70 protein-coding genes, 1 other RNA gene and 1 pseudogene are annotated in these 55,838 nt (G+C 28.5%); 4 read left to right on the top strand and 68 right to left on the bottom strand.

What is annotated here, in order from left to right; all coding sequences use genetic code 11:
• The 33 genes and pseudogenes from Q0W06_RS10295 to Q0W06_RS10140 form a co-directional block, all read right to left on the bottom strand.
• Positions 1 to 240: pseudogene (locus Q0W06_RS10295) on the bottom strand (hypothetical protein); the annotation flags it as partial.
• A gap of 52 nt (positions 241 to 292) precedes the next feature.
• Entirely contained in the window at positions 293 to 802 is a 510-nt protein-coding gene (locus Q0W06_RS10290; protein WP_297634773.1) for a hypothetical protein, read from the bottom strand.
• 11 nt (positions 803 to 813) lie between these two features.
• Complete coding sequence (locus Q0W06_RS10285; RefSeq protein ID WP_297634770.1) at positions 814 to 1,191, bottom strand: hypothetical protein; 378 nt, start codon at positions 1,189 to 1,191, stop codon at positions 814 to 816.
• A complete protein-coding gene (locus Q0W06_RS10280; protein WP_297634767.1) occupies positions 1,178 to 1,621 on the bottom strand; it encodes an HK97-gp10 family putative phage morphogenesis protein in 444 nt (147 codons plus the stop codon). Before Q0W06_RS10280 ends, Q0W06_RS10285 begins: the two co-directional genes overlap by 14 nt.
• Positions 1,621 to 1,920 carry a phage head closure protein gene (locus Q0W06_RS10275; RefSeq protein WP_297634763.1) on the bottom strand — a complete coding sequence of 100 codons (300 nt, stop codon included), beginning with the start codon at positions 1,918 to 1,920 and terminating at the stop codon, positions 1,621 to 1,623. The genes Q0W06_RS10280 and Q0W06_RS10275 overlap by 1 nt, the downstream gene beginning before the upstream one ends.
• Complete coding sequence (locus tag Q0W06_RS10270; protein ID WP_297634760.1) at positions 1,917 to 2,180, bottom strand: head-tail connector protein; 264 nt, start codon at positions 2,178 to 2,180, stop codon at positions 1,917 to 1,919. The genes Q0W06_RS10275 and Q0W06_RS10270 overlap by 4 nt, the downstream gene beginning before the upstream one ends.
• A 27-nt stretch (positions 2,181 to 2,207) precedes the next feature.
• Positions 2,208 to 2,345 (bottom strand): Rho termination factor N-terminal domain-containing protein, encoded by a 138-nt coding sequence (locus Q0W06_RS19655; RefSeq protein ID WP_366516769.1) that lies wholly within the window; start codon positions 2,343 to 2,345, stop codon positions 2,208 to 2,210.
• Positions 2,324 to 3,562 carry a phage major capsid protein gene (locus Q0W06_RS10265; protein WP_297634757.1) on the bottom strand — a complete coding sequence of 413 codons (1,239 nt, stop codon included), beginning with the start codon at positions 3,560 to 3,562 and terminating at the stop codon, positions 2,324 to 2,326. Before Q0W06_RS10265 ends, Q0W06_RS19655 begins: the two co-directional genes overlap by 22 nt.
• Positions 3,562 to 4,290, bottom strand: a complete 729-nt coding sequence (locus tag Q0W06_RS10260) for a head maturation protease, ClpP-related (RefSeq protein ID WP_297634755.1) — start codon at positions 4,288 to 4,290, stop codon at positions 3,562 to 3,564. The genes Q0W06_RS10265 and Q0W06_RS10260 overlap by 1 nt, the downstream gene beginning before the upstream one ends.
• Before the next feature lie 33 nt (positions 4,291 to 4,323).
• On the bottom strand, positions 4,324 to 5,475 hold the full coding sequence (locus Q0W06_RS10255) for a phage portal protein (RefSeq protein ID WP_297634753.1): 1,152 nt from the start codon (positions 5,473 to 5,475) through the stop codon (positions 4,324 to 4,326).
• Between the two features lie 51 nt (positions 5,476 to 5,526).
• Positions 5,527 to 7,191, bottom strand: a complete 1,665-nt coding sequence (locus Q0W06_RS10250) for a terminase TerL endonuclease subunit (protein ID WP_297634751.1) — start codon at positions 7,189 to 7,191, stop codon at positions 5,527 to 5,529.
• A complete protein-coding gene (locus Q0W06_RS10245) occupies positions 7,191 to 7,556 on the bottom strand; it encodes a hypothetical protein (protein ID WP_297634749.1) in 366 nt (121 codons plus the stop codon). The genes Q0W06_RS10250 and Q0W06_RS10245 overlap by 1 nt, the downstream gene beginning before the upstream one ends.
• Before the next feature lie 105 nt (positions 7,557 to 7,661).
• On the bottom strand, positions 7,662 to 8,396 hold the full coding sequence (locus Q0W06_RS10240) for an HNH endonuclease signature motif containing protein (RefSeq protein ID WP_297634747.1): 735 nt from the start codon (positions 8,394 to 8,396) through the stop codon (positions 7,662 to 7,664).
• 234 nt (positions 8,397 to 8,630) lie between these two features.
• On the bottom strand, positions 8,631 to 9,233 hold the full coding sequence (locus Q0W06_RS10235) for a tyrosine-type recombinase/integrase (protein WP_297634745.1): 603 nt from the start codon (positions 9,231 to 9,233) through the stop codon (positions 8,631 to 8,633).
• 183 nt (positions 9,234 to 9,416) lie between these two features.
• Entirely contained in the window at positions 9,417 to 9,848 is a 432-nt protein-coding gene (locus tag Q0W06_RS10230; RefSeq protein WP_297634743.1) for a DUF722 domain-containing protein, read from the bottom strand.
• Positions 9,849 to 9,867: 19 nt separating this feature from the next.
• The gene (locus Q0W06_RS10225) at positions 9,868 to 10,008 is read right to left on the bottom strand and encodes a hypothetical protein (protein WP_297634741.1); all 141 of its coding nucleotides are present in this window, start codon (positions 10,006 to 10,008) and stop codon (positions 9,868 to 9,870) included.
• Positions 9,998 to 10,249: a hypothetical protein gene (locus tag Q0W06_RS10220; protein WP_297634739.1), complete on the bottom strand. Its 252-nt coding sequence runs from the start codon at positions 10,247 to 10,249 to the stop codon at positions 9,998 to 10,000. The genes Q0W06_RS10225 and Q0W06_RS10220 overlap by 11 nt, the downstream gene beginning before the upstream one ends.
• Before the next feature lie 14 nt (positions 10,250 to 10,263).
• Positions 10,264 to 10,473 carry a hypothetical protein gene (locus Q0W06_RS10215; protein ID WP_297634737.1) on the bottom strand — a complete coding sequence of 70 codons (210 nt, stop codon included), beginning with the start codon at positions 10,471 to 10,473 and terminating at the stop codon, positions 10,264 to 10,266.
• On the bottom strand, positions 10,466 to 10,687 hold the full coding sequence (locus tag Q0W06_RS10210; protein WP_297634735.1) for a hypothetical protein: 222 nt from the start codon (positions 10,685 to 10,687) through the stop codon (positions 10,466 to 10,468). Before Q0W06_RS10210 ends, Q0W06_RS10215 begins: the two co-directional genes overlap by 8 nt.
• A 29-nt stretch (positions 10,688 to 10,716) precedes the next feature.
• Positions 10,717 to 10,959, bottom strand: coding sequence for a hypothetical protein (locus Q0W06_RS10205; protein ID WP_297634733.1), 243 nt, complete (start codon positions 10,957 to 10,959; stop codon positions 10,717 to 10,719).
• A 19-nt stretch (positions 10,960 to 10,978) separates the two neighbouring features.
• The gene (locus Q0W06_RS10200; RefSeq protein WP_297634731.1) at positions 10,979 to 11,137 is read right to left on the bottom strand and encodes a hypothetical protein; all 159 of its coding nucleotides are present in this window, start codon (positions 11,135 to 11,137) and stop codon (positions 10,979 to 10,981) included.
• 19 nt (positions 11,138 to 11,156) lie between these two features.
• Positions 11,157 to 11,417 carry a hypothetical protein gene (locus Q0W06_RS10195; RefSeq protein ID WP_297634729.1) on the bottom strand — a complete coding sequence of 87 codons (261 nt, stop codon included), beginning with the start codon at positions 11,415 to 11,417 and terminating at the stop codon, positions 11,157 to 11,159.
• 15 nt (positions 11,418 to 11,432) lie between these two features.
• Positions 11,433 to 11,618, bottom strand: a complete 186-nt coding sequence (locus Q0W06_RS10190; RefSeq protein WP_297634727.1) for a hypothetical protein — start codon at positions 11,616 to 11,618, stop codon at positions 11,433 to 11,435.
• Positions 11,619 to 11,680: 62 nt separating this feature from the next.
• Positions 11,681 to 12,595 carry a DUF3102 domain-containing protein gene (locus tag Q0W06_RS10185; RefSeq protein ID WP_297634725.1) on the bottom strand — a complete coding sequence of 305 codons (915 nt, stop codon included), beginning with the start codon at positions 12,593 to 12,595 and terminating at the stop codon, positions 11,681 to 11,683.
• Positions 12,596 to 12,598: 3 nt separating this feature from the next.
• Positions 12,599 to 14,176, bottom strand: a complete 1,578-nt coding sequence (locus Q0W06_RS10180) for a PcfJ domain-containing protein (RefSeq protein WP_297634722.1) — start codon at positions 14,174 to 14,176, stop codon at positions 12,599 to 12,601.
• Between the two features lie 13 nt (positions 14,177 to 14,189).
• Positions 14,190 to 14,585: a Cas9 inhibitor AcrIIA9 family protein gene (locus Q0W06_RS10175; protein ID WP_297634720.1), complete on the bottom strand. Its 396-nt coding sequence runs from the start codon at positions 14,583 to 14,585 to the stop codon at positions 14,190 to 14,192.
• A gap of 1 nt (position 14,586) precedes the next feature.
• Positions 14,587 to 15,426, bottom strand: coding sequence for a hypothetical protein (locus Q0W06_RS10170; protein ID WP_297634716.1), 840 nt, complete (start codon positions 15,424 to 15,426; stop codon positions 14,587 to 14,589).
• A 322-nt stretch (positions 15,427 to 15,748) separates the two neighbouring features.
• Positions 15,749 to 15,940, bottom strand: coding sequence for a BC1881 family protein (locus tag Q0W06_RS10165; protein WP_297634713.1), 192 nt, complete (start codon positions 15,938 to 15,940; stop codon positions 15,749 to 15,751).
• Positions 15,931 to 16,098 carry a hypothetical protein gene (locus tag Q0W06_RS10160; protein WP_297634710.1) on the bottom strand — a complete coding sequence of 56 codons (168 nt, stop codon included), beginning with the start codon at positions 16,096 to 16,098 and terminating at the stop codon, positions 15,931 to 15,933. Before Q0W06_RS10160 ends, Q0W06_RS10165 begins: the two co-directional genes overlap by 10 nt.
• Positions 16,099 to 16,227: 129 nt before the next feature.
• The gene (locus tag Q0W06_RS10155) at positions 16,228 to 16,482 is read right to left on the bottom strand and encodes a hypothetical protein (RefSeq protein WP_297634707.1); all 255 of its coding nucleotides are present in this window, start codon (positions 16,480 to 16,482) and stop codon (positions 16,228 to 16,230) included.
• 13 nt (positions 16,483 to 16,495) lie between these two features.
• On the bottom strand, positions 16,496 to 16,699 hold the full coding sequence (locus tag Q0W06_RS10150) for a helix-turn-helix domain-containing protein (RefSeq protein ID WP_297634704.1): 204 nt from the start codon (positions 16,697 to 16,699) through the stop codon (positions 16,496 to 16,498).
• Positions 16,700 to 16,719: 20 nt separating this feature from the next.
• Positions 16,720 to 16,935 carry a helix-turn-helix transcriptional regulator gene (locus tag Q0W06_RS10145; RefSeq protein ID WP_297634701.1) on the bottom strand — a complete coding sequence of 72 codons (216 nt, stop codon included), beginning with the start codon at positions 16,933 to 16,935 and terminating at the stop codon, positions 16,720 to 16,722.
• A 21-nt stretch (positions 16,936 to 16,956) separates the two neighbouring features.
• Entirely contained in the window at positions 16,957 to 17,154 is a 198-nt protein-coding gene (locus tag Q0W06_RS10140; RefSeq protein ID WP_297634698.1) for a helix-turn-helix transcriptional regulator, read from the bottom strand.
• A gap of 210 nt (positions 17,155 to 17,364) precedes the next feature.
• Between Q0W06_RS10140 and Q0W06_RS10135 the strand changes: the two genes are divergently transcribed.
• Together Q0W06_RS10135 and Q0W06_RS10130 are read left to right on the top strand one after the other, a co-directional pair.
• Positions 17,365 to 17,745: a helix-turn-helix transcriptional regulator gene (locus Q0W06_RS10135; protein ID WP_297634696.1), complete on the top strand. Its 381-nt coding sequence runs from the start codon at positions 17,365 to 17,367 to the stop codon at positions 17,743 to 17,745.
• A gap of 234 nt (positions 17,746 to 17,979) precedes the next feature.
• Positions 17,980 to 19,113 carry a tyrosine-type recombinase/integrase gene (locus tag Q0W06_RS10130; RefSeq protein WP_297634694.1) on the top strand — a complete coding sequence of 378 codons (1,134 nt, stop codon included), beginning with the start codon at positions 17,980 to 17,982 and terminating at the stop codon, positions 19,111 to 19,113.
• 136 nt (positions 19,114 to 19,249) lie between these two features.
• Here the strand turns inward: Q0W06_RS10130 and rnpB are convergent.
• The 6 genes from rnpB to dnaG form a co-directional block, all read right to left on the bottom strand.
• An RNA gene (gene rnpB, locus Q0W06_RS10125) (RNase P RNA component class A) lies at positions 19,250 to 19,615 on the bottom strand.
• 65 nt (positions 19,616 to 19,680) lie between these two features.
• On the bottom strand, positions 19,681 to 19,896 hold the full coding sequence (locus Q0W06_RS10120) for a hypothetical protein (protein ID WP_297634692.1): 216 nt from the start codon (positions 19,894 to 19,896) through the stop codon (positions 19,681 to 19,683).
• 68 nt (positions 19,897 to 19,964) lie between these two features.
• Positions 19,965 to 20,750 (bottom strand): Nif3-like dinuclear metal center hexameric protein, encoded by a 786-nt coding sequence (locus Q0W06_RS10115; protein ID WP_297634782.1) that lies wholly within the window; start codon positions 20,748 to 20,750, stop codon positions 19,965 to 19,967.
• Between the two features lie 17 nt (positions 20,751 to 20,767).
• Positions 20,768 to 21,460: a class I SAM-dependent methyltransferase gene (locus Q0W06_RS10110; RefSeq protein ID WP_297634690.1), complete on the bottom strand. Its 693-nt coding sequence runs from the start codon at positions 21,458 to 21,460 to the stop codon at positions 20,768 to 20,770.
• Positions 21,461 to 21,541: 81 nt separating this feature from the next.
• Positions 21,542 to 22,660 (bottom strand): RNA polymerase sigma factor RpoD, encoded by a 1,119-nt coding sequence (gene rpoD / locus Q0W06_RS10105; RefSeq protein WP_297634687.1) that lies wholly within the window; start codon positions 22,658 to 22,660, stop codon positions 21,542 to 21,544.
• A gap of 30 nt (positions 22,661 to 22,690) precedes the next feature.
• Complete coding sequence (gene dnaG, locus Q0W06_RS10100; RefSeq protein ID WP_297634684.1) at positions 22,691 to 24,466, bottom strand: DNA primase; 1,776 nt, start codon at positions 24,464 to 24,466, stop codon at positions 22,691 to 22,693.
• A 449-nt stretch (positions 24,467 to 24,915) separates the two neighbouring features.
• Between dnaG and Q0W06_RS10095 the strand changes: the two genes are divergently transcribed.
• Positions 24,916 to 25,977 carry a CotS family spore coat protein gene (locus tag Q0W06_RS10095; protein ID WP_297634681.1) on the top strand — a complete coding sequence of 354 codons (1,062 nt, stop codon included), beginning with the start codon at positions 24,916 to 24,918 and terminating at the stop codon, positions 25,975 to 25,977.
• 39 nt (positions 25,978 to 26,016) lie between these two features.
• Here Q0W06_RS10095 and ppdK read toward each other — a convergent pair whose 3' ends face one another.
• From ppdK to gpr, 27 genes are all read right to left on the bottom strand, one after another.
• Complete coding sequence (gene ppdK / locus Q0W06_RS10090) at positions 26,017 to 28,644, bottom strand: pyruvate, phosphate dikinase (RefSeq protein ID WP_297634679.1); 2,628 nt, start codon at positions 28,642 to 28,644, stop codon at positions 26,017 to 26,019.
• Between the two features lie 71 nt (positions 28,645 to 28,715).
• Positions 28,716 to 29,348, bottom strand: coding sequence for a helix-turn-helix transcriptional regulator (locus Q0W06_RS10085; protein ID WP_297634676.1), 633 nt, complete (start codon positions 29,346 to 29,348; stop codon positions 28,716 to 28,718).
• A 204-nt stretch (positions 29,349 to 29,552) separates the two neighbouring features.
• On the bottom strand, positions 29,553 to 30,221 hold the full coding sequence (locus tag Q0W06_RS10080; protein WP_297634674.1) for a DUF4342 domain-containing protein: 669 nt from the start codon (positions 30,219 to 30,221) through the stop codon (positions 29,553 to 29,555).
• A gap of 5 nt (positions 30,222 to 30,226) precedes the next feature.
• The gene (gene recO / locus Q0W06_RS10075; RefSeq protein WP_297634672.1) at positions 30,227 to 30,967 is read right to left on the bottom strand and encodes a DNA repair protein RecO; all 741 of its coding nucleotides are present in this window, start codon (positions 30,965 to 30,967) and stop codon (positions 30,227 to 30,229) included.
• Between the two features lie 13 nt (positions 30,968 to 30,980).
• Complete coding sequence (gene era, locus Q0W06_RS10070) at positions 30,981 to 31,871, bottom strand: GTPase Era (protein WP_297634670.1); 891 nt, start codon at positions 31,869 to 31,871, stop codon at positions 30,981 to 30,983.
• 8 nt (positions 31,872 to 31,879) lie between these two features.
• Entirely contained in the window at positions 31,880 to 32,275 is a 396-nt protein-coding gene (locus tag Q0W06_RS10065; protein ID WP_297634668.1) for a cytidine deaminase, read from the bottom strand.
• Positions 32,276 to 32,384: 109 nt separating this feature from the next.
• Positions 32,385 to 33,083: a diacylglycerol kinase gene (locus tag Q0W06_RS10060; protein WP_297634665.1), complete on the bottom strand. Its 699-nt coding sequence runs from the start codon at positions 33,081 to 33,083 to the stop codon at positions 32,385 to 32,387.
• A 14-nt stretch (positions 33,084 to 33,097) separates the two neighbouring features.
• Positions 33,098 to 33,598: an rRNA maturation RNase YbeY gene (gene ybeY, locus Q0W06_RS10055; RefSeq protein WP_297634663.1), complete on the bottom strand. Its 501-nt coding sequence runs from the start codon at positions 33,596 to 33,598 to the stop codon at positions 33,098 to 33,100.
• 57 nt (positions 33,599 to 33,655) lie between these two features.
• Entirely contained in the window at positions 33,656 to 35,665 is a 2,010-nt protein-coding gene (locus tag Q0W06_RS10050; protein WP_297634779.1) for an HDIG domain-containing metalloprotein, read from the bottom strand.
• Positions 35,666 to 35,750: 85 nt separating this feature from the next.
• A complete protein-coding gene (gene yqfD / locus Q0W06_RS10045) occupies positions 35,751 to 36,872 on the bottom strand; it encodes a sporulation protein YqfD (RefSeq protein ID WP_297634660.1) in 1,122 nt (373 codons plus the stop codon).
• Positions 36,865 to 37,158 (bottom strand): sporulation protein YqfC, encoded by a 294-nt coding sequence (gene yqfC, locus Q0W06_RS10040; RefSeq protein WP_297634658.1) that lies wholly within the window; start codon positions 37,156 to 37,158, stop codon positions 36,865 to 36,867. The genes yqfD and yqfC overlap by 8 nt, the downstream gene beginning before the upstream one ends.
• A gap of 172 nt (positions 37,159 to 37,330) precedes the next feature.
• The gene (locus Q0W06_RS10035) at positions 37,331 to 37,783 is read right to left on the bottom strand and encodes a GatB/YqeY domain-containing protein (protein WP_297634655.1); all 453 of its coding nucleotides are present in this window, start codon (positions 37,781 to 37,783) and stop codon (positions 37,331 to 37,333) included.
• A 29-nt stretch (positions 37,784 to 37,812) separates the two neighbouring features.
• Entirely contained in the window at positions 37,813 to 37,989 is a 177-nt protein-coding gene (gene rpsU / locus Q0W06_RS10030; protein ID WP_002597939.1) for a 30S ribosomal protein S21, read from the bottom strand.
• Positions 37,990 to 38,134: 145 nt separating this feature from the next.
• On the bottom strand, positions 38,135 to 38,479 hold the full coding sequence (locus Q0W06_RS10025; protein ID WP_297634776.1) for a histidine triad nucleotide-binding protein: 345 nt from the start codon (positions 38,477 to 38,479) through the stop codon (positions 38,135 to 38,137).
• Positions 38,480 to 38,507: 28 nt separating this feature from the next.
• Entirely contained in the window at positions 38,508 to 39,815 is a 1,308-nt protein-coding gene (gene mtaB, locus Q0W06_RS10020) for a tRNA (N(6)-L-threonylcarbamoyladenosine(37)-C(2))-methylthiotransferase MtaB (RefSeq protein ID WP_297634649.1), read from the bottom strand.
• The gene (locus Q0W06_RS10015; protein WP_297634647.1) at positions 39,816 to 40,565 is read right to left on the bottom strand and encodes an RsmE family RNA methyltransferase; all 750 of its coding nucleotides are present in this window, start codon (positions 40,563 to 40,565) and stop codon (positions 39,816 to 39,818) included.
• 13 nt (positions 40,566 to 40,578) lie between these two features.
• Positions 40,579 to 41,520: a 50S ribosomal protein L11 methyltransferase gene (gene prmA / locus Q0W06_RS10010; RefSeq protein ID WP_297634644.1), complete on the bottom strand. Its 942-nt coding sequence runs from the start codon at positions 41,518 to 41,520 to the stop codon at positions 40,579 to 40,581.
• A 152-nt stretch (positions 41,521 to 41,672) separates the two neighbouring features.
• Positions 41,673 to 42,809: a molecular chaperone DnaJ gene (gene dnaJ / locus Q0W06_RS10005; protein WP_297634642.1), complete on the bottom strand. Its 1,137-nt coding sequence runs from the start codon at positions 42,807 to 42,809 to the stop codon at positions 41,673 to 41,675.
• A gap of 106 nt (positions 42,810 to 42,915) precedes the next feature.
• Positions 42,916 to 44,772: a molecular chaperone DnaK gene (gene dnaK / locus Q0W06_RS10000; RefSeq protein WP_297634640.1), complete on the bottom strand. Its 1,857-nt coding sequence runs from the start codon at positions 44,770 to 44,772 to the stop codon at positions 42,916 to 42,918.
• Between the two features lie 57 nt (positions 44,773 to 44,829).
• Positions 44,830 to 45,411 carry a nucleotide exchange factor GrpE gene (grpE, locus tag Q0W06_RS09995; protein WP_297634638.1) on the bottom strand — a complete coding sequence of 194 codons (582 nt, stop codon included), beginning with the start codon at positions 45,409 to 45,411 and terminating at the stop codon, positions 44,830 to 44,832.
• Between the two features lie 22 nt (positions 45,412 to 45,433).
• Entirely contained in the window at positions 45,434 to 46,465 is a 1,032-nt protein-coding gene (gene hrcA, locus Q0W06_RS09990; protein ID WP_297634635.1) for a heat-inducible transcriptional repressor HrcA, read from the bottom strand.
• A gap of 166 nt (positions 46,466 to 46,631) precedes the next feature.
• Positions 46,632 to 47,756 carry a radical SAM family heme chaperone HemW gene (gene hemW, locus Q0W06_RS09985; RefSeq protein ID WP_297634632.1) on the bottom strand — a complete coding sequence of 375 codons (1,125 nt, stop codon included), beginning with the start codon at positions 47,754 to 47,756 and terminating at the stop codon, positions 46,632 to 46,634.
• Positions 47,757 to 47,975: 219 nt separating this feature from the next.
• Entirely contained in the window at positions 47,976 to 48,413 is a 438-nt protein-coding gene (locus tag Q0W06_RS09980) for a hypothetical protein (RefSeq protein ID WP_297634629.1), read from the bottom strand.
• Positions 48,414 to 48,565: 152 nt separating this feature from the next.
• Complete coding sequence (gene lepA, locus Q0W06_RS09975) at positions 48,566 to 50,371, bottom strand: translation elongation factor 4 (protein ID WP_297634627.1); 1,806 nt, start codon at positions 50,369 to 50,371, stop codon at positions 48,566 to 48,568.
• A gap of 152 nt (positions 50,372 to 50,523) precedes the next feature.
• Positions 50,524 to 50,853 (bottom strand): hypothetical protein, encoded by a 330-nt coding sequence (locus Q0W06_RS09970; protein ID WP_297634625.1) that lies wholly within the window; start codon positions 50,851 to 50,853, stop codon positions 50,524 to 50,526.
• A gap of 68 nt (positions 50,854 to 50,921) precedes the next feature.
• On the bottom strand, positions 50,922 to 51,983 hold the full coding sequence (gene spoIIP, locus Q0W06_RS09965) for a stage II sporulation protein P (RefSeq protein ID WP_297634623.1): 1,062 nt from the start codon (positions 51,981 to 51,983) through the stop codon (positions 50,922 to 50,924).
• 64 nt (positions 51,984 to 52,047) lie between these two features.
• Positions 52,048 to 53,022 carry a GPR endopeptidase gene (gene gpr / locus Q0W06_RS09960; protein ID WP_297634621.1) on the bottom strand — a complete coding sequence of 325 codons (975 nt, stop codon included), beginning with the start codon at positions 53,020 to 53,022 and terminating at the stop codon, positions 52,048 to 52,050.
• Between the two features lie 171 nt (positions 53,023 to 53,193).
• Between gpr and rpsT the strand changes: the two genes are divergently transcribed.
• Positions 53,194 to 53,457, top strand: coding sequence for a 30S ribosomal protein S20 (gene rpsT / locus Q0W06_RS09955; RefSeq protein ID WP_297634619.1), 264 nt, complete (start codon positions 53,194 to 53,196; stop codon positions 53,455 to 53,457).
• 87 nt (positions 53,458 to 53,544) lie between these two features.
• Here the strand turns inward: rpsT and holA are convergent, their stop codons facing one another.
• Together holA and Q0W06_RS09945 are read right to left on the bottom strand one after the other, a co-directional pair.
• Positions 53,545 to 54,585 carry a DNA polymerase III subunit delta gene (gene holA / locus Q0W06_RS09950; RefSeq protein ID WP_297634618.1) on the bottom strand — a complete coding sequence of 347 codons (1,041 nt, stop codon included), beginning with the start codon at positions 54,583 to 54,585 and terminating at the stop codon, positions 53,545 to 53,547.
• Between the two features lie 8 nt (positions 54,586 to 54,593).
• The coding region (locus Q0W06_RS09945; RefSeq protein ID WP_297634616.1) for a ComEC/Rec2 family competence protein at positions 54,594 to 55,838 on the bottom strand (1,245 nt) is incomplete at its 5' end.

The following is a 55,838-nucleotide window of genomic DNA, read 5'->3' as shown; positions in this document are numbered from 1 at the left end:
TTCAATAGGATCCATGCATGCTATTTCTTCTTTAGTAATTTCAAAAGGCTTTGATAAAAATTCATAAACAGAATTTTCAATTCCCTTATCGCTTGCTTTTTCTAATACAGTAAAAATTATATCTATTCCAACTTTTTCTTGTCCTTTTTCTAAATCAATTTCATTTAAATCCTTTTTTATATCTAACTTTTTAACTAATCTAGCTAAATCAAATAAATCTCTAGTCTGTAAATTTCTCATTTCTAAATCCTCCTTAAAAATAAAAAAGGAATAGATTTTCTCTATTCCCTTATTAATTAATCCATTCCACTTCCCATGGTTCATATTCTTCTTTCTCTGCCTCGGTCATAGCATCATCATAACAAGCTGTATATGTTAGTGTTCCTACTACTTCGTCTTTATCAGCAAGTCCCCAATCAAGATTTTCAAGGTTTATAGCATCATGAATAGTTATTATTACTTCTTTCCCATTTTTAGTTTTTCCTATCCAACTACAAGTAGCATTAAAATCTTTTTCAGTTATTTTACTTGTACCTGTTACTTTAGTTTTTGTATTTGCTTCATCAACTATTTTTTTTATTGCACAATACATTTTATCAATATTTTCATTTATAACTTCTAAACTATTCATTGTTAGCTTTGGTACACTTGAATCCATAACTACTCTACCTTTTACAATTCCTTTATCTCCATCTGCTGCAATAGGTCTAGTTTCTCTTTCTACGACAAATTGACCGCCACCCCTAGTTAATCCTATTGGAACATCATTAATATAAAACGTTCCTTTTCCTAAAAGTATCATGTTCTTACCTCCTAATACATTTCAACTTTAATTCTTAACTGTCTTCTTTTTATTTGCTTGTCTTCATCTTGAATAGACAATATATTTTCTAAATAGAAAGTTGGAAGTATAGTTTCAGTTGGAATATTTGCATATAAAAACATATCTTTTGCTGCTTTTGCTAAATTTTCAACTTGTTGAGTTGAATCATTTTTATCCCAAACATTAATAGTTAGAATACTATCTTCTCTCTCTATATACATAAATGAACTTTCTTCTATTTCGTATACAATGTATGGATACTTAGGTTCTTTTTTATTGTTTTTTTCATAGAAAATTTCAATTCCTAGAGTTTTTAAATTTTCTTTTATTAATTTTCTAAGCTCTAGCCTTTTATTAATCTTCAGCACCTCCCTGATATTCCTCTTCAGCTATCATAGCTAATGCTTGTGCTTCACTTTCTAAAGCACTTAAATATTTAGATTCAATTTCTACAATTTTAGGGATATTTTCTTTTACCGTTTTTTGCAAAAGTCCAACTTTAGCTGTTTTACTTGACCCAAATTCTTGAAATCCTCCATAGAAAGCTGACGGTTTAATACCTACTTGTAAATCACAGTTTTTTCTTCTTACCCAATATTGAACATACCGTCCAACTTTTCCTTTTTTTCTTGAAAAAACTGAATAATATCCACTTCTGAATCTGTTACAAACAAATTTCCCTACATCTCTAAGTGCTGCTCTAGTAAGCTCATTTAAAGTGTAGTTAACTTTATCTACATTACTAATATATTCTACATTACCTTTTTTAAACTTAACAACGCTCTTAGGCAGTCCCATTAATCAATCCCCCTCGTTAATGTAAGCTCTATCTTTTCTTTTCCAATTTTATATTTTCTAAATACTGTGTATTCAACATCTTCATATTTTAAATATTTTTCATTATTATAATCATCTAACCAAAGAATTAAAATTATTTCAGGCTTAAACCCTTGAGCTTGCGCTTGATAAAATTCATTATATTTAATTGATTTTTCTTCACAAAAAACTTCACTTGAATAATTAATTTTTTTTATTGGATCCCCTATATCATCAGTTGAATCTTCTAAATAACTTCCCAATAAAACTAGTTCATTCATTTATAATCACCACACAAAGCTAAATGTTCTTTAAGTAAATTATAAGATTTCAAATATTTTTCACTATCCTTATTATCTAATTCAAAATTAGCTTTACAATATACTTTTATGGCCTGAATAATCAATGGATCATGTTCAATTATTTTATTCACTCCTGATATTTTCAAGTCAAGCTTTGCTGCTTCAATCAAATCATTTATCTCTATATCTAATTTATTATGACTAATTCTAAGACGCATTTTAATTTTATCTAATAACATTTAATCCTCCATATAAATTAAGAGCTACTATAATATAGCTCTTAATTTTTCTAATAATTCTTCTTTACTTAAAGTAGAACATCCTGTAATTTTATTATTTTTTGCTAATTCTTTAAGTTGTGTTAATGTATATTTTTCAAAATTTAAAGCTTCTTTTTTTTTAATAAAGCAAAAGCTTTAACACTTCTAACATTTCCATCTACTATTCCATAAGCTAAATAATCTGTTGTTCTTTCCTTTTTATGATCTTCACTATCTAATAAAACTTGCTTATTAATATTTGCATGATATCCTTTATTAGCATCTCCTATTAAAATTTCTCCATCTTCTAGTCCATCATCTTCCTTAACTATTTTCCCAAATATAGTTCCAACACCGCCAACTATAGGATTAGCTATAAAATATGGTTTTCCTGTACCATCAAGTATATTTGCAACTTCATCCCAAATAGTTGTACTATTTGCATATACTACTGCTCCATTTTTATATATACCTTTTATTTTTCCCATTGCACTTGTAACTTGCTTATATGTTGGTGCATTTTCATACTCTATTACTTGCGATACATTATCTGCTTTACTTAAAACTGTAATTATTCCCATCGGTTCTTCCTTCCAACTATCACCATCTGCTGGTGTTCCTCTTCCATGTGAAACTCCATAACCTAACGCTTCTCCTATTTTTTCAGATAATTGTGATTGAATATATGGAATAAAATCATCCACTGCCATTTCTTTTAATTTCCATGTTACAGTAACACATCTAGCTAATTCACACCCATTTAGTGATGCTTCTATAAATGTTTCTTTACCCGATTCAACTGGAGTTCCTTCATCATACCATTTAGCACTTGCAGAAGATTCTGATTTTAATAATGTTACTTTCCCCTTAATATGTGTTTTAAAAACATCATTCCATAATGGATATTGTTCTCCAACCTCCTTCCATATTCCTGTCATAACTGTTTCAGGTACAACAACCCCAGTATTACCTGTACCATGTACAAAAGTATTCATTAATTTAAATGCTTCTGATTCTTTATTATTCATTTTTAAACCTAACATATCTTTTGCCCAAGCATTTCTATATTCTTTAGGTTCCATTTTCTCATCAGTATGTGTAGCTGTATTTTCAATTTTATCAACTACAGCTCCTGTAACATCTCCATTACCTACATTAGCTAAATCTATAGCAGGTTTATTATCTTCTAACGCTTTTAAATTAGCTTGTGATTTAGCATAATTATCATATGATTTATCTAAATCTTCGATTTCTTTTCCCATTGCAATGGAATCTTCATACTTCCCTTCATTGTGTAAATTTTGTACTTTATCAACTAAAGCCTTTCTTTTATTTAAATACTCTTCTCTATTCTTAAACATTATTTTATTCCTCCAAATTTTAATAAATTAATCATTGACTTTGATTTTTGTTCCAATAAAAAATCATCCTTATTCTCTTGAATTGGATGATTACTATTTTTTAGTCTATTTTTAAAATTCTTAATTACTTCTATCGGTGCATTCCCTATTGAATTAATTAAATTATCCATTTTTAAATTATTTAATGTAGATAAATTTACTTTATTACTATCTTCAAACATTATTTCATCTACCAAACCTAATTCTAGTGCTTTTTCTGCACTTAAATACGTTTCATTGTTCATCATTTCAAGCGCTGCCTCTCTACTCATGCCAGTTTTACACATATAAGAATTTGCAATAGTATCATTAGCATTTTTTAATATTTCTGATGTATGCTCCATTTCTCGGTAATCTCCATAAGAATTAGTTGATACATTATGAACCATTATTTGTGCGGTAGGCGATATTTTACTTTTTCTTGCCATTGCTATAACACTAGCTGCACTAGCTGCAATACCTGTTATTTTAATTATTACTTCACCTTTATAATCTCTTAATTCAGTATAAATTTCAGAACCTGCAAATATATCTCCTCCTGGTGAATTAATTTTTACTACTATAGCTTCTCCATTAGCCTGTTTTAATTGATTTGTAATTTTTTTAGGATAAGTACATGAATATCCAAACCATTCATACCATTCACCCCAATCATTATCGAGTATATCTCCTTTAATTTCTATTTCCATTTATCTTTTCACCCCCTTTCAAATATATCAGGTTTAACTTTCATCCGATTCTTTTTTTCCACTGCTAACACTTGCAGTATCTAACCTCATTATATATTCATCTCCACCTTCAACAGGCGCTAAATTAAATACAGCTCTCCACTCATTAGGAGATAGTGCTCTTCTATCCACCATTTGAACTAATGCAAGTTTAGTTGTCATTGATGCATATTGTAAATTAGCAGCTTCAAATACTATACTATTTCCAAATCCTCTAGCTCTTCGTGAGAATATTTTTCTTGTATATTCATTACTTAACTGAACACCTACCGGTTCTACTTCTGCTTCAAAATAACTAATCCATTCATTTTCACTATATTTACTTTGAATTATTTTTTCATTTGTTCCAAATACTCCATAAATTCTTTGTAATGTTTTATCAATTAATAGTGGATTAGGTACATAATCTTTAGGATCAACCTGTTTTGCATCATATTTACCATCTGCAGCAGCAGCTCCACCAACTTCATTATCTATAGCTAAATAATTATCTACAAACTCTTTAGTTGCTTTCTTTAAGTCCTCTGGTCTTAAAGAACTTGTGAACTTCAATAACCACTTTATTACAGCTCCATTCTTAATTGCTTTTATTATTCCTTGATCTGTTGTTGTGACTATATCCATAAGTGGTTTTAATACTTCTACTCTACTTGTCCCAAAAATATCATTTTCATTATAATCTTGCCTTAAATGAATAATGTCTTCATAAGCAAAAGTAGATATCTTGCCATTTTTAAGTGTGAATTTTAAATATAGGAATCCATTTTCATTATACAAAGCTTCAACTATAGATGTATTTATATTATAAATTTCTATAGGATAACCATTTTCATCTCTTCTAATGAATGCAAATGCATTATTATTTAGTTCAAGTTGAGTAATCATTTTTTCTAAAAGCATTTGTCCTGACATATATGGATTAGGATCTTGCAACAACATTTTTATATATGGCTCTGGATTAACTTTTAAGCCCTTTTCATCAGTTCTTATATGCTTTGCAACCATCTTTCCTACTGCTTTAACTTTGGGTCTTATACAACTTCGTATAATATCACTTTTATACAGTTGTCCATCCCAACAATAAAATCCATTTCCACTATCCTGTATTAATTTAAATCTAGTTTCTGATGCATTGCTATTGAACAATGATTTTATTCTGTTAACTATATTAATTTTAATTTCACCCCCTTTATAGAATTAAATTAACGCTAGATATTCTGACATCTTATCTCTTAGCACCACATATCCTATTATCAATGCTACACCACCATCAATCCTTTTTCTATTATCCAGTCCTTTTATAGGTTGTATATTTCCATTAATATCAGTTTTTACTTGCATATTAGATAAACACCATTTATCTATAGGATTATTATTATATATAATTTTATGTGCTGATAAATCTGCTTTCATCTCTTTCATTGGTGCCGATAATGTATATGTCCCCTGCCTAACTTTTATCATTGCCTCTTTACCAAATTCATTTTCATAGGCTTCAAGTAAACTATCATCTACATGCCAAGGATCATATCCAATCCAAGGTATATAAATATCTAATTTATCCCTAACTTCCTTAAACCATTCTAGCATATGATATTTATTAACTTTATTTCCAGGACACACTCTTAAAATACCTAACTTTTCCCAAAGTCTATAGGGTACATTATCCCCTTCTTTATTATCCTCTTCTTGATTTAATTTTTCTTCAGGTATAAAATACATCGGTATTACATAAATTTTATCATCTCCTGGTCTCATACATAGAACTTTAGATGATGCCAAATCTGTAGTTTCAGCTAAATCAAAGCATCCAATACCATACTTAAATCCCATTTTAGTTAACTCAAATTCAGTTTCATTATTAACTTCATCCCATCGTAACCAGGTACATGATGAATTTTCCTTCATGTTAAAATCTTTAACCATTACAGTTGCTTTAAATGCAAAATCTGATTTTGCTTTATTTACACAATCTCGTAAAAATTCTATCTTCTTAATAACTCCTAATCCGGGATTTGCTTTAATCCACATTTCTTCTTTATCCCATTCATCTTTATCATCTAGTTCATATATAAAAGGTATAAATCTATCATCCTTTACTTTTCCATCAAGAATATTACACGCATACTCATATTGTGAATCAAATATACCGTCTCTAACAAAACCATTTGTTGTAATGCAATTTAACAATGGCTGTCTTCTCGATGACATTGATTGTTTCATTAAGTCATAAATATCACGATTTTTTATTGCTGCTAATTCGTCAATAGTTACCATATGTGAATTCAATCCATCTAATCCATTTGAATTACTTGCTAAAGCTTGTAATGTTCCATAATTAAGAGGGAAATATATATCTGATTTTCTTTTCTTCAAATGCTTACTTAAATCTGGAGATTGTTGAACCATTTTATAACATTCATTAAAGCCTTTTTTTGCTTGTTCTAATTTGGTTGCTATATTGTAAATTTCTGGTGACCCTTCACCATCTCCTACCAGCATATATATTTCATCAGCTGCAAGTTCTGTAGTTTTACCATTTTTTCTCCCTCTAATATCTAATACCTCTTGATATTGTCTTAAGCCAGTTTCTTTATGAATAAAACCAAATACTGCTTGATGTTTTGCTTTTTGGAATAACTCTAACTTTAATGAAGCTCCTAAATCTCCTTGAGCTTGTTTACAGAATGTTTCAATAAAATCTATTGCATCATTTGAAATATACTCATCAAATATCCAAGGTTCATATTTTTCAGGATGCTTAATTTTATCAACTAATAATTTATATATCTGTTTTATTCTTTTACATGCTATAATTTCTCCATTTGAAATTTTTTCATAATATTCTTCAATATAAGTCATTATCTCCCCTTCCTTCTTTTAACAAATTCTGTTAATGCATCTTCCTCAGTCTTTTGTACTTCTGGTGGAAAAAGATCTATTAGTTGTTTCATTACTTGAGAATACTTTTGTATATAAGGAAGATACATCTTAGATTCATGTCTTTCAACTTCTAACTCTTGTTTTCCTTGTTTAAAAAGTTTAGTGGTTCCTTTTTGAATTAATGTTTCTCTAAACTCTTCAAGCGTAACTTTCATAAAAGCTGCATCTTTAATTAAGCCTTCTAAAACTTTAACTTTATCTTTTTCTAAATTCCTATATATCTTTTTTATTCTATTTACTTCTTGCTTAATTTTCTTTTCTCTTTCTAAATGTTCGGATATCATTTAATTTCACCCCCCCTCTTATTTTAAAAAAATCATACGGAGGAAGATTGAGGTCCTTCTCCAACGGTCTTCCTTGCCTACCCCTATTCTATTTTATAGGGGGGACTATGGTTCATAGTCTGCAAACCATTTTTCTATAATATATTTTTCTAACGTTTTATCTTTTCTATTAATATCTAAGTATGCATTATTAAGACATTCATTTATATCTTTATCTATAAATATTAGGTCAGCTCTTAGTCTCTCACATAACTCATCTCTTTCCTTTCTCTTAGGTAATGCTGCTACAATCCATATTGCTTTAGCATTCACTTCATTATTCTCTATTCTCTTATATATATATTCTCTTATCTCTAAGGAGATATCCAACAAATTATCAGTATCATTAGTTCTATTTGCCATACTTACAGCTTGCTTTATTAAATCTAAATCTACAACTAAATCCCCTATTCCCCTATGTTCTTTTACATACTTTGATTTCCCTGAACCTGGTGAACCATACACAATATACTTATCTATAGGAAGTAAGTTGCCAGCTTTATCAAAGTAATATCCATTTGATGTAGCTAATTTCTTTTTATTTTTAAAACTTTTAGCTAACGGATTAGTCCCTCTATGCTTATCAAAATGACAATCTTTACACAATAAGATTAAATTATTATGCCCTAAAACAATTTCTGGATTATCAATATTTAATGGTGTTATGAATTCTATGTGATGTACCTCTTCACCAGGCTTTCCGCATTCAGCACATAATCCAAAATACTTATTAAATATTTCTTCTCTGCATTCTTTCCATTTCTTGCTATTATAAAACTTTTTTGCAAACTCTCTAGCCATTATTTATTTTCTCCATATTTCAAAGCTATATATTTCCGCATAAATCGTCTCCTTTTCATGCGAATTTTATTATTTATACCACTTTAATCATTCGTAATCCCCTCTAAATAATGCCGTATAATATATAATATCCGTCATTTCATTTTTTCTAACTCTACTAATATATATTTTATTTTTTATTTTAAAAATACTGTTTAATCTCATATTCCGTCATTCTTATATAAAAAATATATTTTAGTAAAGAACTAAATCATTTAATCCCTTACTATATTCTTCTATTGCATCTCTATCCAGTCCTAAATATCTTTCCGTTATTAATGTTGTTGAATGACCCAAAGCTTGTCTTACCAATTCTATATTTTTACCACTGTCTATATAAAGTTTATATGCATATATCTTTCTTGGAGTATGAGCTGCTATATGATCTAATTTAAAATACTTCCCTGCACCTCTTAAAATTTTTCCATAACTATCTACTGTAATATGTCCACCTTTTTGACTTTGAAACGCATAATCATACCCTTGTTTGCCCTTAATATATTCTATTAAAAGTCTTCTTACATAAGGTTGCATTACAACAATTCTCGGTTTAGGCTTCTTCTTCCAGCCTCTACTTTTATAGTTCTTTTCTCTCTTTTTCTCCATTATACAAAACTCTTTTTCTTTTATAGCTTTTTGAATATCTCTTATTTTTAAATCCACTAAATCTTGTGATCTATATCCTGTTGTTATTCCAATTATAAATAAAATGTAATTTCTTTCATTATGCACTTTTAAATATTCTTGCATATCTTGTATTTTCCTTTTATCTTTAATTGGTTTTGATGCCTTACTCATTACATATATTTTCACCTTCTTTTCATAGTAAAATAAAAAACAGCCTAGAATTTTCTAAGCTGTTTTTTGGTAATCACTTCCGAGGGGTTTTGTAATATTTTTTATTGGTATACATATATTATAATATATATTCTGTAAAGTTTTAGATTAACTTCGGATTAACTTTAGATTAGCTTTGGATTATCATACTATCTTTTCAAATTTACTTATAATTTTTTTCCTAAGAGTTTTACTGCAATGACTAATACTAAATCCTATTTTTTCACTTATTTCATTCCAACTTTTAGGTCTTTTGCTCAAATATCTGTCTTGTACTAAATCCCGTTCTGTTTTAGATAAGCTTTCTAGTATAATGTCTATTTTTTCTTTAATTGTTTGCTTATTTAATAATTCTCTCTTTAAAATATTCATTCTTCGTTCTCTTTCTATAACTTCATTCTCAACCGTTGAATTAAAATAATTACTTTTTCCACCTTCTGTTGAATAATCAATTGCTCCGCACCCTCTATACTCTGCCTCTTCTCTTTTGATATCTATCTCAATACATTTTATATCTGTTAAAATCCCATTGTAACTATATAAAACATTTTCTATTTTCTTAAAATCAATACTCATATTACCCTCCCATTTTAAATTATTTAATTCTTATCTCATTCCCTTTTATAGCTCTTACACTTTGTTTACCACAATTACATTTCCACTTTTCAATCACACCATATTTATTTTTAACTTTTAATTCTAACCTCATATTTTTATAACAATAATTACACTTCATAAATAGCCTCTTTAGTGGATTCTTCTTCTTTATTAAGTCTTAATACTCTTTTTATAACCTCTGAATTTCTCATAGTACATGAATTGCATATATTGTTTGTATTTAACTTTTCATATTTAATCAATAGATAATTAGCACAATTTTCATTGCATACTTCTATCTTTTTTAATATCATTTCATCTCCACCTTCTACTGATTCTAATCCATATACTTTTCTTATTTCATTTATTGTTTTCCCCAACCTTCTACACCTCTTTATACTAAATTTGTTCTTATCTTACTTACATGCAAGCTGTTATCTAATATTGAGTTTTTATTTATACTAAATATATAATTAACTCCTTTTAAGCTAAAATGATGATCATATTCTTTTATCACTTTTCCTATACTGCTATTAACAACTCTTATACCTTCTCTTTTAAATTCATCTATTCTTAATTTATCACCTATCTTTATATCAAACATTCTCCTTACCTCCAAATACATATTTAACATATCTTTGAAGTTGCTCTATTCCATACCCAGTATAAATTCCTTCTGAGAACTCTAATTTTTCACTTGGTATTTTAGTTACTAATTCCTTCGCTTCTTTTTGGTTTAAACTAGTTCCATTCACTATTTTAATAACTAGTCTTCTTCTACTTTCTTTTTCTAATATTTCTTTTAATAATTTTCCCATCGTTACTTTCTCCCCTTTTATTTCAAAATTTAATAATTTAAATAGAATCTCATCAATTTATTATCTAATCTCATATAGCAAATTTCATTTTTTCTCACTATTTCGCCTTCTTCTATTTCCATCTCGTCCTTTGTTTCTAGCCACATCCCACACTCTTCACAATCTTCAATACAGCTTATTTCAATTTTATTATCTTCTAAAATTTCAATAGTTCTATCAGAACTTTCTTTACTTATTACTTTTCCAGCGCCTACTAATGTATAAAAGTACATCCTATTTCCTCCATACAATTTATTTGTATTGTGCATTATCTCTAATTAACTTTTTTTCTATTTCTTTAAGTGTATATCCATCACAATAATACCCTTTATCATCTATTGCTACCCAATATTTAACTCCACTATCAAAGAATGAATCTTTAAATATTTGAACCTTGTACTTATTTTCCATTTGAACTCTTGTCATAGTATTACCTAAACATTTCAGATGCTAACCACATAACATTATTGCTAAAATTTATCTCTGCAATTGCAATTTTATTAAATGTTTTTAGTTTCATATCATCATCATAGGCATTTTTATAATACTCATGTTTTGATTTAAACAACTCTCTCCCAAAAGTTATAACTTCATACCCTCCAGTTGGTTGAACTACCTTAACCGATATATGTGTTATATCTTCAATATCCATTGCAGTTTCAAAAATATCTAAAAATTTATTTTTTGTCATTATAATTCCTCCTATCTATTTTAAGAATGCTCTAGCAACTGTACTCTTGAATTTTCTTAACTCTTTTAATTCTTCTAACCACACCAATAACATACCGTGTTCTCTCATACATTTAGGACAATCGCTATTATTATTAATAACTTCTTTACAATGCTCTATAGCTTCATCAACTGTTAATATTTCACCGATATTTATTTTCATAATCCTCCACTCCTTTTCTTCACAATTTCAAAGTTTCATGAAGGCTTTACCGCCTCCATAATCTATGATTCTAATCTTTTAAGCATTGTATTTAAAAGATTCTGTCCTGCTTGTCTATATTTTATATAATCAACATCATTTACTTTCATTCCTTCTAACATTTCAAGCATTTTTTTACATCCTGCTGCTACTGTTTCAAAATGTATTTTATATTGAATTATATATTCGTTAGACTCTGTTTTCATTGCTTCTAATCTTCCTAAAGCTTCTTCCTTCTCTCTTTTTAGTTCTACTATTCTCTTTCTTGCCTCTTCTTCAAACTTTTCTTTATCTTCTACAATTCCTACTGGTCTATTTTTAGTTTCTTCAATCTCTTTCTCTAATTCTACAATCTTTAACTCTAATTCTTCTTTATCCTCTGCCTCTTCATTTATTTTTTCTTCTAGATTTCTTTTATCCTCTGCTATAGATGCTATCTCTAACCAGGCTTTATCTCTTTCTTCTTGTAATTGTTTCTTTTCAGCTTCATTCTCTTCTCTAATAGCTTTTATATTTTCTTTATTCTTTTTCTTAAGTTCTGCTATCTCCTTTTTTAATTCTCTAGTTGATATACTCTCCATATCATGATTTTCAACAAATTCAAGACGTTCATTTTCATCTAGTGAAATCAACTCTAATGCTTGAGTATAACTTATATTTCCAAACGCTTGGAACTTTATATTTTCTCCCAATATATTTAATTGATCTGCTGCATATTCATTAAATAACCTTATATAATTATTTGCTGTTGATTTTTTGAAGTTTACTTTTTCTTCTAACCATCTTCCCCAATCTCCATGGCCCACTACCTCTTTAGCTTCTATAAGTCTTCTTCCAATCTCTATTGCATTTGTTATGATTCTTTTTCTTGTATCATCTACATAATATAAAATTTCATCTGCTATTTGTTGCTCATTTCGAACTAATACATTGCTCATGTTTTATGCCACCTTTACCCTTTTATTTTTTACATTTCCTAATTTTTCTTTTTTAAAAATCTCCATAAACTCTTTTACCTCTTCTGTTGGTGTACAATGTGCTTTTCCTTGGCATTGAATCACTTCATCTTTTCTGACTTCTACTGTATAGTATGGTTTTTCAATATTCTCTTTTCTTCTAACCACCAAAATAGTTGTTTTCTTCTTTGCATGATCTACTGCATATCTACCAACACAATGTGCAAGTTCTTTTCCCTCTCTAATAATTTCATACATATCTTTTATTGCTCTTATTTCTAAGTTTTTGTATTCAAATTTATAATTTTCTAATTCTTTTACCCTTTTCTTAATTTTTTCATTTATACTAGGATCATTATTTATTTTAATTTGAACTGTAGTTTTTATATGTGATTCCTTTAAATTTTTTGGATAAATTACAGTTTTATTATTTATATCTTGTTTTAAAACTTTCAGTTCATCTATATAATCAACGAATGCTACTGCCACTTCTTTTAAAGTTTCATAATCTTCATACTTTTTATATTGCTTATTGATATATCTCCACCATGTTCCAATATTAACAATATCTAATATGCTATCTACTTTATACATTACACAACTTATTTCTCTTATAAGATTATCCATTTCCTCTATTGTAAGATTACATTTTCTTTTTCTTATTTTTTTAAATAAAATAAGAGCTTCAGCACTTTTATCTTTTAATTTTCTAAATTCTCTTAATTCATTTTTATCTAAATCTAATATTTCAGGAATACTTTTCTTTCTCCAATTTAAATTTTTTATATTAATTTCTTTCTTTACGAATCCTTTTAATAATGCTATTAATTCTATCTTTGCCATGGACTCCATCATTGGATTTAAGCTGCAAGCTGATAAAATCTTTAAAGCTATATCCATATTTTCATACTTTGCGATTTCATTTACCTTCTCGATATTAGCCCCTTCATATATAGTTCCCTTAATAGCTCTCTCATAACTGTTCCAATCCACATATTCATCATATCCACCATAAAAACACCCATATGATGAATATCCCATTATTTTGGCAACATTAAAAATACTTGCTCTTTTTTGGATTTCTCCCTTATAATTTCTTACATACATTTTGCTAAAGTTAGGTCCAAATACATATCCTGCTTCAAAATTATATTCAGTTTTTACATCTTGATAATTTTCATATCCATCTCTAACAATTCTATATGCTTTACATACTATATGTTTATTTGATATTTTTGATTTTTCAAAAGAATAAACTAACCCTGAATATTTCAATCCTTTTCTTCCATATCTTTTTAATTTAATTGTAACTACCGCTCCACATTCTTTGCATAATGTTTTTTCATTGTGTATTACTTCATGATCTATTTCATATTCAGTGTGACATTTAGTACAATGTGCTACTTGATATTCAATATTCTTTTTCATAATTGTACATATATTAGGTGCTTTAATTTTTACTTTCTCTACCACTAAATATTCCTTATTATCTAACACAATATCATTTGTATATTCTTTTATCTCTTCTGTAACAGTTATATCAATATGTTTAAACTGTTCCATGATTCTATACCTCCTAAAAATACTTTTCTAAATCAGTTTCAAATTCTATCTCTTTAATTTCTTTTTTAACTTCTTTCTGTTTTTGTGTTATTTTACTTTTAATTTCTTCCTCTTCTAATTCAATAAATTCATGTTGTATCACTTCAAATCCAAAGTATTTATTTATTATTCCAAATCCCTCGGCATCAGTCATAATTACACATGTATCCATTGTTTTAGCTCTTTTCTTAGCTTCATTCCTTAAATATTTTAAAGCACCCTCTATACTCTTTTTACCTTCTACTATCTCTTTAGCTGCAACTGCATTAGTTTCTATTTGTAACAAAATATGATTACCTGTTTGCAATACAAATAAATCTCTTTTATTCTTTTCCATTTCCTCTTTAATCTTTTTTATTGCCTCTTCCATATCAAATTCTCCTTTTCATTTTATAATTTTTTGTTCCTGGTATTTTTTCATTTTTACAATGTCTTCTCATATTTATATCCATATAGATATTTCCATACTCTTCGTTGTACTTTATCTCATAGTTCGTTAATATCCACCCTGGATACATAACTTCTAGCTCTTGTCTGCTTGGTTGTTGCATTAACATATTTCTCATTTTATTTTTGTTATACTTACAATCTGAAACTTCTAATTTAGGTTTTTTAAGTCCTACTGAACTTCTCCACATTTTGTTATATTTCATATCTTCTGTTTCTTTTTCTTTTGCCATATATTTGACCAATGCTGTAAAACCTTCTTCATTCATCTGTAATCTATCAACATTTATATAACCTCTTTTTCCCCATAACTCTTCTAAAGTATCTCTATCTAAATCTCCATCAATTATTATGTGAAAGTGGACCTTTTTTCTTTTATCTTTTATTCCTTCTATAACTGCAACATATTTTGTATTTCCAAGTCCTAACTTTTTTCTTCTTCTATTTATCCTTGCAATATAGTTTTTAAACTCTTTTTCTATTGCTTCTTTTGAGTCAGGTCTATTGTTATTATTGAAAGTTGCATGAATTACATAATCACTTTCATCAAAATTTGAATGTATAATTTTTCTATGCCACTCAATACTCCTTTTATTATTTAGCTTTTTTTGTTTTGGCTCGGACACTTTAGTTTTTTCTTTCCTACTTTTCTTTTTCTCTTTTGCACTTATAGGAAAAATTCTTACATCTAAAAATTCCATACTTTCTTTAACTTTTAAATTTTTAGTTTTTCTACTTCTCCATCTCTGTTCTCTATAAAACATAAATCCTTCTACCCCTTTATATATAAAGAATTTATCTTTCTATATCTCACTTGTTAATACTACATACAAGCTTCCTAATCCTTACTAAAAAGGCTAAAAAAATTATAGATAACACTTGATTATCTATTGGAATTTATGTAAAATATAAACAAAGACAACGAAATAAATCGCTATAAGATATAGAGCACATTGTTTGATCCGGCAAGATTGTAAACAATGTGTTTTTTCTTTTGTTAAAATACCCCTTTAAAGCTCCTTTCAATCTATAAGTTTATTGCAACACACTTTCATATGCTCCAACAAGCTTATAGCTTGTCCTATTTTACAGCTTTAGTTTTTCTACTTGTATAACTATTCCAGGTCCAGTAAATCTTATATATCTTTCTCTACTCCCACCATGACCTGAAATAATTATTTTTGCACTCTCTTCTCTAGTAACTACAGAACTCTTTACTTGCTCTCTCATTCTTAATTCATTTACAAGTTCCTTTGTTTCAATTTCTTTTAAATCCATGCTGCAAATATTAAGCTTGTAGCACTTAAAATACTAACTACTACATCGCTCCAACTTCCTTTCTTTTTATTTGATACTTTCATTACTCCATTTACCAAGCAAAATAAAAGACATATTATAATAACTGGTTTCCCTATACTCATCCCTAATTTATTCATTTCAAAACTCCTTTTAATTTATTTTCATGTTCTATATAATAAATAAATTTCATATTATATATTAAGTAAAGCTTGTTCACCTTCTCTAATAGAAAAATTATAAGGATTTTACTCCTCATAATTTTTATATTATTCCTTTGGAATTATATATCCTAAGTGTTCCCCTTTTTTATCTATAAGTTCATATCGCCACTCATAATTTTTTTCTTCTTCTACAAGCTTAATATTTTCGCTCTCAACTTCCACATCCCCAGCTTCAAATTGAATTCCCACTATTTTTTTATTTTCAAAAACCTCTGTAATATTTGAAATTATAAATAAGCTCTTAAAACTGTAACAAAATCTCCCACTTTTCAATCTATCAATAACTTTCTTTTTATTCATTCACATCTTCCTCCTATACAATCATTTCTTCAACTTCTTCAAAGTCTATAAATTTATTTCCTATATTAGTTTCAATAAATCTTTGCACTTCACTTTCAGGAACCTTTAAACTTCCAAGCTTCATTGCTCCTAAATGCCCATTCTTAATTAATGTATAAACATCACTTCTACTAACTCTCAATATTTTTGCAACTTCCGTAACCATTAACAATTGCATAAATTCTCAACTCCCTTTTTCTATGTGTACATATTTTTAGGTATTAAATCATTAGGTGTACAGTTTAACGCCTTTGCTAAACTGCAAATAACCTTTAAACTAGGATTATCATATTTATCCTCTTCTAATTCACTTATATATCCTCTACTTACTTGAGATAAAGCACTTAACTCTCTATTTGATAATCTCATTTTTATTCTTCTGATTTTTATTAAATATCCTATACTTTCATCCATAGTTTCCTCCTTGCTGACTTTTTAAGTCAGTTTTTCTTGAAAAAATTTTTCCTCTTTTACTTCAAATAATTTTGCTAATTCTTTTAATTCTCCTACTGTAAATGTATCTGGATTAGCCTCCTTTCTACCAAAAGTTCTGAGCGACATTCCTATTTTTTCGGCAACCTCTTGTTGTGTTAACCCTCGCATCATTCTTATTCCCTTGATTAAATTACTCATTTATTTACCCCCTTAATGACTTTTTAAGTCAGTTTATGTTTATATTATAATTGACACTTTATGTCAATGTCAACACATTTAATGAATTTTGTAACTTTTTTTTAAACTTTTATGACACTTTTGGTTACTTTTACTTATTTTCGACTTTATTATTGTATAATTTAGTTAAGAACCAATTAAGATATGAACTACATTCAGGGAGGTGTTTTTTTGACTTTTTCCTTAGGTGAAAGAATTAAAACCAGAAGAAAAGAACTTGGGTTAACCCAAAAAGAACTCGGTAGTAAAGTTTTACTTTCTGAATTCAACATAAGTAAATATGAACGTGATTATTCTAGTCCCGATTTGGAGACTATAGCAAAACTCTCTGATGCATTAGATTGTACATTAGATTATTTACATGGTAAAACAAACAATCCAAATTCAAATGTATATAATTATACTGAAGATAACGATAATATTACCATTGATATTTCAAAAGATTATCCTTATAATCTAACACCATCAGAAGTTTCAGAGCTTGTTAAGCTTTTAAAATCCTATCGGTTTGATGTAGATTCCATAATTGAAGAAATAAAAAATAAAAAGTAGCATAAATCATGCTACTTTTGTTTTGTCGAAAAGTTCGGTATACAGACACTTCCATTTTATATTATTAGATTTATAATAAATTTAAGTAATTTATTTCATTTTTTAAGTAATTTTTTGCTTTTATATTGATTTAAGGAGGTTTTTATTTGAAATTACTTCAACTTTTAATTTCTATAGAGAAAATTAAACAAAATGACACTATTATATATACTAACGAGAAGGAGAAAGAGTCTTATGCAAGGAACAGTAAGGAAAAGAGGAAGTAAATGGTATTATAGATATCTTTTAGGTACTACTCGAATTGAAAAAGTAGGTGGTAAAACTAAAAAAGAGGCTTTGGAAAAATTAAATGATGAATTATACAAACTTCAGAATAATATAATCGTCCCACCTAAAACTAAACTTAAAGATTTTTTAAATCTTTGGATAGCAGATTACGTTATGGAAGATAGAGCTAAAAGCACTGTAGAAAAATATAAAAAAACTATTGAATTATATATTGATCCTATAATTGGAGACATCCTACTATGTGATTTAAAAGTTTTTCATATTGAATTATTTTTAAAAGATATGAAAAAGAAAGGACTTTCAGGCACTTCACGACAAACTTATTTCGGAACGCTAAGAGCAGCACTTAATAAAGCTGTTAAATTGCAAATGCTTAATGATAATCCTTGTAAGTTCGCTGATATTCCTAAAAGAGACAATTTTAAAGCTAATGTCTTAACTGTAGAAGAATTTCATAAAATTTATAATTATTTAGATATAAATGATTTTGAAGATTTCATGTTTAGATTCGCCCTAGAATTAACTTTAGAAACTGGACTTAGACGTGGTGAATTATCCGGACTTTGTTGGGATGATATAGATTTTAAAAACAAATCTATATCTATTAATAATAACTTAGTTAGAATTGAAGGTATTTATGAAATGGGTTCTTGTAAAACTGCAAATGCTTATAGAACTCTTCCAATCTCTGATTTTTTAATAAATAGATTAGAAGAAATCAAACTTAAACAAAAAATCCATAAAGAAGATTATTCCTCTCATTATGTAAAAAATATTTGGAATAAAAAAGAGTACGATTTAATTTTCAGATGGGCAAATGGCTCTTATATTCATCCAGCAACTTTTTTACAAAGACTTAAAAGGATTTTAGGATATATAGGAATTGAAAAAAGAATACGTTGGCATGATTTAAGACATACAAATGCAACTTTACTTTTAGAAGGTGGTATAGATTTTAAAACTCTCTCTACTAGATTAGGTCATTCTATGATTCAAACAACTATGGATATCTATGCACATACTACTGAGAAAATGAATAGAAATGCAACTAATGTTATTCATGATATTTTAAAACATTAAAAAAAGCTTCCAAACAACTGGGAGCTTTTTTATTTATTCTTTATCATAATTTCAATTTTAAAAACAACTAAATTACTGACTGGGGCAAAACTGGGGCAAATTTTCAGCACCAAACCCTACAGCCCTGTAATATAGTAAAACGAGATAAGCCATAAGCGGAGTTCTGTATTAAGTAATCATCTATCTAGGCTTATTGTTGCCAACAAGCTCAAGCGACACACCATGAAACGGAGCGGGTCACTCCTTATTGTTTCTTTCTCGGTCTTGCTCCAAGTGGGGTTTACATAGCCATAATGTCTCCATTACGCTGGTGAGCTCTTACCTTCGCCTTTCCATCCTTACCAGACACCTAAGTGATCTCAGCTTTACAGCTTCTGGCGGTATATTTCTGTTGCACTATCCTTCAAGTCACCTTGACTGGCCGTTAACCAGCACCCTACCCTATGGAGCTCCGACTTTCCTCTCCTAGTTCAAGACTAGCAGCGATTACACGTCTCACTCGCATTTCCTATGATACCATATTTTTTGAATTTATCAAAGTAAAATTTTTGAAAAAACCATATATTTTTATACTAATTGCATTATTATTAACAATAAAAAGATTATTATTAATTGATATAATCCCACTCCACTTATAATAAGTATAGTAAATATAGCACTACAAACACATGCTCTTGTAGGTGTAAACCATCTAACACATCCTAAACTGCAAAAATTTCGCCTTAAATTTTCGAAATTTCTATTGAAATTCCCTTGAAATCCATTATGTTTTTTTCTTCCCATATAAATACAACCTTAAATAATTATTATCATTCTTATTATATGTTTATATTTATATTTTATTTTCAATTCTAAAAAATTTCATATGGATTTTCTGTCTTTTCTGATTCTATAAATTCTACATCATTAAATTCTTTTGTAATTTTTTTCATTACTTCTAAGAATACAAGCCATTCTGTATTAAAATGATCTGCATCTAAAATAGTTACACCTAGTTCTTTATAGTCTGATATATAGTGATATGATGTATCTCCTGTTATTATACAATCAGCTCCTAATTTATAAGCCTCTTCAAAATAACTTGTTCCACTACCATTTATTATGGCAATAGTTTTTATTTTTTCCTTACCAATGTGCCCACGAATATAATCATTCTTTAAAATATTTTTTAAATCTTTAATTAATTCTCTTGAATCTATTTCAGTATCTAAGGAAATTATTCTTCCTATTCCACAATTTTCTTCACCTTTATATTCATCTATTATCTTACTATCTTTAAATCCTAGCATTTCTACTAATGTATCATTTATTCCATTTTCTACTGAATCTAAGTTTGTATGACTAGAATATACAGCAATATTATTTTTTATTAATTTTATTATCTTACTACCTAATAAATCTTGCTCTATAATTCTGTTTGGCTTTCTAAAAATTAATGGATGATGAGTTATTATTAATTCACACTTCTTAACTATCGCCTCTTCAATAACCTCATCTGTACAATCTAAGGCTAATAAAACCTTCCTTACATCTTCATTTGCATCGCCTACCATTAATCCAACATTATCAAAGTCTTCCTTTAATTTAATAGGTGCAAATCCTTCCATTAAATCCATAATATTTTGTATATTTTTCATCATACTTCCCTCCCCTTTTAACAGTATTTCATCATATTTTCTAAGATATTTACTTTATCAGTAAGTTCTTCTTTTCTTTTTATTGCATTTTCACTATCATCTTCTATAAGATTTGATATTTTTGTATACTTGTTTATTTTTTCTTCTATGAATTCTTTCATTAATGGATTTTTATCTCTTAATAAAACTGGACTTATTTCATAATATATTTTTTCTAATTCTGTTTTTGAAGATTCATTTATTCTAACTTTAAATAATTCATAGTATATATCTTCATCTACACATAAATCTTCTTTTATTATTTCATATCCATTTGCGTAAAGATATTCTCTTAAAACTTCTGGATTTTGTGCTGGTAATAAAATTATAGAAGCTGCTTCTTTAATTTTATTTTTCCCATTTTCTAAAATTTCTTTAATTAAATTGCCCCCCATACCAGCAATGACAATTGAATCAACTTCATTCTTTTTAATTGTATCTAATCCACTTCCTAATCTTAATTCAATCTCTTCATCTACGCCTTCAAATATTGAGTTAAGTTTTGCCTTATCTAATGGATCTTTATTTATATCTGAAGCAATGGCCTTTTTAGAAATTTTTCTTTTTATTACTTCTATTGGGATATATCCATGATCTGTTCCAACGTCTAATACACAATTACATTCATCAATATTTTCTAATATCATTTCTAATCTTCTACTTAATTCCATTTTTTTCTCCTGTCATCATCTTAATTTCTATTTTTTGTATATCATATTTAAAAACTAAAAAAGCACCTTATGGTGCTTTTTTTAGTCTAGATAGTCTTTAAGTTTTTTACTTCTAGAAGGATGTCTAAGCTTTCTTAAAGCTTTAGCTTCTATCTGTCTAATTCTTTCTCTAGTAACATTAAATTCTTTACCAACTTCTTCTAATGTTCTAGCTCTTCCATCATCTAAACCAAATCTTAATCTTAAAACTTTTTCTTCTCTTGGAGTTAAAGTATCAAGCACATTTATAAGTTGTTCTTTTAACATTGTAAATGCTGCTGCTTCTGCTGGTGCTGGTGCATCATCATCTGGAATAAAGTCTCCTAAGTGACTATCTTCCTCTTCTCCAATTGGTGTTTCTAATGAAACCGGTTCTTGCGCTATTTTTTGTATTTCTCTTACTTTTTCAACTGGTAAATCCATTACTTTTGAAATTTCTTCTGGGAATGGATCTCTTCCAAGCTCTTGAAGTAATTGTCTTTGAACTCTTATAAGTTTATTTATAGTTTCTACCATATGTACAGGTATTCTTATCGTTCTTGCTTGGTCTGCAATAGCTCTTGTTATCGCCTGTCTTATCCACCAAGTAGCATAAGTAGAAAACTTATATCCTTTTCTATAATCAAATTTTTCAACTGCTTTTATAAGCCCTAAATTTCCTTCTTGAATAAGGTCTAGGAATAACATTCCTCTTCCTACATATCTTTTGGCAATACTTACTACAAGTCTAAGGTTTGCTTCAGCTAATTTTTTCTTAGCATATTGGCTTCCTTCTTCTATTCTTCTTGCTAAATCAATTTCCTCTTCTGAAGATAATAAAGGAACTTTCCCTATTTCTTTTAAATACATTCTTACAGGGTCATCTATTGCAATTCCTTCTGGTATACTTAAATCTAATTCTTCTTCTTCCTCTTCTTCCTCTTCCTCAGCTTTCTTAGTAGTGGCTCTTTCACCTGTAACTTCTATTCCCATTGATTCAAGGACTTCATATATTTTTTCTATTTGTTCTGTACTTAATTCTATATTATCAATTTCTTCCATTATCTCTTTATAAGACAATGATCCATTTTTCTTACCTTTATCTATCAAATTTTTGACAACCGTCATTTTATTATTTTTTTCTTTTTTATCGTCTTTTTTTACTTTTGTTTTTTCTACCATGTTTATTGCCTCCTTCCGTTAATGCCATTTTTACCTCATTTTCAATTCTTTCATCTTTCCCATAAGTTCTATCCTTCTAGGAGCTAACTTAATAGTTTCATCAAGCTTACCCTCTTTTTCTAAAGTTTTCATTTCTAATAATAAATTTTTCATTTCTTCTTCTACTTTAAATAGTTTTACTTGATGAACATTATCTATTATAAGTTTATTTTTATCATTAGCCTCTAAAATTTTAAATTCTTTTATATTTACCCACTCACCAGATGAATTTGGATCATCACAATGAGTTTCTATATATGTTTCCATATTATCAATAGCTTCATTCATGCCATTTTTTATTAAATTAAATATTTTTTTGTTTTCTTCTTTATTAAAGTCATCTTCTGTTATTTGTAATATGATTTGGTCATAAAACTCTTTATTTAGCATTAACTTTATGATTGATCTTTCTGCTTTTAAATATGCAGGCTCCACATATAATTTTGTTCCATTTTCTCCATTTTTATACATATTACCTTCATTTTGCATATTTTTCTTCATTTGAATTAAATCGTATAAAGATTGTTCCTTAATTCCTGTCTCTTCAGATATTCCTTTAATATAAATATCTTTTTCAACTGGATTTAAATCACTTATTATAGATGCAACTCTATTTCCATACTTAACTACAGATTGTTGATCATTAAAATTAATTCCCTCTTTTGCTCTCTTTAATCTATAACCAATTAAAGATTGTGCATCCTCCACTAATTTCAAAAAAGAATCTTCCCTATTATTTCTTACGAATTCATCTGGGTCTTTTCCTTCTGGTATTTGGAGCACTCTCACATCAAATCCTGCTTCCTTTAGAATATCTAATCCTCTAAGTGTAGCTGTTTGCCCTGCAATATCTGCATCAAAAGAAATAATAACTTTATCTGCATATCTTTTTAAGAGTCTTGCTTGTTTAACAGTTAATGCTGTTCCTAAAGATGCTACTACATTATGTATTCCATATTGATTTAAGCTTATTAAATCCATATATCCTTCTACCATAATAAAGTATCTCTCTTTTATATTATTTTTTATTGCAAAATTTAAACCATATAAATTAGTTCCTTTTTGGAAAATAAGTGTTTCTGGGGAATTAAGATATTTAGGTTTTGAGTCATCTAAAACTCTACCTCCAAATCCAATAACTCTACCTTTAAAATCGAATACTGGAAACATAACTCTATTTCTAAACCTATCATAGATAGTTCCGTTCTTTTCACTTTTTAGCACTAATCCAGCTTCTAATAGTATGGTATCGCTAAATCCCTTTTTATTTAAATATGTCCTTAGGTTTTGCCACCCTTCTTTAGCATATCCAAGTCCAAATCTTTTTATTGTTAATTCACTTATTCCTCTTCTTATGAAATATTCTTTTTTTTCTCTCTCATTTTGAAGATTAGAGAAGAAATATCTTGCTGCTTCTATATTGACTTTATATAAAACTTCTTTCTTTTTTAATAATTTATCATCTTCATTCTTCCCTGTATTTAATGGTATATTAGCTTTTTCAGCTAATATTTTACATGCTTCAATAAAGTTTAAATTCTTCTGTTTCATTACAAAAGTCAATACATTTCCTGCTTCTCCACACCCAAAACATTTATATATTTGCTTATCTTGAGATACACTAAATGATGGTGACTTTTCATGATGAAAAGGACAAATTCCCATATAGTTTCTTCCAGAGCGCTTAAGTTTTACGCTTTCTGAAATAACATCAACAATATCATTTTCATTCTTTATCTTTTCAATAATTTCCTCTGAAATTCGCAAGGAGCATCCTCCTTTCCATGCACATTTATTTTGCAACTCATATATTATTCGACATTTTTTTCTCTTTTCCTTCTTTATTTCTATTTTTTTCACAAATATATTTCTCTTTATTTACTTATTCTTCTTTCTTCGCAAAAATCCTTCTTTTTTATAGATAATTTTATATATAAATTTATCTTTCCTTATTTTAACTTTTTTATTCACATTTACTAAAATTTACTCCTTTTACTTTTATCACCTTGTCAACTCCAATAAATAGTTATTTTTCACCTTAAAATTTTTAAATGTTTATTTTTTCCCTCTGTTCTATATTTATCTCATAATATCTTTAATTATTACTAGTATTTATTATTTGCAAAATAATTTTTTTTATTATTTAAAAATTTTAATTCTCTTATTCACTCTTACTACATAGACTATAATAGTAATATTATTTAGGAGATGTATAAATGAAAAAGCTATCCTCTAAAACTCCCAGTATTTTCGCTGAAGAAACTATTCGTCAAAAAGTTTTAAGCTATTATGGTTTAGAGCATGCTACTATAAAAGTAATTAAAGCTAAAGATACCGATAAACAGCGTGTTGTATATAAAATTACCTATAAAAATCGTTCTTACTGTCTAAAAAAAGTCTATTTTAATGAAGAAAACTTACTTTTTGTTTATTCTGCTTTAGAATGGCTTTTTAAAAATAATATAAATACTCCAAAACTTTTAAATACTTTAGAAGGTGATAAATATGTTAGTTTAGATGGTATGCTTTTTATATTAACCATTTGGATTGATGGAACTAAATGTAATTCTAATCAAACAAACCATATAATAGCTGCTGTAAAACAATTATCTTATGTTCATAAAAGTTCTAAAAATTTCATTCCAATAAAAGGAAGTAAGAAAAGAGAAGGTTTTACTGATATTTACATAACGACATTAAAACACTTTAATCAAATATTACTTTCTTATAATTGTGCTATAAAATGTAATGATATTTTTTCTGAAACTTTTTTAGAATTTTTTGATATGTATTTAGAAATAAGTAAATTTTCCCTTGAATTGAGCAGTCGTGTAAATCATGACAATTTATCTCGTTCTCTTTGTCATGGAGATTATGTAAGTAAGAATTTAATATTTGATAGAATGGATAATATTTGGCTAATCGATTTAGATAAATGTAAACTTGAATATTCTATGAATGACTTTGGATATTTTTTAAGACGCCTTCTTCGTCGTGAAAAAACAGCTTGGAATGTTGAACTTACTTTAAGACTTTTTAGAGAATACAATACTTTCAATAAAATGACTATAGATGATTTTAGATATTTGATTTCCTATATTTCTTTCCCTCAAAAATATTGGAAAATTTCCAAAGATTATTTTAAAAATAGAAAGAAATGTAATGAAGAATTTTTTCTTGATACAATCTTAAAATCTGGTGATAAAATTTCTGCACATATAGATTTTATTAGAACAATACAATCTAGAGTTGAAAACGAATATAATTTAAAACTATAAAAAAACTTCACCTATAATGGTGAAGTTTTTTCTATATAACTATCTTTTATTGTTTACTTGTGCTTGTGCTGCTGCAAGTCTTGCAAGTGGTACTCTAAATGGTGAACATGAAACATAGTCTAATCCTATATCATGACAGAATTCAACTGATGATGGATCTCCTCCATGCTCTCCACAGATTCCAAGTTTAATATCTTTTCTAGTTTCTCTACCTTTTTCAGCAGCCATTTTTACTAATTGCCCTACCCCTGTTTTATCTAATTTTGCAAATGGGTCTTGCTCATATATCTTACTTTCATAGTATGATGTTAAGAATTTAGCTGCATCATCTCTTGAGAATCCAAATGTCATTTGAGTTAAATCATTAGTTCCAAATGAGAAGAATTCTGCTTCTTTAGCTATTTCGTCAGCTGTTAGTGCTGCTCTTGGAATTTCTATCATTGTTCCTACTTTATATTCAAGCTTAGTTCCTTTTTCAGCCATTACAGTTTCAGCCGTTTTAACAACGATATCTTTAACAAATTTAAGTTCTTTAACATCTCCTATTAATGGAATCATTATTTCTGGAACTACATCATATCCTCTTTCTACTTTAACAGCTATAGCAGCTTCTATAATTGCTCTAGTTTGCATCTCTGCAATTTCAGGATAAGTTACTGCAAGTCTACATCCTCTATGTCCCATCATTGGGTTAAATTCATGTTTATCATCTACTGCATTTGTAATTTCTTCTACATCTACTCCTAACTCTTTAGCAAGTGCTGTCTTATCCTCTTCAGTATGAGGTAAGAATTCGTGTAGTGGTGGATCTAGAAGTCTTATTGTAGCTGGCATTCCTTTTAATGCTTCATATATAGCCGTAAAGTCAGCTCTTTGCATTGGTAATATTTTATCTAATGCTTTTCTTCTATCTTCTTCTGTCTTAGCTATAATCATTTCTCTAACAGCTAGAATTCTATCTTCAGCAAAGAACATGTGTTCTGTTCTGCAAAGACCTATACCTTCTGCTCCAAATTCTACTGCTTGTTTGGCATCTCTTGGAGTATCTGCATTAGTTCTAACTTTTAATTTTCTTATTTCATCAACCCATGACATAAATGTTGCAAAGTGTCCTGTTATTTCTGGAGTAACTGTTTTAATTTTTTCTCCATAGATATTTCCACTTGTTCCATCTATTGAAATATAGTCTTCTGAAGTATAAACTTTACCATTTACTTCTAAAGTTTTCTTATCTTCATTTATTTTTATTTCTCCACATCCTGCAACACAACAAGTTCCCATTCCTCTAGCAACAACTGCTGCGTGAGAAGTCATTCCACCTCTTACTGTTAAGATACCTTCTGCTGCTATCATTCCTTCTATATCTTCCGGTGAAGTTTCAAGTCTTGCAAGTACTACTTGCTCTCCATTTGCAGCTCTTTCTTTAGCTTCCTCAGCTGTAAATGCAATTTTACCACATGCTGCACCTGGTGATGCTGGAAGTCCTTTTGCAATTGGTGATGCTTTCTTTAAGTCTACATCATAAAAAGCTGGATGTAGTAATGTATCTAATTGTTTTGGCTCAACTTTTAAAATCGCTTCTTCTTTAGTTAACATATTTGATTCAACTAAATCAACTGCAATTTTAAGTGCTGCTGGTGCCGTTCTTTTACCATTTCTTGTTTGTAAGAAATATAACTTACCATCTTCTATAGTTATTTCCATATCTTGCATATCTCTATAATGATCTTCTAATGTATTAACTATGTCTATAAATTGCTTGTATATTTCTGGATTTTGTTCTTCTAATTTTGATATTGGAAGTGGCGTTCTAATTCCTGCAACAACGTCTTCACCTTGTGCATTCATTAAGTATTCACCATAAATTTCATTATCTCCATTTGCAGGGTTTCTTGAGAATACAACTCCTGTTCCTGAAGTTTCTCCTTTATTTCCAAATACCATTTGTTGAACGTTTACAGCAGTTCCCCATTTACCTGGGATATCATTTAATCTTCTATAAACGATAGCTCTTGGATTATCCCATGATCTAAATACAGCAGTTATTGATTCTACTAACTGTTCTCTTGGATCTTGTGGGAACTCTTCACCTTTTTCTTTTCTATATATTTCTTTGTATTCTTTTACTAACTCTTTTAAATCTTCAGCTGTTAAATCTGTATCATCTTTAACGCCCTTACTTTCCTTCATTCCATCAATTTTATCTTCAAACAATCTTTTCTCAACATCCATAACAACATCTGAAAACATTTGAATAAATCTTCTATAAGAATCATATGCAAATCTTGGATTATTTGTAAGTCTTGCCATAGCTTCTACAGCTTCATCATTTAATCCTAAATTTAATATTGTATCCATCATACCTGGCATAGAAACCCTTGCTCCTGATCTTACTGATACAAGTAATGGATTTTCTGTACTTCCAAACTCTTTTCCTGTTTCTTTTTCAAGTTCTTTCATACAATTTTCAATTTCTTCTATTATTGAAGATGCTATAGTTTTTCCATCTTCATAATATTTATTACATGCTTCTGTAGTAACAGTAAACCCTTGTGGCACTGGAATTCCAAGCTGTGTCATAACAGAAAGATTTGCGCCCTTCCCCCCTAAAAGATTTTTCATTGATGCATTACCCTCTTTAAAAGGATAAACGTACTTTTTCTCCATCTCAATACTCCTCCGTTCAATACTTAAGTTATATATATACTATCGAGGGCAAATGCCCTCGTAGCTACCCTTTAATTATTTTTCCCAAGCTTAACGAATAGTTTTGTAATATTAGTTTTAGAAACTTTTCCTAAGATTTTATATTGTTCCTTTTCTTCTACCATCATTTTCTCAACTATAGGAATACTATCTATTTCATGTTCTATTATTTTAGTTGCAAGAACATATGCAGAATCTTCTTTTGATGCACAAACTATATTAGGCATTCTTGTCATAATAACTCCTACAGGAACTTTATGAATATCTGTTCCGCCAATAGCAATTTTCAAGAAATCTTTTCTTGAAACTGCTCCAGTTAAAAAGCCATTATTTTCTACAAATAATGTTCCTACATCATTTAAAAATAGATATACAATTGCATCATATACAGTTGTTTCTTCACTTACAACAGATGGCTTTGACATAATCTCTCCGACTTTTATTTCGTTTATATATTCATTTACAAGGCTACTTTTAGGCTTATCTGAATATACATAACCAACCTTAGGTCTAGCATCTAATGCTCCTATCATCGTTAATATGGCTAAGTCAGCTCTAAGTGCTGCTCTAGTAACTCCTAATTTTTCAGCTAGCGCCTCACTTGTAATTGGCTGCTTTTCTTTTACTAATCTTATAATTTCTTCTTGCCTTGCTGATAACTTCAAATCTATCCCTCTTTCTTTAATATAAGAGTAAATATTCAGACAATTCAGAGTAATTAGAACTTTCTACATTCTAATTATACCATTTTTTCCATTTTTTTCTATATCTGAATTCTTCCTTTTTGTTTCATTTTATGCCATTTAAACCCTTTAAAAGAAATTATCTGTCTATTAATACTTTTTTCTTCTGTTTACTCTATTTCTTTTCTATTCTTCATCAAATTTAACTGTATAAGTATAAACAGTATCATCTCCTCCATATACTTTACTCTTATTTTCCGATTTATTTTTCATATCATTTTTTACGTCACTTATTTTTTCTTTTACATTTCCAGCTTTTTGATTAGCTATTTCTTTTACTCCTGAAAAAGCTGTTGATGCTTTTTCTAGAACATCATCAGTAACCTTTTTTACATATTTATTAACCACTTCAACACTACCATCAGCCTTAGTAATTTCAATTGTAACTTTTGTTGCTACTGCTGCTATTACTCCAAATGCTAAAAATGCAGGTAATACAACAGCTATTACCATAGCTGATATTCCAGCATTAACAGGAAGGTCTGCTATTACTGTATCCTCTTTTTTTATTTTTATTCTACTAACATTTCCTTTTTCTATAACCTCTTTTAGCCATGCTTTAAATTCTTCTACTGAGCATCCTGTTACAAAGTTCATTTTACATCCTGTAGTCTCTACATTTACGTATTCTTCGTCTACACTATTTTGAAATCCAGCTTCAGAAGCTTTTTCAAGTATTATTATTCCTTCTAAAACATCTCCATTAGCTTCCATTAAAACTTCTTTAGCTCTTTCGTAGCTTACCCCAGTTCTAGTTACTATTTGATCAACTTTTTCTAATGTAATTTCGTTCATAAATATCACTCCTTAATATAATTTAACATTTCTAAACTTTTTGGTTTTCTTGAATAACTTGTTTCTATAAAGTACAAATTAATCTTTTCAATTTCTTTTTTTATTTCTGGTGTTAATTTCATCATATATATTCTACTTGCATCAATTTTATTTAAAAATTTTAATGCAGCAAATGCTTCTTTTGAAATAGGTATACTACCTCTTTTATCACATTCATTACAGATTCCACTATATATATTCATATTAATATAATTTGAAGTTCTTATTTTTTTCCTGCATATACTACATTGTTCTAAATTTATTCCATATCCAGTTGCTTTAAGAATCTTAAGTTCAAATGACCTTACTAATAATTCGTAATCGATGGCATCTGTATCTAAAAGATATAGTGTTTTTACAAATTCTATATACAAATTTTTATTAGAGTCTCCCTCTTCTAAAGCTATGTCTACTAATTCACAAAGATAAGATGCATATGTAAGTTTATCTAGATTATTCATTAATCCTTTAAAGGAATTTATTATTCTTCCTTCTTGCAAGTTAAAGAGATTTTTCCCTTTAAATAACATATAATCACTATAGCAAAGAGGCGAGGTCACAGAAAATAATTTACTTTTACTTTTCTTTGCGCCCTTTGCTATAGCTGTTATTTTTCCAAATTCTTCTGTATATATCCAAATAAGCTTATCATGCTCTTTGTAGTCAATAGCTTTTATAATTACTCCACCTGTTTTAACTAGAGACATTAGAGTACACCTATTATTTCACCTTTTTATAACCTAGTTCTTTTAATAAATTGTTGTTATCTCTCCACTCTTTTCTTACTTTCACCCAAAGCTTAAGCATAACTTTTGCATTTAAAAATCTTTCTATTTCATATCTTGATGTTTCACCAATTTTCTTTAAAACCACACCATTTTTACCTATTATTATTCCTTTATGTGAATCTTTTTCACATATTATATCAGCTTCAATATGATATATTCCTTTTTCATTTTTTTTCATTCTTATTATATCTATTGCTATTCCATGTGGAATTTCATCTCTTAAACATCTTAATGCCTTTTCTCTTATGATTTCTGCTACAACAAATCTTTCTTGTACATCAGTTATCATATCTTCTGGATAATATTTAGGTCCTTCTGGTAATTTATCAGCCATTAACTCTAAAAGTTTATCTACATTCTTTCCTTTTGCTGCTGAAATCGGTATAATTTCTGCAAAATCAAAAGCTTCAGAATATTTTTTTAAAGTTTCAGCTACTTTTTCTTGTGTAAACTCATCAATTTTATTTAAAACTAAAAATACTGGACATTTTTTTCCTTTTAAGTTTTCTAAAATAAAATTATCTCCCTTTCCTAGTTCCCCATCTGGGTTAGTTAAGAAAAGAATTAAGTCTACATCCTTAGTTGAATCCTTTGCCGCATTTACCATATATTCTCCTAATTTATGTTTTGGCTTATGAATCCCTGGTGTATCTACGAACACCATTTGATAGTCATCTGTAGTCTTTATTGTTTGTATATTATTTCTTGTAGTTTGAGGTTTATTTGATACTATTGATAATTTTTCTCCCATTATATAGTTCATAAGTGTTGACTTCCCAACATTTGGTCTTCCAACTATTGATACAAATCCTGATTTAAACATATTTCCTCCTAGTTAAGATCCTTTCTTGTAAAACTTCCTGGCATTAACTCCCCAAAAGTTTTTGTAAGATAATCTTTTTCGTTTTTTATTATATATATTTCTATATTTTCATCTTCTGCAAATTCACTTATTACCTGTCTGCACATACCACAAGGATACGTGTATGAATTAACATCTCCTATTAATGCAATAGCCTTTAAAATTCTATTACCTTTAGATACTGCATTAAATATTGCAGTTCTTTCAGCACACATAGTTCCTCCATAGGAAGCATTTTCTATATTACATCCTGTGTATATTTCTCCATCTTCAAATAACACAGCTGCTCCTACTTTAAAGTTTGAGTAAGGACAATATGCATTTTCCCTAGCTTTTATAGCTTCTTTTATTAATTTTTCTTTCATTTTTAAACCCTCCCCTATTCCTTTTAGTATAAACTATTTAGTCTATTGTGCATAATATTATATCATTTATATAAAATTAAACAATACTTAATAAATATCTTATTTAGTTTTATCTTAGTATTGTAAATATAAATATCGTTATTAACATTCCAAATAAAGCTCCTACTATAACTTCAAATAATGAATGCACTTCTGCATCCACTCTACTTTGCGCAGTAATTATAGCCATTAAAAAGCTTAACATTATACAAATTGGTTCTTCTGTAATAAATGAAATTGCTGTTGCTATTGAAAAAGCTAATGCACTATGGCCACTAGGCATTCCACCTTTTAAAGGTGTTCCTTCTCCAAATATAGCTTTTGCTATTATAGTTGATACACTAACTATAGCTAAAAGTATAAAAATTGTATGTGGTTCTGATTGCTTTATTTTATTTAATACTACATATGATAAATGGCTTAACTTATCCCAAAATATTATATATCCAACTAAAAGAGCATTTAAAGCTGTTATTACAACTGCTCCAGCAGCCACATTTTTAGCTATTTTAGCTAAGGGATGATAATAGTTTGTATTCATATCAATAACTGCCTCTATAGCAGTATTAAAAAGTTCTGCACCAATAACCATTACAATTGTTATTGCTAAAATTAATATTTCTATCTTTGATACATCAAAGAAGAGACATAAAATCAAAACAAATAAAGTTGCTATCATATGAATTCTCATATTCCTTTGTGTTCTCACTGCATATATAATTCCATCTATTGCATAATTAAAACTATCAACTACTTTCTTTAATTTCATGTCTAACCCACCCTCTATCTTCTTATATCTAATTTTTCTAAAATCTCTTCTTCTCTTTTTCTCATAATTTTCTTTTCTTCCTCTTCCATATGATCATACCCTAATAGATGTAATATAGAATGAACTATAAGGTAAAAGCTTTCTCTTTCAAATGAATGGTTATATTCTTTTGATTGTTCTAATGCTCTTTCTAAGCAAAGAACTATATCTCCTAAAACTAGATCTTCCCCGTCTAAATAGACCTCATCAAACTCAAAATTTTTATAAATATCTTTAAAAACTTTTCCTTTTTCATAATCTAACATTGGAAAAGAAAGTACATCTGTTATTTTATCAATTCCTCTTGTTTCTCTATTTATATCTTTTATTTCATTATTATCTACTAGTACTAAAGATATTTCACAATCTTTTAATACTTCTTCTTCTTTTAATGCAAATAAAATTACTTCCTCCATTTCCTTTATAAATTTTTCATCTACTTCTATTTTATTCTGTCTATTATCTAAATAAATCATATTTTCTCCTTTTATTATATATAAAAAGGGAAGTTTTAAACCTCCCCCTTTTTTTGTTTATTTTAAAGTTTTTACTTTTTCTGTTGGATATTCAATCCTTTGATGATATATCCCATTTAAAGCTTTAAGGAAAGATTTTCTTATTTTTTCTAAATCTTTTAATGTTAAATCACAATTATCTAATTGCCCTGAATATAATTTATCCTTAATTATATTATTTACCATCTCTTCTATTTTTCCTTTACTTGGCTCTGAAATAGATCTAACTGCTGCCTCTACACTATCAGCTAGCATTAGTATCCCGGCTTCTTTACTATTTGGTATAGGTCCTGGATATCTAAAATCTTCTTCTTTTACATCATCAGGATTTTCAGCAGAATTTTTCATAGTATAATAAAAATATTTTACTAGAGTTGTTCCGTGATGTTGAACTATCATATCCTGTATTATTTCTGGTAGCTTATATTCTTTTGCAAGCTCTAACCCATCCTTTACATGAGATAAAATTATTAATGTACTTAAATTCGGATTAATTTTATCATGTGGATTTTCTTTACCAATTTGATTTTCTTTAAAGAAATATGGTCTAACAGTTTTTCCAACATCATGATAATATGCACCTACTCTTGCAACAACTGGATTTGCTTGTATATCCTCTGCTGCCATTTCAGCTAAATTTGCAACTAACATACTATGATGATATGTTCCTGGTGCTTCCATTAATAATTTCTTTAATAATGGGTTATTAGGATTAGATAACTCTAACAATTTAAGATTAGTTACTATATCAAATCCTGATTCAAAAAATGGTAATACTCCAATTGCTAATATTGCAGAGAATACCACTCCCCCTGCCGCTGCTAAACTTAAAATTAATATTTCACTTAAATTATTTGATAATAAAAATCCTGTAGAGAATGTTAAGATTGCACTCATTATAATTAATCCTATACTTGAATATAGTATATCATTTCTCTGTTGCATTTTTCTTAATGAAGTAGCTCCAATAATAGTACTTAATATACCTAACATCATTACTTGTGGATTAAAGTTAACAATTGCTCCAATAACAATTACATCTAGACTAGCTACCACAATTGATACTCTATAATCTACTAATAATGTAATTAGTATAGGTGCACAAGCTAATGGTATTGCATAGGGCGATATAACATATACGATTCTTGCTAATATAAAGCTTAATATACTTATAGTATTTATCATTATTAACATTTTGCTATTATTAAATACATTTCTATGACTCTTATAAATATATAAATGTTTTATAAATAATATAAGTGCTGTAAACAATGCTAAGACTCCATATAATATTATTACACTTGCTCCTCCACTTTGATCTATTAATCCTAAATCTTTTAATATTGCTATTTGTTCTGCTGTAACTGGTTCCCCTTCTGTTACTATAGTTTGATTTTTCTTTATCACAACTTTAGGAACTGCTTTTTCAGCCTCTTGTATAGCTTCTTCTGTTTTTACTTTGTCATAAAAGAAGTTAGGTTGTATTTTAGGAATTATCATTTGTTTTAGTACATTCTTAACAGCTATACTCTGATTTAATGCATTTACTTGGTCTTCTACTATATCTATTGCATTATTTAAGCTTGCTGGATTATCTTCTGCTATATTATTTGCATATGCAGACTTAATAACTGATTGAACGTTAAACTCTAAATCCTTTATTTCATTTTGAGATAAATTTAATAAAGTCTGAAAATTATTCGAATTTAAGCCTGTATTAGGAAGGCTTAAAAGTTCTTTTAATTGATCACTTTCCTTTGGCACATTCTGCTCTACATCTATCACTTTATTTAATATATTTGTTATTGATTCTTCAACTTGAGATTCAACTTCACTTTTTAATGTATATTGTTTATCTACATTCTTAGCTGCTACCTCTTGATTTCTCTTTGTTGCTATTTGATCTATTGTATCTCTAGGAGCCTTAATCGTAACTCTTGCTATATCTCCTACCTTTAAATCATATTCTTTTGGTGCAATAGCTGTTATAAGAATTCCATATATTATTATAAAGCTTATGATATACATCACTATTCGCAAATTTTTTTCTTTTATATTTGTATTTAGCTTTATTTTTTTCTTCAAGCTCTCACCTTCTCATCAAAACACTAGTTTATCTGTTTGCTATATTTTGTTCTACAGTAAACTCAACAATTATTTTTATTTTTCCTTCATCTAAATCTAAAATTTGATTTTTCACTTCTATTATTTTAGCGTCTATTGAAAGATCTTTTGTTAACAATTTTTCTAATGATTCTATTGAACTTTTAACAATTTCTTCTCTATTAATTTTTATCTCATTTTCTGTTTTTTCATGATAAGTAGTTTTATTTAATATACCATCATTACTCTCTATTTTATCATATTTTTGGAATGATTTAGAGGCTTTTTTAAAATAAATTTTCTTTCCTAAAATCTCTATATATATATCTTTATCAATTTCCCCAGTCCTTACCCATTCTATTCCTGAAACTTTAACATCTATCTCCTTTGTATAGAAAGTGTTAGCAATTACCTTCCCCAGCGCTTTTGAACTTATCCGTTCCTCACCTTCACCTAAAGGCACATCACCTGAAATTAATACATCTCCCTTCTTCACTATGTCTCCATTATTTACTAGAGCGATTCCTTTTTCTGAATATATTCTCTTTATTTCTCCATCCATTTTTGCATAGATGTTTTCCTCAAGTATATTTTCTTCTTTTGGAGGATTAACTTTTTCTTTTAAAACCACCTTCAAAGTAGACCCCTCTATTCTAGTCCTTACCCAAAGCACCTCATTACTTTTATTTTCAATTTCTTTTTCTATTTCATATACATTTATCTTTCTTTTACTTATTCCTTGTTTTACTCCTAATTCATTTAGAATTTCTCTTATCTCAAAAGATGATAAATTCTTTTCTGTTTCTATATCAATGGCCCACACAAAACTTGAAAGAGTAAAAATTAACATTAAAAATAAAAGAGCTCCTATAAATAAACTAAATCGTTTCTTTATTTTTTTTATTTTTATTATGTTTCCTTTTTCCTCAATGATTTTTATCTTTCCTCCATATCGCCTTACAATCTTACGTAGATCTTCATAATTTTCATAGAAGGTCTCAAAGGTAATCAACGCTCTATTATGTCTTATTATATTATTTAGTGGAATTCTATCTACTATACATTTATTTAGTATCTCTTCTATTTTTAATGTATTTACTTCAACTCGTATTTTATATCTAACATTATTCATTTTTTCTCATTTCCCCATAAAAAATTCCTATAAAAATTCCACTAATGATTATTGTTTCTTCTTCAATATAAAGTATCTCAAAATTTTTCCCTTCTATATTTATTTCTCCAATATTAGAGTTTAATATAATTGCATTTTCATCAAATTTTTTTATTCCCTTATGATTTTCTATTTTAATCTCTTCTTTTCCTATTATCGATATTTTAGGTTCCCCTGTTAACACTTCTCTTGGGATATTAATCTTTTTTAGTATAGACTTTTTTTTCTCATTTAATTTCTCTTCCATATTTTCTCCTTTTATTATTTCTATCATAGTACTTTATGTTCAAAAAATTAAATTTATGATATAAAATAACAAAGGTTAATCTTCTATGTTTTTTACAAATAAAAAAAAGAAGATAAAGAATAATTCTTTATCTTCTTCACTCATAACAAAAAGGTTCTAATGAACCCTTCTGCTATTTATTACTTAAATAATCTTTAACTATTTGACTTACAAGCTTACCATCAGCCTTCCCTAAAGTTTTAGGTCTTACTAATGCCATTACTTTTCCCATGTCTTTCATGCAATTTGCACCCGCTTCTTCTGCTGAGTCTTTGACTATTTGTAATATTTCTTGTTTGCTTAATTGCTGAGGAAGGTAATTTAGCAAGATTTTAATTTCTTCATTATTTGAATCAACTAGATCCTGTCTATTACCTTTTTCAAATTCAAGCATAGCTTCTCTTCTCTGCTTGACTTCTCTTGCAAGTATTTCAATTGCCTTAGCATCATCTACTGTAATACCTTCAGTTTTTTCAACTTGTAGTATAGCAGCTTTTGCTGTGCTTAAAACACTTGACTTAAACTTGTCTTTTGCTTTTAAAGCATTTTTCCAATCATCTTGAAGTCTGACTTTTATTTCTGGCATCTATTTCATACCTTCTTTCAAAAGAAATCCTATTTGAACTTTCTCTTTCTAGCAGCTTCTGATTTCTTTTTCTTTTTTACACTTGGTTTTTCGTAGTGTTCTCTTTTTCTTACTTCAGTAAGAACTCCAGCTCTTGCGCATTTTCTCTTAAATCTTCTTAATGCACTTTCAAGAGTTTCGTTTTCTCCAACTTTTATTTCTGACATTCATTATCCCTCCCTCCGCTAGCTTAAATTAATAAATTTCAACTCAGCTACGGGCTTAATAACACACGCTAAATTATACAACAGTTATATACCCTCTGTCAACAATAAGATTAAACTTATTTTTTATAAGAGTAAACTTATCATTTTAACCCGGTGGCCACTTTAAATTTCTGCCACCTAAGACATGAAAATGTAAGTGATTAACTGTTTGCCCTCCATCAACTCCGCAGTTATTGACAATTCTATAACCACCTTCTCCAATGTTGAGCTCACTAGTTATCTTATTTATAATTTCAAATATATGTGATATATATTTGGAATTTTCACTATTTATAAAATTAGCACTTTCAATGTGCTTTTTAGGTACAATTAAGAAGTGAACTGGTGCTTCTGGACTTATGTCATGAAAAGCATAAACTAAATCATCTTCATATATCTTTTTTGATGGTATTTCACCATTTATTATTTTACAAAATATACAATCCACAATTTTCACCTCCTTAATTTTTTCTACTTATCTATTCTACCACGTTTCCTATACAATAGTCACCCTTATCTTCTAAAATTTTAACATTTATTATTTTTCCTACATTTTCTAAAGAGCATCCATTAATATGAACCTTAACATAATTTCTTGTATAACCTTCAAAAATGCCTGGCATCCCTTTAACTTCTCTCTCTATTAAAACATCCATATCTCTTCCTACAAGAGACTTACTGAACATCCCTTCATTATAGTCATTTAATTCAATAAGTTTTTTACTTCTCTCTTCTTTGATATTTCCATCTACTTGATTTTCCATATCATAAGCCTTTGTTCCTGTTCTTGGACTAAATTTAAATACATGAGTCTTTGTTAATTTATTTCTCTTTAAAAATTCATATGTTGTGTTGAACTCTTCCTCAGTTTCTCCTGGAAAACCAACTATAACATCTGTAGTTATAGAAATATCTTTAATATTTTCTCTAAGAATATTAACTATTTCTTCATATTCATCAGCTGTATATCTTCTATTCATTCTTTTTAAAGTTTCTGTACATCCACTTTGAAGAGATAAATGGAATTGAGGACAAAGTTTTTTCATATTCTTTATTTTCCCAACTACTTCTGGTGTAAAGAATGCTGGTTCAATTGAACCTATTCTTACTCTTTCTATTCCATCAACCTTTTCAATCTCCTCTAATAAAGAGATTAAATCTACATTTCCTTCTAAATCTAATCCATAAGATGCAGTATGTATCCCAGACAAGATTATTTCCTTAAATCCATGTTCTGCAAGCTTTTTAATTTCATCTAATACTACTTTAAAGTCCTTTGAACATACCGCACCTCTAGTATATGGAATTAAGCAATACGTACAGAATCTATTACATCCATCTTGAATTTTTAAAAAGGCTCTAGTTTTATCTCTGTAGTCTTCAATTTTTAAGTTTTCGAATTTTTTATTTTTTAAAACTCCGCCAACTTCAATTTGAGGCTTTTTCTCATCTCTAGCCTTATTTACATAATAAACTACATCACCTTTATTTCTTGTTCCTAGAACAACATCCACACCTTCTATATCAGATACTTCTTTTGGTGCGATTTGAGAATAACATCCTACAGCTGCAACTATTGCATCTTCATTCTGTCTTCTCGCTCTTCCTATTATCTGTCTTGATTTTTTATCTCCCATGTTTGTCACTGAGCATGTATTTATAACATACACATCAGCCTTTTCATTAAAGTCTACAACTTCATATCCTTCTCTTATAAATTTTTCAGTCATAGCTTCTGACTCGTATACGTTAACTCTACATCCTAGTGTTGCAAATGCTACTTTCATTTAAATTCCTCCTAAATCACCAAACTCATATTGAATTAGTGAAGTAGCTGTAAATCCTGCTGTCTCAGTTCTTAATATTCTACTTCCTAATGTTATTATTTTCGCATTATTTTTTTCTAGTGTTTCTATTTCACTTTCTTCAAAGCCACCTTCAGGTCCAATTACTATACCTATAGTTTTTATAGAATCTTTATCTTTAATTTCTGATACTAATTTTTTCACACCAAAATTATCCTTATTTTCATAAGGAACTACTATTAAGTCATAATTTTTAATACCTTTAATTAATTCTTCAAATTCTATAGGTTCCATCACTTTAGGTATAATACTTCTCTTACTTTGTTTTGCAGCTTCTAAAGCAATTCTATTTAATCTATCTAGTTTCTTAAATTCGCCTTTTAGTTTAATGTCAACTCTTTTTGTTAATACAGGTATAAACTCCTTTATTCCAAGTTCCGTTCCTTTTTGCACTATTAAATCCATCTTTTGCGCTTTAGGAAGACCTTGAAAAAGAGTTATTTCCACTCCACTTTCATTATCAATATCAAGTTTTTCTATTATTTCTAATTCTACTTCTGTTTTTGTTATATTTGTTATATTTGCTAAAAACTCATTTCCATTACAATCATTTAGCTTAACTATTTCGCCTTCATTTAATCTAAGGACTTTATATATATGCTTTACATCATCACCAAGAATTCTTGCACTTGAATCTACAATAAGGTCTGGCGAAGTAAAAAATTTATGCATACAATTTCCCTCCCTATTTTAATTTAGCAACTATACAGTTCCATTCACCATCTTTATTGATTTCAGTAACTATAAATCCAGCTTCTTCTAATTTTGATGTAACCATATCTACTCTTTCATGAATTATTCCTGATGTGATAAATAACCCATCTTCTTTTAATACTCTTTTTACATCATCTACTAATATACATATTATTTCTGCAAGGATATTTGCAACTACAATATCAGCTTTTCCTTCTATAACTTCTACTAAGTTACCATAAACAATTTCTATATTATCTAAATTGTTATATCCAACATTTTCTTTAGCTGATTCTACTGCAACAGGATCTAAATCTACTCCTACTGCTTTTTTAGCTCCTAGTTTAGCAGCTCCTATTGCTAATATTCCTGAACCACATCCAACATCAAAAACAACACTATCTTTTTTCACATATTTATCTAATGCTTTAAGACACATACTTGTAGTTTCATGATCTCCAGTTCCAAAAGCCATTCCTGGATCTAACTCTATAATAAGTTCATCATTTTTAGCTGTATATTCTTCCCATATAGGTTTTACAACTAATTTATCACTTATTTTTGAAGGTTTATAATATTTCTTCCAGTTATTTGCCCAATCTTCTTCTTGAGTCTTAGACATTTCAACTGTTCCAGCTCCAACATCTATTCCAAACTCTTTTATTTCTTCTACTTTTTCTTTTACATAAGCTAATATTTCGTCTAAATTGTCTTCTTCTGCAAAATATCCTTTAACTACAGCAAATTCACCTTTATGTTCTAATACATTTATATCTGCAAAATCCCATGTTAAAGGACCTTGTTCTCTACCTAATATGTCATTTGGATCTTCAATTGATACCCCTTTACAATCTAAGCCATAAAATATACCTGAAATTGGCTCAATTGCCTCGCTAGTTGTCTTTATTTTTATCTCAGTCCATGTTCCTTCCATGAATGCTTCATTCCTTTCATCTATGTAATTATACTAATACTTTATTTTACACTTATGCGCCCTTTCTGTCTAGCTTCTCTTATTAAAGAATAAACAAATTCATATTTTTCTATACATTAAAAAAGGTAGTTATTTCTAACTACCTTTTTTTGCTATCTTGAAAAGAAGCCTTTCTTTTTATGTGCTTCTTTATCTACTTCTTCTCCTGTAGCTTCCATAAATGCTTTTAAAGCTTCTTTAGCTTTGTCATTTAACCCTTTAGGGATATCAACTACAATTTTTACATATTGATCTCCACGTCCACTACCTTGAACTTTAGCTATACCTTTTCCTTTTAATCTAAATACAGTTCCTGATTGTGTTCCTTCTGGAATAGTATATTTAACATTTCCATCTATAGTTTCAACAGTTATTTCTGTACCAAGAGCAGCTTTAGCCATACTTATATGTGTCTCTATATGAACATCTGCACCTTTTCTAGTAAAGACTTTTGATGGAGTTACCATGATTTTTACATATAAATCACCTGCTGGTCCTCCATTAACACCATGTTCACCTTGACCTCTAAGTGGCATTACATTTCCTGTAGCTACACCTGCTGGAATATTTACTTTTATTTTTCTATTTTTTCTTACTCTTCCTTTTCCTTTACAATCTGGACATGGTTCTTCTACAACTTTTCCTGTTCCATTACACTTATCACATTCAGATTGAGTAACAAAACTTCCAAGTGGAGTTTGTCTTTGAACTCTTACTTGACCTGTTCCATTACAATTTGGACAAGTTTTTGGACTTGTTCCTGCTTTTGCTCCTGAACCACTACATGTATCACAGTTTTCTGTTCTTGTTACAGAAATTTCTTTTTCTACACCTCTTATAGCTTCTTCAAAAGTCAATCTTATTGTATATTCAAGATCTGCTCCTCTTCTTGGACCATTTCTTCTAGCATTTGATGATCCGCCACCACCAAAGCCACCACCAAAGAAACTATCAAAAATATCTCCCATATCAAAGCCACCGAAGCCGCCTCCACCGAAGCCACCTCCGCCAAATCCTGAACTTCCATCAAAATCAGCTGTTCCAAATTGATCATATCTAGATTTCTTTTCTGGATCTGAAAGTACTTGATATGCCTCATTTATCTCTTGGAATTTTTGTTGTGCTTCATCATTACCTTGATTTTTATCTGGATGATATTTGATAGCTAGCTTTCTAAATGCCTTTTTAATATCTGCATCAGATGCACCTTTTTCTACACCTAATACTTCATAATAATCTCTATCTGCCATTTTATTATTCCACCACCAAATTTATTTTTTAAATTTAACAAAAGGGAAGACGACTTTTTGCCTTCCCTTTAGTATTATATAAGATTACTCATCTTAGTTACAAGAATTATTTATCGTCTTCTACTTTAAAGTCAGCATCTACAACATTATCATCTTGAGGAGCGCTTTGTCCTGCACCACCCATATTGTTTGGATCAAATCCTTCAGCCCCTGGTTGACCTTCAGCTCCTGGTTGACCATATAATTTTGATGATACAGCATAGAATTCTTGAGTTAATTCTTCAGTTGCTTTTTTGATAACTTCTAAATCTTCTCCATCTTTAACTGCTTTTAATTCATTTAATTTAGCATCAATCTTAGCTTTATCATCAGCTGAAACTTTATCTCCAAGTTCAGTTAAAGTTTTTTCTGTTTGATAAACAAGTTGTTCTGCATTATTTTTAACTTCTATTCCTTCTTTTCTTTTCTTATCTTCTTCAGCAAATTTTTCTGCTTCTTTTACTGCTGCATCTATATCTGCATCTGAAAGATTAGTTGAAGCTGTAATTGTAACGTTAGCTTCTTTTCCTGTTCCTTTATCCATTGCTGAAACTTTAACTATACCGTTAGCATCAATGTCAAAAGTTACTTCGATTTGAGGAATTCCTCTTGGAGCTGGTGCAATTCCTGAAAGAGTAAATCTTCCTAAAGTTTTGTTATCAGCAGCCATTTGTCTTTCACCTTGAACTATGTGAATTTCAACTGAAGTTTGACCATCTGCAGCAGTTGAGAATACTTGACTCTTCTTAGCTGGGATAGTTGTATTTCTTTCGATTAATGGAGTAGCTACTCCACCTAAAGTTTCAATTCCTAATGTTAATGGTGTAACATCTAATAATAATACATCTTTAACTTCTCCTGTAAGTACACCTGCTTGAACTGCAGCTCCTATAGCAACACATTCATCTGGGTTAACTCCTTTTGAAGGTTCTTGTCCTGTAAAGTTTTTAACAGCTTCTTGAACAGCTGGAATTCTTGTTGATCCACCAACTAAGATTATTTTATCAATTTCTTTTAATGAAATACCAGCATCATTTATTGCTTTTTTCATTGGTTCTATTGATCTTTGAACTAAATCATGAGTTAATTCATTGAATTTAGCTCTTGTTAAGTTTAAGTCAATATGTTTTGGTCCTGTTGCATCAGCTGTGATAAATGGTAAGTTGATGTTTGTTTGAGTTGATGATGATAATTCTATTTTAGCTTTTTCTGCTGCTTCTTTTAATCTTTGAAGAGCCATTTTATCATTTCTTAAATCAATTCCATTTTCAGCTTTAAATGTATCAGCTATGAAGTCCATAACTTTATTATCAAAGTCGTCTCCACCTAATTTTGTATCTCCATTAGTTGATAATACTTCAAATACTCCATCTCCAAGTTCTAAGATAGATACGTCAAAAGTACCTCCACCTAAGTCATAAACTAAAACTTTTTCATCTTTATCAGTTTTATCTAAACCATAAGCTAATGATGCAGCTGTTGGTTCGTTTATTATTCTTAATACTTCTAATCCTGCTATTCTACCAGCATCTTTAGTTGCTTGTCTTTCAGCATCATTAAAGTAAGCTGGAACAGTAATAACTGCTTGAGTTACTGTTTCTCCTAAATAACTTTCAGCATCAGCTTTTAATTTTTGAAGTACCATTGCTGATATTTCTTGTGGTGTGTAATCTCTGTCATCTATTTTTACTTTATAATCAGTTCCCATATGTCTTTTAATTGAGATTATAGTTTTATCTGGGTTTGTAATTGCTTGTCTTTTAGCAACTTGCCCTACTAATCTTTCACCGTTTGCTTGGAAAGATACTACTGATGGAGTAGTTCTAGCTCCTTCTGAGTTTGTTATAACTACTGGTTCTCCACCTTCCATAACTGCAACACATGAGTTTGTTGTTCCTAAGTCAATTCCTATAATTTTTGCCATAATATATTCCTCCTTAAAAGTAACTTTCTACTTTATAATCCATTTTTATTTTTATTTTTAATTAGCTGTTTTAACCATTGAATGTCTTATAACTTTATCGCCTTTTTTATAACCCTTCATGAAAACTTCTGCAACTACATTAGCTCCAAGTTCAGGATCTTCAACATGCATTATTGCATTATGATAGTTAGGATCAAATCCATTTTCTGTATCAATTTCTGATACTCCTAATTTTTCAAAAGAATTTTTGAATCCTTTTAAAGTCATTTCAACACCTTGTTTTAAAGCTTCTAGATCACCTTCTGATGATATAGCTCTTTCTATATTATCAATATTAGGTACTATTTCCTTTAATACATCTACATATGCATCTGCATATATACCTTCTTTTTCTTTAGCAGTTCTTTTTCTATAGTTATCATACTCTGCTGTTATTCTTAGAAGTCTTTCTTTTAAAGCTTCATTTTCATTAGCTAATTTTTTATTTTCATCTTTATATTTCTTTACTAATGAAATTTCATCTTCAGTAGTTTCTTCTTCTATTTGTTCTTCTGTGTTTTCTACTTCTTCATCTTCAGTAGTTTCTTCTACAGTTTCTTCTACTGAATCTTTTTCTAACTTATCTTTTTCTTTACTCATCTACGTATTAACACCTCTTTTTTTATTTATCTAAATCCCCTCTTAAGGTTTTATTTAATTCCTTCATAACTTGTGCCATTATAGCTACAACTTTTGAATAATTTATTCGCCTTGGTCCTATAAGTCCTATTGTTCCTTTAGCACCATCACCTAAAGAATATTCAGCAGATATTATACTGCATTCTTTAGCTTCGGGGATGAAATTCTCTTCACCAATTTTTATAGTGATATCTTTTTGTGGTTCTATGAGTTCAAGTACACATTCCTTATCGTGAAGAAGTGAAAGAATTTCTTTTACTTTTTGAACATCATTATATTCAGGATAATTGAATATATTTGTTGTTCCTTCCATAAACACTTCCTTTGAATCTTCTTCTTTCAGGCATGTATAAAGAGTTGGTAGAATAGCATTAAATAGTTCTTCATGACCTTCTAAATCATTTTTCAAGTTATTTATTACTTCTAAATTTATTTCATCAATAGTTAAATCTTTTAACCTTTGATTTAATAATTTATTTAGAGAGTTAATATCTTCACTTAAAGGCATCTTTTTAATTTTAATTAAATGATTTTTAATCATTTCACTATTTGTAATGACTACAAAAAGTAAATTATCCATATCAACTTTCATTAATTGTATAGCTTTTACTCTACACATATTCATTGATGGAGTTTTTACAACACAGGTTAAATTGGTTAATTCTGAAAGCAATGTGCTTGCATTTTTAACTATCTTACTAACCTCTAGCATTGCAGAATCAATTACATACTCTTTTATTCTAAGTTCTTCCTCTTTACTTAAAATTGAATTTCCCATCATACTGTCTACATACATTCTATAACCTTTGCTTGATGGTATTCTTCCAGCAGATGTATGAGGTTGTTCTAATAACCCCAGCTCTTCTAAGTCAGCCATTTCATTTCTGATAGTGGCAGGTCCAACTCCTAAGTCGTATTTTTTAGCGATTGTTCTTGAGCCAACAGGTTCTCCTGTATTAATGTAATCATTGATAATAGCTTGAAGTATTTTTATTTTTCTATCATCAATAATCATAACATCACCTCTTTTGTTAGCACTCATTAAGCTCGAGTGCTAATGACTATATTTAAAATATATTCTTTTCTATAATTTTTGTCAATAATCTTATTGCTTCTTTTAGCTTTTTAATTTAATTTATTCTTTATTTACTCTTTTTTTCTATGTTTTTCTCTTATTTTCTCTATTCAACAAAATCACTTAAAACATAATTTGATACTTCTATGCCTTCTTTAGTTAACTTTATCTTGTCCTTAGTTTCTACAAGTAACCCCTTTTTTATGTTAGAAATAATTTCTTCTTTATATAGTTCATTTATTTTTTTACAAAACTTTTCTTCAAACTCATTTTTATCTATTCCCTCATTCATTCTTAATCCCAAGAATATAAATTCCTCAATAGATTCTCTTTCACTATTATCTATAATTTCATCAATATAATTTCCTTTATGTAATACTCCCTCTATATATGATTTTACATTTGAAATATTTTTAATTCTCTTATTATCTAAAAATGAACTTGCAGAAGATCCCGCCCCTAGGTATTCTTTCAACTTCCAATACCCTATATTATGAAAACATTCTTTTCCTTCTTTTGCATAATTAGAAAATTCATATTGTTTATACCCAAAGCTTTCTAATAAGTCTTTTCCCATATTATACATTTCTCTTTCAACTTCTTCTGTTGGAAGATTTAATAAATCTTTTTCATATAATTTATAAAATGCTGTTCTTTCTTCTATTATTAAACTATAAAATGAAATATGTTCTGGATTTAACTTAATTATTCTTTTAAGAGTTTCTTCTAAATCCGCTAAAGTTTGATTAGGTAATCCAAACATTAAATCTATATTTATATTATCAAATCCAACTTCTCTTGCTAATTTAAAGTTTTCTTCAAATGCTTCAAATGTATGAATTCTTCCTATTTCTTTTAGCAAACTGTTATTTGTTGTTTGTAATCCAAAACTTATTCTATTTATTCCACCATTTTTCATTATCATTAATTTTTCTCTAGTAACTGTCCCTGGATTACATTCTATTGTTTTTTCTGCACCTTCTTTAAAATCTATCTTCTTTATTATATTAAATAGAATTTCTAGTTCTTCGTTCTCTAAATAACTCGGTGTTCCTCCACCAATAAAAAGCGACGAAAACTCTCCTTCTACTCTTTCTTCACATTCTTTTTCTAAAGCCTTTAAGTAATCTGTTCTTAAATCATCTATTTGTGAAAATGATGGGAAATCGCAATAAAAACATTTTTGCTTACAAAAAGGAATATGTACATATAACAATTTATCTTTTTCCATAAAAACTCCTCTACTCTTTCTATTATTTTTTAAGTATGATCTTATATTTTCAAACTTATCTTATCCATAAGTCTATCATAAAAACACTTTAAATTTAGTATTTATATCTTAATTTATTTTTTTAATTTTCCTTACTAAAAACCCTTTATTTTTATTTCTTTATTTTCAATTTTATATTTAAGCAAAAAAAAATCATTGTATAAACAATGATTTTTCATATTAAAATAGCTTTTCAGCTTCACTTTCTAAATTAATTTCTTTTCCTTCAGTTTTTATAATTGGAACATTGTGTTTAACTTTAAATTTATAGAAGAAGTTCGCAAATGCTATTTTATTTACTCTTGTAAGTCCTAATTCTGATGCTACCTTATCTAAGTAATCTATTTCTTTTTCTTCATAATTCCCATCAACTAAAGCTAATCCTAATAATTCAAAATAAATTATTTTCTTTTTTCTATCTGTTGATTTAGTCAAAACAAACATTATTTCGTTATAACTTAACTTTGAGAATCCATCTTCCTTTATTTCTAATTCTTTTAGATATTCTTTGATTAATTTCTTTTCATTTTTTGCTAGTTTCTTATCGATTTCTGCTAATTTATATATTAAATTTGCAAAAGCTCTCTTTTCATCATTATTTAGTTCTTTTAAAAACATTTTCGTATCCTCTCTTTCTTAGTTCCTTAATTTTATTCTATCATAGAAATTTTAAGATTTGTGAAAATTCTATACTTTGTCAACATTTGTCTTCTTTTTGTAACTTTTAGAATCAAAAAAAATAGAGCCTAAAATTTTAGGCTCTAATTTATTTAATCTACTTTCAATATAGACATGAATGCTTCTTGTGGAACTTCTACTGTTCCCACTTGTCTCATTCTCTTCTTTCCTTCTTTTTGCTTTTCTAAAAGCTTTCTTTTTCTTGAAATATCTCCACCATAACATTTTGCTAATACGTCTTTTCTCATAGCTTTAACTGTTTCTCTTGCTATGATTTTTGATCCAACAGCAGCCTGAATTGGTACTTCAAACATTTGTCTTGGAATTATTTCTTTAAGTTTTTCTGTAATTCCTCTACCTTTATGATAACTTCTTTCTTCTGGTACAATCATTGAAAGTGCATCAACAACATCTCCATTTAAAAGAATATCAAGTTTTACAAGGTTAGCTCTTACATACCCTTTAAATTCATAATCTAAAGATGCATACCCTCTAGTTTTTGATTTTAAAGTATCAAAGAAATCATATACTATTTCATTTAACGGAATTTCATAGTTTATTACAGCTCTAGTCTCTTCCATATATGTCATATCAATATATGTTCCTCTTCTTTCTTGACAGAACTCCATAACTGATCCTACGTATTCTGTAGGTGTTATTATAGACGCCTTTACTATAGGCTCTTCCATATAATCAATTTCTGTCATTGGAGGTAAGTTAGTTGGATTTGTAATATCTAATTCTTCTCCATTTGTTTTCTTTATTTTATATATAACTGATGGTGCCGTAGTAATAATATCAAGATTAAATTCTCTTTCAATTCTTTCTTGAATTATTTCCATATGAAGAAGTCCTAAGAATCCACATCTAAATCCGAATCCTAATGCTACTGATGTTTCTGGTTCAAAGTTTAAGGCAGCATCATTTATTTGTAGTTTTTCTAATGCTTCTTTAAGTTCTTCATATTTTGCTCCATCTACTGGATATATTCCTGAGTATACCATTGGTATTGCTGGTTTATATCCTGGTAGTGCTTTTTCAGTTTCTCTACCTTTTTCAGTAATTGTATCCCCAACTCTAGCATCTTTTACATTTTTTATAGATGCAGTAATATATCCAACATCTCCTGCTCTTAATTCGTTTATTGGATATAATCCTGGTGTAAATACTCCAACTTCTGTTACGTCATACACCTTGTCAGTTGCCATAAATTTAATTTTAGTTCCTGGCTTAACTACTCCATCATTAACTCTTACATAAGATACAACACCTTTATAAGTGTCATAATAAGAATCGAATACTAAAGCTTTAAGTGGTGCTTCCTCATCTCCTGATGGTGCTGGTATATCTCTAATTACAGCTTCTAAAACATCTTCTACATTCAGTCCTGTTTTAGCTGATATCATAGGTGCTTCTTCTGCAACTATTCCTATAACATCTTCAATTTCTGTTTTTACTTCCTCTGGTCTTGCAGATGGAAGATCTACTTTGTTTATAACTGGAGTTATTTCTAAATCATTATCTAAAGCTAAATAGCAGTTAGCTAATGTTTGAGCTTGAATACCTTGTGTTGCATCAACTACTAATACAGCACCTTCACAAGCTGCTAAACTTCTTGAAACTTCGTATGTAAAATCTACATGCCCTGGAGTGTCTATAAGGTTTAAAGTATATTCTTCTCCATTTTTTCTTCTGTATATAAGTCTAGCTGCTTGAGATTTAATAGTTATTCCTCTTTCTCTTTCAATCTCCATATTATCTAAAACTTGTTCTTCCATTTCTCTTTTTGTAAGTGTTCCTGTTATTTCTAATAGCCTATCTGCTAGGGTTGACTTACCGTGGTCTATATGCGCTACAATGGAAAAATTTCTTATAAATTTTTGTCTATCATTTTTCATATATATATAAAACTGCCCTTCTTTTATGTATTAAGCAGTCTCTTTCACCCCCATTTATAAAATCAAGCTAAATTATAACATAATTTAGCTCTAATGTGTGAGTATTTTGTTAAACTCTCGAAACTGCTCTATTAAATTTTTATAAATTTATTCTATCCTGTAATAGTTTCTATTATACTATTAAATCTATCTCCTATAGCTTCTATCAATTTAGAGCTATTCTTTAATTTTAAATTTACTTCTCCAAACTTTATCAAGATACCATCTTCCTCTTCATAGGTTTTAACTGCTACTTTATCTTGAATAAACCTTTCAAAATCTTTTCCAAATTCTTCACTAACCATTTGGAAATTTTCATCTGCCGATACTCCAAGTGGTGATAATGCACTTGTATTTTCTTTATTTATATTTAATAGTGCTACAGTCATTACTAAAACTAAAGCACAAAAATATATACTTACTAGAACTTTTTTCTTTTTCATAAATCAATCCTCCTAAAGCGAGTTCTCTCTTTAGAAGGATTGACATCTGTTTCTATTTATATACACCACTATTTTTCTTTTAAATATTCTGCTATTACTCTTGCTATATATTCACCTGATTTTTGTGCTTCCTTAGTTGTACTTATATTTGCTCCTACCTCAATTATTACAGAATTTTTTGCTACTTGTTGAGCTAATCCATATATTCCCGTATTATACGTCCATGGCTCATTTTGTCTATTAAGTCCTGGATATAATTTATTTGTTATTTTTATTAACTCTCTTGCCATCTTATCATTTTGTGCAAAGTATGGAGAGCTTTTACTATTAACAAACATTATCTTAGCTGCATCTTCACCATTTACTTTTGCATAAAATGGTTTTTTATTAGTACTCTTTGTTCCATCTCTATGAAGATCTATTACCATATCAAAGTTATTTCCATATTTCTCAACATATCTTTTATAAGTTTCTTGTGTTCTCTTGTACGCATCATTATACGAAACATCATGAACTGTTTTATCAAATATAATATCTACACCATACTTTTCTTTTAATTCTTTCTCTATAACTTCAGCAACCCCTACTACACTATGATTTTTGTTAGTAGTAAATTTTCCTCCTGATTCAGCATAGTTTTCTGTCGTATGCGTATTTACTATTAATATTTTAGGTTTTTTAGTTTTTAATGCTTCTTTTAGTTCTTCTTCATATTGACTTTGCTCTTCTTTATCATATTTTGCAACTGAATCATCACCTAATTTAAAATCATCATATCCTGGTACTTCTCCACTATCTGCAATTAAGTTATCACCTAAATAAGGCAATTCTGTTTTTAAAATTTTATATGCATAATCTTCATTAATTCCAATTGCTTCTAAAGCAACAGATTTTAATGAGGTATAACTTTCTGCAAAGTCCTCTTCGTTATATGCTACTTCTTCTACTACTGGTAATCCATAATTTAATAATTGTACATAAGGAAGTGCACCTCTATCAAAACTATTAGTCATAATATAAAAACATCTTCCAAAAAATAATATTAAGATTAGTAATAGTCCCATAACACTTAAATCTATATTTATTCCTCCAAATACCTTCTTTTTTACTATATTAGTTTCTCCACCCAAGTTAATCCCTCCCTATCTCTTTTACAATATATGAGAGAATTAACATAATTATTATAGTTTTTTTCTAATTCATAAAGTTATTTATTTCTTCTATTTCTAAATTTGGCTGTACTCCTATATTTATGCTTTTAGAAATTATTTTTGAAAATCCATCAATAACTAAATCCACTTCTTTAGGTGTAACCATAAGATCTCCTAAATAAGGTTTTAATAAGGATTTTATAAGCTTAGATTTTTCATTCTTATCTATCGTACTTAACATTTTATAAAACTCTCCATCTCTTTCTGACATTTGACTTAACTCTTCTAAAATTAAATCCATACTGTCATTTACAATCGTTGCTGCATCAACTACTGTAGGCACACCTATAGCTATTACTTTAACCCCTAGGCTCTCTTCGTCTATTCTCATTCTTTTATTGTTTACGCCTGCTCCTGGTGATATCCCTGCATCACTTATTTGTATAGTTCTATTTATTCTCTCTATTTTTCTAGATGCTAAAGAATCTACACATATTACAACTGATGGCTTTATTTTTTGTACCAATCCTTTTACAATTTCAACTGTCTCAATTCCAGTTAGTCCAAGTACTCCTGGTGATATCGCACATACTGAATTTATTTCTTCATCAAACTCTTCTGGCATTATTTTTTTTAAGTGTCTTGTTATCATTATTTTTTCCATTACTTTTGGACCTAAAGAATCAGGAGTAACCTTCCAATTTCCAAGTCCCACTACTAAAGCAGTTTTTTCTTCTTCCACTCCTATAAGTTTTCTCAATATCTTTCCACATATAACCGCACTTTCCTCCATTAACTTTGGATCATACACAGTATTTTCTGAAATTTCTACAGTAATATAATTTCCTAATGGCTTTCCTATTTTTATACTTCCCTCTTCATTTACGACTTTTATAGATGTTATCTTCACATTTTCTGTTTCTTTTTCTTCTATAATTATTCCATCCATCTCTTTTTCATTCATTTTTTTATAATTTTCTGTAGCCTCTAAAGCTAGGTCTGTCCTTATGTTAATCATATTTTTCTCTCCTTTTATTATATAGATTTAAGTTTATTTTTCCTCTTTGTTGAAAATTAATACTTGAATATATAAATTTTCAATGCTATAATATGGTTTGTTGAATATAACCTCGACATAATTATATAAATTTATGTCGATACCCTATAAAAACTCGAGGGGGTGAAACGAATGGCAAATATAAAATCAGCAAAGAAAAGAATTAAAGTTACTGAAACTAAAACTTTAAGAAATAGAATGGTTAAATCAGCGTTAAAAACTGCTATAAAGAAGTTTGAAACTGCTGTTGAAGCTAATAATGCTGAAGAAGCTAACACTTTATTTGTAGCTGCTGCTAAATCTTTAGATATGGCTGCTTCTAAAGGAATTCTTCACAAAAACATGGCTGCTAGAAAAAAATCTAGATTAGCTAGTAAATTAAATGCTATGGCATAGTATATAAACCGACCTTTGGTCGGTTATTTACTTTTTCAATCATTTAAAAAATAAAATACCTTACAGTTTATACTGTAAGGTATTTTTTTATTTTTTCAGTAATGCCATATTTAAAATTAATAATTCTAACTCCATCTTTTTATCTCTAGATGTTCTCTTTAATGCTTTTTCCGTCTCTAAACATAATTTCATACTTTCTTTCAATTGATTAAATGAAAACTTTTTACTTTGATTCACTGTTTTCTCAACAACAAAAAGAGGTAGCCTTGTTTGCTTTTGTATAAAATCTATAGATTTTCCTTCTTTTAATAATAATTTATAATCATATAATTTTTTTATTTGATTTTGTATTGATATTAAAATAAGCATATGTTGATCTGATTTAAATAATAATTCATTTACTATTTTTATCCCTTTTTCAGTTTTTTTCTGAGCTACAAAGTCAACTAAATCAAATACATCATCATCATTTTTATTTAAAACATTCTTATCTATATCTGCTTTAGTTATTTCCCTACCATTTGTATAATCAACTAATTTTGCTACTTCCTTTTTTGCTATCTCCATATTCATAGGAAGTTTTTCTGCATAATACTTTAAGTTTACTGTGTTTATATTTCCTCCAAGAGATTTAAATATTCCATCTAACCTTTTATAAAAACTATCTCTTCTTAATTTTTCAACTTGTACTAGGGTAGTTATTTTCTCTAATCCTAAAAAGTTTCTATTTTTCTTTACATTTTCCCTTTTATCATTAAAAACATAATACATTATTAAAACTGTAGTTTCTGGAACATCTTTTAAATATTCCTTCATTTCTTTATAAAATGCTTTTGCTTTTGAATCCATCTTTTCTTTTAAAAATGGGCATCTATATAGTACAACTACCTTTTTATCTCCCATGAAGGGAAATGTTTCACAAGCATTTTGAACTTCTGAAAACTCTACTGTAGCTCCATCAAATTTCGAAAAATTTAAATCATCTTCGCCACTTACATACCTTTTAACTATCTTATCGATACCTTCTTTTATTAATTCCTCATCAGGACCACATATTACATACGAATTTTTCTCTTTTCCGTCTTTTAAATCTTTTAATACATTTTCTAAATTAATCAAATTTATCACCTTAAAATCTATTCTATAACTAATTTTTTATTTTTTAAAATCTTTACTTTCTTTTCTCTTCCTTCTTTAAAATTTATTATATCATATACTGTATCCTTTTTCTCATTTGTCATATTTATATAGTATATTTTATCATCTATATTCAATAAAAAGTCCTTATTATAAGTCTTAATAGTTTTTTCAGAATCTATCTTTAAGTTTTCGCCTCTAAAAATTCTTGCACCCGTTTTATTATATATATCTTCTACATCAATCTTTTTATTGTTAGACATAAATATTTTTTCACCTTTATATTTTAAGAGGATTCCACCTTCTTTTAAATAAGTTATTTGAGGATTTACTCCATATATAGAAATTAACAAGAAAATTCCATAAGGTATTGGCATATATTTTGCAAATTTAATATTTTTTTTATATAAGTAAAAGCACATAATTACAAACAAATAAAAATATGCAACTATTTCTCCCATATAAATTTTTTCAAAACCTATATATTTAATAATCCTACTTAAATTTTCAAATATATTTATAGTATTCATTAATAAAAATATTATAAAATTAAATAGTATAGGTATGTTAATAGTTGAAATTCCTATTATCCCCAAAATTAATATTAGGTTTATTATAGGAATAAGAATAATATTTCCTATAATAAATGCTGTTGAAAAACTCTTAAAATAAATTATTAAAAGTGGAAAAACAAAAATTTGTGCTGATAATGCTATACTTATTGGGCCTCTAGCTAATTTGTTTATTTTATAAAGTTTGTCTTCTATTTTTTCATTAAATAAAATAATTCCAAGCGTAGCTCCATATGATAATTGATATCCTATATCAAATATTCCATATGGTTTATAAAAAAATATTATTATTGCCGAAACTGCTAATGTTCCAATATTATATGGAGTTTTATATGTTTTTTCTCCTAAATAAATAAAGAATAACAAAATAAAGGCTCTCATACTTGAAAAATTCATTCCAGTTATAATTACATAAATAAAGGTTCCTATTATTCCAATATCTTTATTAAAAATTTTTTTGAAAATCAAAAAAATTAATCCTACGTGTAATCCTGAAACACTTACAGCGTGAATAATTCCAAGCTTATTCATTAACTCTTTATCATACTCTTTTAAATTCTCATCCTGACCAAATACAATAGATGCTAATAAATCTCCCCTCTTTTCTCCTAAAGATTCTTTATATACTTCATTTATATTTTCTCTAAAGTTACTTAATATAGTAAATATACT

The sequence above is a fragment of the uncultured Clostridium sp. genome, assembly GCF_947072515.1.
Lineage (GTDB): Bacteria > Bacillota > Clostridia > Clostridiales > Clostridiaceae > Clostridium.
This window is presented reverse-complemented; position numbering and strand designations above follow the sequence as displayed.

Bases quoted from the DNA above. Each gene is read 5' to 3' on its own strand.
- Q0W06_RS10260 (WP_297634755.1), bottom strand. From the start codon at position 4,290: ATGGAAATAGAAATTAAAGGAGATATACTCGATAATGATTGGGGTGAA.
- Q0W06_RS10215 (WP_297634737.1), bottom strand. From the start codon at position 10,473: ATGTTTGATATAAAGATAGGTGATAAATTAAGAATAGATGAATTTAAA.
- Q0W06_RS10190 (WP_297634727.1), bottom strand. From the start codon at position 11,618: ATGAAAATAAATATCGGTGAAATATTAACAGTTGATGAAGCTATAGAG.
- Q0W06_RS10200 (WP_297634731.1), bottom strand. From the start codon at position 11,137: ATGGAAAATAAGTACAAGGTTCAAATATTTAAAGATTCATTCTTTGAT.
- yqfD (WP_297634660.1), bottom strand. From the start codon at position 36,872: ATGAATAATGTTAGATATAAAATACGAGTTGAAGTAAATACATTAAAA.
- lepA (WP_297634627.1), bottom strand. From the start codon at position 50,371: ATGAAAAATGATAGACAAAAATTTATAAGAAATTTTTCCATTGTAGCG.
- Q0W06_RS10235 (WP_297634745.1), bottom strand. From the start codon at position 9,233: ATGAGTAAGGCATCAAAACCAATTAAAGATAAAAGGAAAATACAAGAT.
- recO (WP_297634672.1), bottom strand. From the start codon at position 30,967: ATGTCTCTAGTTAAAACAGGTGGAGTAATTATAAAAGCTATTGACTAC.
- Q0W06_RS10245 (WP_297634749.1), bottom strand. From the start codon at position 7,556: ATGATATCCGAACATTTAGAAAGAGAAAAGAAAATTAAGCAAGAAGTA.
- mtaB (WP_297634649.1), bottom strand. From the start codon at position 39,815: ATGAAAGTAGCATTTGCAACACTAGGATGTAGAGTTAACGTATACGAG.
- gpr (WP_297634621.1), bottom strand. From the start codon at position 53,022: ATGATTAACATAAGGACAGACCTAGCTTTAGAGGCTACAGAAAATTAT.
- Q0W06_RS10035 (WP_297634655.1), bottom strand. From the start codon at position 37,783: ATGCCAGAAATAAAAGTCAGACTTCAAGATGATTGGAAAAATGCTTTA.
- Q0W06_RS10110 (WP_297634690.1), bottom strand. From the start codon at position 21,460: ATGGAATTAAGTAGAAGATTAGAAATGATATTAGAAAATATTGATGAA.
- dnaK (WP_297634640.1), bottom strand. From the start codon at position 44,772: ATGGCAAAAATTATAGGAATTGACTTAGGAACAACAAACTCATGTGTT.
- Q0W06_RS10120 (WP_297634692.1), bottom strand. From the start codon at position 19,896: ATGGGAAGAAAAAAACATAATGGATTTCAAGGGAATTTCAATAGAAAT.
- Q0W06_RS10160 (WP_297634710.1), bottom strand. From the start codon at position 16,098: ATGAATAAATTAGGGATGAGTATAGGGAAACCAGTTATTATAATATGT.
- Q0W06_RS10275 (WP_297634763.1), bottom strand. From the start codon at position 1,920: ATGAATGAACTAGTTTTATTGGGAAGTTATTTAGAAGATTCAACTGAT.
- Q0W06_RS09980 (WP_297634629.1), bottom strand. From the start codon at position 48,413: ATGTTTTTAAAAGAACTAAATAATGATGAAAAGAGAGCTTTTGCAAAT.
- Q0W06_RS10080 (WP_297634674.1), bottom strand. From the start codon at position 30,221: ATGAACGAAATTACATTAGAAAAAGTTGATCAAATAGTAACTAGAACT.
- Q0W06_RS10270 (WP_297634760.1), bottom strand. From the start codon at position 2,180: ATGTTATTAGATAAAATTAAAATGCGTCTTAGAATTAGTCATAATAAA.
- Q0W06_RS10170 (WP_297634716.1), bottom strand. From the start codon at position 15,426: ATGTTTTATAGAGAACAGAGATGGAGAAGTAGAAAAACTAAAAATTTA.
- Q0W06_RS10060 (WP_297634665.1), bottom strand. From the start codon at position 33,083: ATGAAATTAAAGAAAGTAGTTGATAGTTTTAATTATGCAATAGATGGA.
- Q0W06_RS10065 (WP_297634668.1), bottom strand. From the start codon at position 32,275: ATGAAAGAAAAATTAATAAAAGAAGCTATAAAAGCTAGGGAAAATGCA.
- Q0W06_RS10210 (WP_297634735.1), bottom strand. From the start codon at position 10,687: ATGGGAAAATTATTAAAAGAAATATTAGAAAAAGAAAGTAGAAGAAGA.
- grpE (WP_297634638.1), bottom strand. From the start codon at position 45,411: ATGAGTAAAGAAAAAGATAAGTTAGAAAAAGATTCAGTAGAAGAAACT.
- yqfC (WP_297634658.1), bottom strand. From the start codon at position 37,158: ATGGAAGAGAAATTAAATGAGAAAAAAAAGTCTATACTAAAAAAGATT.
- hemW (WP_297634632.1), bottom strand. From the start codon at position 47,756: ATGGAAAAAGATAAATTGTTATATGTACATATTCCTTTTTGTAAGCAA.
- Q0W06_RS10115 (WP_297634782.1), bottom strand. From the start codon at position 20,750: ATGAAAAATATACAAAATATTATGGATTTAATGGAAGGATTTGCACCT.
- era (WP_297634670.1), bottom strand. From the start codon at position 31,871: ATGTTTAAATCAGGATTTGTATCAATAGTTGGAAGACCAAATGTTGGG.
- Q0W06_RS10265 (WP_297634757.1), bottom strand. From the start codon at position 3,562: ATGTTTAAGAATAGAGAAGAGTATTTAAATAAAAGAAAGGCTTTAGTT.
- ybeY (WP_297634663.1), bottom strand. From the start codon at position 33,598: ATGATTTATTTAGATAATAGACAGAATAAAATAGAAGTAGATGAAAAA.
- Q0W06_RS09970 (WP_297634625.1), bottom strand. From the start codon at position 50,853: ATGAAAAAGAAAAAAGTTCTAGTAAGTATATATTTTTGTGCTTTAGTT.
- Q0W06_RS10250 (WP_297634751.1), bottom strand. From the start codon at position 7,191: ATGACTTATATTGAAGAATATTATGAAAAAATTTCAAATGGAGAAATT.
- hrcA (WP_297634635.1), bottom strand. From the start codon at position 46,465: ATGATTATTGATGATAGAAAAATAAAAATACTTCAAGCTATTATCAAT.
- Q0W06_RS10195 (WP_297634729.1), bottom strand. From the start codon at position 11,417: ATGACAAAAAATAAATTTTTAGATATTTTTGAAACTGCAATGGATATT.
- Q0W06_RS10015 (WP_297634647.1), bottom strand. From the start codon at position 40,565: ATGCATAAATTTTTTACTTCGCCAGACCTTATTGTAGATTCAAGTGCA.
- Q0W06_RS10240 (WP_297634747.1), bottom strand. From the start codon at position 8,396: ATGGCTAGAGAGTTTGCAAAAAAGTTTTATAATAGCAAGAAATGGAAA.
- Q0W06_RS10185 (WP_297634725.1), bottom strand. From the start codon at position 12,595: ATGAGCAATGTATTAGTTCGAAATGAGCAACAAATAGCAGATGAAATT.
- dnaJ (WP_297634642.1), bottom strand. From the start codon at position 42,809: ATGGCAGATAGAGATTATTATGAAGTATTAGGTGTAGAAAAAGGTGCA.
- rpoD (WP_297634687.1), bottom strand. From the start codon at position 22,660: ATGGTAGAAAAAACAAAAGTAAAAAAAGACGATAAAAAAGAAAAAAAT.
- prmA (WP_297634644.1), bottom strand. From the start codon at position 41,520: ATGGAAGGAACATGGACTGAGATAAAAATAAAGACAACTAGCGAGGCA.
- rpsU (WP_002597939.1), bottom strand. From the start codon at position 37,989: ATGTCAGAAATAAAAGTTGGAGAAAACGAAACTCTTGAAAGTGCATTA.
- Q0W06_RS10175 (WP_297634720.1), bottom strand. From the start codon at position 14,585: ATGGAAGAGGCAATAAAAAAGATTAAAGAGGAAATGGAAAAGAATAAA.
- Q0W06_RS10290 (WP_297634773.1), bottom strand. From the start codon at position 802: ATGATACTTTTAGGAAAAGGAACGTTTTATATTAATGATGTTCCAATA.
- Q0W06_RS10050 (WP_297634779.1), bottom strand. From the start codon at position 35,665: ATGTATATCATAAGCTTTATAATAATATATGGAATTCTTATAACAGCT.
- Q0W06_RS10150 (WP_297634704.1), bottom strand. From the start codon at position 16,699: ATGCAATTGTTAATGGTTACGGAAGTTGCAAAAATATTGAGAGTTAGT.
- Q0W06_RS10225 (WP_297634741.1), bottom strand. From the start codon at position 10,008: ATGAAGTGTAATTATTGTTATAAAAATATGAGGTTAGAATTAAAAGTT.
- Q0W06_RS10130 (WP_297634694.1), top strand. From the start codon at position 17,980: ATGCAAGGAACAGTAAGGAAAAGAGGAAGTAAATGGTATTATAGATAT.
- Q0W06_RS10095 (WP_297634681.1), top strand. From the start codon at position 24,916: ATGAAAAAGCTATCCTCTAAAACTCCCAGTATTTTCGCTGAAGAAACT.
- rpsT (WP_297634619.1), top strand. From the start codon at position 53,194: ATGGCAAATATAAAATCAGCAAAGAAAAGAATTAAAGTTACTGAAACT.
- Q0W06_RS10165 (WP_297634713.1), bottom strand. From the start codon at position 15,940: ATGGATTTAAAAGAAATTGAAACAAAGGAACTTGTAAATGAATTAAGA.
- ppdK (WP_297634679.1), bottom strand. From the start codon at position 28,644: ATGGAGAAAAAGTACGTTTATCCTTTTAAAGAGGGTAATGCATCAATG.
- Q0W06_RS10140 (WP_297634698.1), bottom strand. From the start codon at position 17,154: ATGAGTAATTTAATCAAGGGAATAAGAATGATGCGAGGGTTAACACAA.
- Q0W06_RS10145 (WP_297634701.1), bottom strand. From the start codon at position 16,935: ATGGATGAAAGTATAGGATATTTAATAAAAATCAGAAGAATAAAAATG.
- Q0W06_RS10180 (WP_297634722.1), bottom strand. From the start codon at position 14,176: ATGGAACAGTTTAAACATATTGATATAACTGTTACAGAAGAGATAAAA.
- Q0W06_RS10280 (WP_297634767.1), bottom strand. From the start codon at position 1,621: ATGGGACTGCCTAAGAGCGTTGTTAAGTTTAAAAAAGGTAATGTAGAA.
- Q0W06_RS10205 (WP_297634733.1), bottom strand. From the start codon at position 10,959: ATGTACTTTTATACATTAGTAGGCGCTGGAAAAGTAATAAGTAAAGAA.
- Q0W06_RS10155 (WP_297634707.1), bottom strand. From the start codon at position 16,482: ATGAATAAAAAGAAAGTTATTGATAGATTGAAAAGTGGGAGATTTTGT.
- Q0W06_RS10230 (WP_297634743.1), bottom strand. From the start codon at position 9,848: ATGAGTATTGATTTTAAGAAAATAGAAAATGTTTTATATAGTTACAAT.